The organism is Clostridium sp., assembly GCF_029267215.1.
Lineage (GTDB): Bacteria > Bacillota > Clostridia > Clostridiales > Clostridiaceae > Sarcina.
In genome coordinates, this window is record NZ_JARIDH010000068.1 from 1 (window position 1) to 57,671 (window position 57,671).

General features: G+C 27.2%; 46 protein-coding genes (1 of these 46 running past the window's edge). 35 read left to right on the top strand and 11 right to left on the bottom strand.

Annotated features, from left to right (window positions below; translation table 11 throughout):
- From Q1K13_RS11250 to Q1K13_RS11260, 3 genes are all read left to right on the top strand, one after another.
- Positions 1–725, top strand: a 725-nt coding sequence (locus tag Q1K13_RS11250; RefSeq protein ID WP_300350861.1) for an LPXTG cell wall anchor domain-containing protein, incomplete at its 5' end; no start/stop codon positions are given.
- A gap of 243 nt (positions 726–968) precedes the next feature.
- A complete protein-coding gene (locus Q1K13_RS11255) occupies positions 969–1,364 on the top strand; it encodes an FMN-binding protein (protein ID WP_300350863.1) in 396 nt (131 codons plus the stop codon).
- Between the two features lie 11 nt (positions 1,365–1,375).
- Positions 1,376–5,599, top strand: coding sequence for an FMN-binding protein (locus Q1K13_RS11260; protein WP_300350866.1), 4,224 nt, complete (start codon positions 1,376–1,378; stop codon positions 5,597–5,599).
- A 585-nt stretch (positions 5,600–6,184) separates the two neighbouring features.
- Here the strand turns inward: Q1K13_RS11260 and Q1K13_RS11265 are convergent.
- Entirely contained in the window at positions 6,185–6,616 is a 432-nt protein-coding gene (locus Q1K13_RS11265) for a nucleoside 2-deoxyribosyltransferase (protein WP_300350869.1), read from the bottom strand.
- A 124-nt stretch (positions 6,617–6,740) separates the two neighbouring features.
- Positions 6,741–7,187, bottom strand: a complete 447-nt coding sequence (locus Q1K13_RS11270; RefSeq protein WP_300350872.1) for a MarR family winged helix-turn-helix transcriptional regulator — start codon at positions 7,185–7,187, stop codon at positions 6,741–6,743.
- 236 nt (positions 7,188–7,423) lie between these two features.
- Between Q1K13_RS11270 and Q1K13_RS11275 the strand changes: the two genes are divergently transcribed.
- From Q1K13_RS11275 to Q1K13_RS11305, 7 genes are all read left to right on the top strand, one after another.
- Entirely contained in the window at positions 7,424–9,715 is a 2,292-nt protein-coding gene (locus Q1K13_RS11275; protein WP_300350874.1) for an ABC transporter ATP-binding protein, read from the top strand.
- Positions 9,708–11,567 (top strand): ABC transporter ATP-binding protein, encoded by a 1,860-nt coding sequence (locus Q1K13_RS11280; protein WP_300350876.1) that lies wholly within the window; start codon positions 9,708–9,710, stop codon positions 11,565–11,567. Before Q1K13_RS11275 ends, Q1K13_RS11280 begins: the two co-directional genes overlap by 8 nt.
- Before the next feature lie 361 nt (positions 11,568–11,928).
- Complete coding sequence (locus Q1K13_RS11285; protein ID WP_300350879.1) at positions 11,929–12,456, top strand: hypothetical protein; 528 nt, start codon at positions 11,929–11,931, stop codon at positions 12,454–12,456.
- Between the two features lie 492 nt (positions 12,457–12,948).
- On the top strand, positions 12,949–13,089 hold the full coding sequence (locus Q1K13_RS11290) for a hypothetical protein (protein ID WP_300350882.1): 141 nt from the start codon (positions 12,949–12,951) through the stop codon (positions 13,087–13,089).
- A gap of 325 nt (positions 13,090–13,414) precedes the next feature.
- Positions 13,415–13,828, top strand: coding sequence for a hypothetical protein (locus Q1K13_RS11295; protein WP_300350885.1), 414 nt, complete (start codon positions 13,415–13,417; stop codon positions 13,826–13,828).
- A gap of 340 nt (positions 13,829–14,168) precedes the next feature.
- Entirely contained in the window at positions 14,169–14,339 is a 171-nt protein-coding gene (locus Q1K13_RS11300) for a hypothetical protein (protein ID WP_300350887.1), read from the top strand.
- Positions 14,340–14,366: 27 nt separating this feature from the next.
- Entirely contained in the window at positions 14,367–15,047 is a 681-nt protein-coding gene (locus tag Q1K13_RS11305; protein WP_300350889.1) for a TrkA C-terminal domain-containing protein, read from the top strand.
- Between the two features lie 387 nt (positions 15,048–15,434).
- Here Q1K13_RS11305 and Q1K13_RS11310 read toward each other — a convergent pair whose 3' ends face one another.
- Positions 15,435–15,887 carry a MarR family winged helix-turn-helix transcriptional regulator gene (locus Q1K13_RS11310; protein ID WP_300350892.1) on the bottom strand — a complete coding sequence of 151 codons (453 nt, stop codon included), beginning with the start codon at positions 15,885–15,887 and terminating at the stop codon, positions 15,435–15,437.
- A 283-nt stretch (positions 15,888–16,170) separates the two neighbouring features.
- Here Q1K13_RS11310 and Q1K13_RS11315 point away from each other — a divergent pair, with 283 nt between their 5' ends.
- From Q1K13_RS11315 to sdaAA, 3 genes are read left to right on the top strand one after another with little or no spacing between them, the layout of a single operon-like run.
- Complete coding sequence (locus tag Q1K13_RS11315) at positions 16,171–17,238, top strand: PTS sugar transporter subunit IIC (protein WP_300350895.1); 1,068 nt, start codon at positions 16,171–16,173, stop codon at positions 17,236–17,238.
- Positions 17,239–17,269: 31 nt separating this feature from the next.
- The gene (gene sdaAB / locus Q1K13_RS11320; protein ID WP_300350897.1) at positions 17,270–17,950 is read left to right on the top strand and encodes an L-serine ammonia-lyase, iron-sulfur-dependent subunit beta; all 681 of its coding nucleotides are present in this window, start codon (positions 17,270–17,272) and stop codon (positions 17,948–17,950) included.
- Between the two features lie 3 nt (positions 17,951–17,953).
- Positions 17,954–18,832 (top strand): L-serine ammonia-lyase, iron-sulfur-dependent, subunit alpha, encoded by an 879-nt coding sequence (sdaAA, locus tag Q1K13_RS11325; protein WP_300350900.1) that lies wholly within the window; start codon positions 17,954–17,956, stop codon positions 18,830–18,832.
- Positions 18,833–19,035: 203 nt separating this feature from the next.
- Here the strand turns inward: sdaAA and Q1K13_RS11330 are convergent, their stop codons facing one another.
- Together Q1K13_RS11330 and Q1K13_RS11335 are read right to left on the bottom strand one after the other, a co-directional pair.
- Complete coding sequence (locus Q1K13_RS11330) at positions 19,036–20,673, bottom strand: vWA domain-containing protein (protein WP_300350902.1); 1,638 nt, start codon at positions 20,671–20,673, stop codon at positions 19,036–19,038.
- A gap of 1 nt (position 20,674) precedes the next feature.
- Positions 20,675–21,415 carry a hypothetical protein gene (locus Q1K13_RS11335; RefSeq protein WP_300350906.1) on the bottom strand — a complete coding sequence of 247 codons (741 nt, stop codon included), beginning with the start codon at positions 21,413–21,415 and terminating at the stop codon, positions 20,675–20,677.
- Positions 21,416–22,455: 1,040 nt separating this feature from the next.
- Between Q1K13_RS11335 and Q1K13_RS11340 the strand changes: the two genes are divergently transcribed.
- Positions 22,456–23,841, top strand: a complete 1,386-nt coding sequence (locus tag Q1K13_RS11340; protein ID WP_300350908.1) for a peptide MFS transporter — start codon at positions 22,456–22,458, stop codon at positions 23,839–23,841.
- Between the two features lie 79 nt (positions 23,842–23,920).
- On the opposite strand, the gene Q1K13_RS11345 is transcribed toward Q1K13_RS11340, so the two are convergent.
- Positions 23,921–24,136: a hypothetical protein gene (locus Q1K13_RS11345; protein WP_300350911.1), complete on the bottom strand. Its 216-nt coding sequence runs from the start codon at positions 24,134–24,136 to the stop codon at positions 23,921–23,923.
- 550 nt (positions 24,137–24,686) lie between these two features.
- Between Q1K13_RS11345 and Q1K13_RS11350 the strand changes: the two genes are divergently transcribed.
- The 5 genes from Q1K13_RS11350 to speB all read left to right on the top strand — a co-directional run bounded on the left by Q1K13_RS11350 (position 24,687) and on the right by speB (position 30,587).
- Entirely contained in the window at positions 24,687–26,237 is a 1,551-nt protein-coding gene (locus Q1K13_RS11350) for a nitrite/sulfite reductase (protein ID WP_300350914.1), read from the top strand.
- A gap of 358 nt (positions 26,238–26,595) precedes the next feature.
- Positions 26,596–27,411 (top strand): adenosylmethionine decarboxylase, encoded by an 816-nt coding sequence (gene speD, locus Q1K13_RS11355; RefSeq protein ID WP_300350916.1) that lies wholly within the window; start codon positions 26,596–26,598, stop codon positions 27,409–27,411.
- 16 nt (positions 27,412–27,427) lie between these two features.
- Positions 27,428–28,882, top strand: a complete 1,455-nt coding sequence (locus tag Q1K13_RS11360; RefSeq protein ID WP_300350918.1) for an aminotransferase class I/II-fold pyridoxal phosphate-dependent enzyme — start codon at positions 27,428–27,430, stop codon at positions 28,880–28,882.
- A 12-nt stretch (positions 28,883–28,894) separates the two neighbouring features.
- The gene (speE, locus tag Q1K13_RS11365) at positions 28,895–29,746 is read left to right on the top strand and encodes a polyamine aminopropyltransferase (protein ID WP_300350919.1); all 852 of its coding nucleotides are present in this window, start codon (positions 28,895–28,897) and stop codon (positions 29,744–29,746) included.
- Positions 29,733–30,587, top strand: a complete 855-nt coding sequence (gene speB, locus Q1K13_RS11370; RefSeq protein ID WP_300350922.1) for an agmatinase — start codon at positions 29,733–29,735, stop codon at positions 30,585–30,587. Before speE ends, speB begins: the two co-directional genes overlap by 14 nt.
- 344 nt (positions 30,588–30,931) lie before the next feature.
- Here speB and Q1K13_RS11375 read toward each other — a convergent pair whose 3' ends face one another.
- Positions 30,932–31,201, bottom strand: a complete 270-nt coding sequence (locus Q1K13_RS11375; RefSeq protein ID WP_300350925.1) for a DUF1294 domain-containing protein — start codon at positions 31,199–31,201, stop codon at positions 30,932–30,934.
- Between the two features lie 106 nt (positions 31,202–31,307).
- On the opposite strand from Q1K13_RS11375, the gene Q1K13_RS11380 reads away from it, so the two are divergent.
- From Q1K13_RS11380 to treR, 5 genes are all read left to right on the top strand, one after another.
- Positions 31,308–31,964 (top strand): FMN-dependent NADH-azoreductase, encoded by a 657-nt coding sequence (locus tag Q1K13_RS11380; RefSeq protein WP_300350928.1) that lies wholly within the window; start codon positions 31,308–31,310, stop codon positions 31,962–31,964.
- Between the two features lie 199 nt (positions 31,965–32,163).
- Positions 32,164–32,508, top strand: a complete 345-nt coding sequence (locus Q1K13_RS11385) for a hypothetical protein (protein WP_300350931.1) — start codon at positions 32,164–32,166, stop codon at positions 32,506–32,508.
- A 1,125-nt stretch (positions 32,509–33,633) separates the two neighbouring features.
- Complete coding sequence (gene treP / locus Q1K13_RS11390) at positions 33,634–35,055, top strand: PTS system trehalose-specific EIIBC component (protein WP_300350934.1); 1,422 nt, start codon at positions 33,634–33,636, stop codon at positions 35,053–35,055.
- A 299-nt stretch (positions 35,056–35,354) separates the two neighbouring features.
- On the top strand, positions 35,355–37,025 hold the full coding sequence (gene treC / locus Q1K13_RS11395; RefSeq protein WP_300350936.1) for an alpha,alpha-phosphotrehalase: 1,671 nt from the start codon (positions 35,355–35,357) through the stop codon (positions 37,023–37,025).
- A 507-nt stretch (positions 37,026–37,532) separates the two neighbouring features.
- Positions 37,533–38,240 carry a trehalose operon repressor gene (gene treR / locus Q1K13_RS11400; RefSeq protein WP_300350938.1) on the top strand — a complete coding sequence of 236 codons (708 nt, stop codon included), beginning with the start codon at positions 37,533–37,535 and terminating at the stop codon, positions 38,238–38,240.
- A gap of 540 nt (positions 38,241–38,780) precedes the next feature.
- On the opposite strand, the gene Q1K13_RS11405 is transcribed toward treR, so the two are convergent.
- Positions 38,781–38,939, bottom strand: coding sequence for an NUDIX hydrolase (locus Q1K13_RS11405; protein WP_300350941.1), 159 nt, complete (start codon positions 38,937–38,939; stop codon positions 38,781–38,783).
- Between the two features lie 348 nt (positions 38,940–39,287).
- Positions 39,288–41,474: a stage V sporulation protein D gene (locus Q1K13_RS11410; protein WP_300350943.1), complete on the bottom strand. Its 2,187-nt coding sequence runs from the start codon at positions 41,472–41,474 to the stop codon at positions 39,288–39,290.
- A 382-nt stretch (positions 41,475–41,856) separates the two neighbouring features.
- Between Q1K13_RS11410 and Q1K13_RS11415 the strand changes: the two genes are divergently transcribed.
- Entirely contained in the window at positions 41,857–42,501 is a 645-nt protein-coding gene (locus Q1K13_RS11415; protein WP_300350945.1) for a peptidoglycan recognition protein family protein, read from the top strand.
- A gap of 101 nt (positions 42,502–42,602) precedes the next feature.
- Here the strand turns inward: Q1K13_RS11415 and Q1K13_RS11420 are convergent, their stop codons facing one another.
- Positions 42,603–43,736 carry a cell wall-binding repeat-containing protein gene (locus tag Q1K13_RS11420; RefSeq protein WP_300350948.1) on the bottom strand — a complete coding sequence of 378 codons (1,134 nt, stop codon included), beginning with the start codon at positions 43,734–43,736 and terminating at the stop codon, positions 42,603–42,605.
- A 93-nt stretch (positions 43,737–43,829) separates the two neighbouring features.
- Positions 43,830–44,237 carry a secondary thiamine-phosphate synthase enzyme YjbQ gene (locus Q1K13_RS11425; protein WP_300350951.1) on the bottom strand — a complete coding sequence of 136 codons (408 nt, stop codon included), beginning with the start codon at positions 44,235–44,237 and terminating at the stop codon, positions 43,830–43,832.
- A gap of 805 nt (positions 44,238–45,042) precedes the next feature.
- Here Q1K13_RS11425 and Q1K13_RS11430 point away from each other — a divergent pair.
- From Q1K13_RS11430 to Q1K13_RS11475, 10 genes are all read left to right on the top strand, one after another.
- Positions 45,043–45,291, top strand: a complete 249-nt coding sequence (locus tag Q1K13_RS11430; protein WP_300350953.1) for a CPF_0552 family protein — start codon at positions 45,043–45,045, stop codon at positions 45,289–45,291.
- 426 nt (positions 45,292–45,717) lie between these two features.
- Positions 45,718–47,919: a 1,3-beta-galactosyl-N-acetylhexosamine phosphorylase gene (gnpA, locus tag Q1K13_RS11435; RefSeq protein ID WP_300350955.1), complete on the top strand. Its 2,202-nt coding sequence runs from the start codon at positions 45,718–45,720 to the stop codon at positions 47,917–47,919.
- Between the two features lie 107 nt (positions 47,920–48,026).
- The gene (locus tag Q1K13_RS11440) at positions 48,027–49,853 is read left to right on the top strand and encodes a sensor histidine kinase (protein WP_300350956.1); all 1,827 of its coding nucleotides are present in this window, start codon (positions 48,027–48,029) and stop codon (positions 49,851–49,853) included.
- A 10-nt stretch (positions 49,854–49,863) separates the two neighbouring features.
- The gene (locus tag Q1K13_RS11445; protein WP_300350958.1) at positions 49,864–51,456 is read left to right on the top strand and encodes a response regulator transcription factor; all 1,593 of its coding nucleotides are present in this window, start codon (positions 49,864–49,866) and stop codon (positions 51,454–51,456) included.
- A gap of 332 nt (positions 51,457–51,788) precedes the next feature.
- Positions 51,789–53,186: a carbohydrate ABC transporter substrate-binding protein gene (locus Q1K13_RS11450; protein WP_300350960.1), complete on the top strand. Its 1,398-nt coding sequence runs from the start codon at positions 51,789–51,791 to the stop codon at positions 53,184–53,186.
- Between the two features lie 73 nt (positions 53,187–53,259).
- Positions 53,260–54,186 carry a carbohydrate ABC transporter permease gene (locus Q1K13_RS11455; protein WP_300350962.1) on the top strand — a complete coding sequence of 309 codons (927 nt, stop codon included), beginning with the start codon at positions 53,260–53,262 and terminating at the stop codon, positions 54,184–54,186.
- Position 54,187: 1 nt separating this feature from the next.
- On the top strand, positions 54,188–55,069 hold the full coding sequence (locus Q1K13_RS11460) for a carbohydrate ABC transporter permease (protein WP_300350964.1): 882 nt from the start codon (positions 54,188–54,190) through the stop codon (positions 55,067–55,069).
- Between the two features lie 465 nt (positions 55,070–55,534).
- Positions 55,535–56,467 (top strand): sulfurtransferase, encoded by a 933-nt coding sequence (locus Q1K13_RS11465; protein WP_300350967.1) that lies wholly within the window; start codon positions 55,535–55,537, stop codon positions 56,465–56,467.
- Between the two features lie 247 nt (positions 56,468–56,714).
- Entirely contained in the window at positions 56,715–57,386 is a 672-nt protein-coding gene (locus tag Q1K13_RS11470) for a TVP38/TMEM64 family protein (protein ID WP_498038047.1), read from the top strand.
- A protein-coding gene (locus Q1K13_RS11475; protein ID WP_300350970.1) for a (Fe-S)-binding protein crosses the window boundary here: on the top strand, positions 57,373–57,671 show its 5' portion. Its footprint extends 814 nt past the window's final position; only the first 299 of its 1,113 coding nucleotides appear in the window; it begins with the start codon at positions 57,373–57,375; its stop codon lies beyond the right edge, outside the window. Before Q1K13_RS11470 ends, Q1K13_RS11475 begins: the two co-directional genes overlap by 14 nt.

Here is a 57,671-nt window from a genome sequence, read left to right on the forward strand (position 1 = left end):
ACATATATATGCATGAAGATAAAATGAAAAAGCTTGAAAATGAGCCTGAAAAGTTAAAAGAGTACGTTAAAACAGATGAAGAAATCAAAAAGTTAAGGGAAATAAATACAAGACTTAAAGAAGAAGCTAAAAAAATAGATGAAAAAGAAAATAAAAAAGATGAAAATAAGGAACAAGCTTCAAAGAATGAAAATGTAGCAAAGCCTGAAAGTAAAGTTGAAGAAAAGAAATCTGAAACAAAAGTTGAAGAAAATAAGCCTGAAATGAAAGTTGAAGAGAATAAATCTGAAACAAAGGCTGAAGAGAAGAAACCTGAAACGAAGGTTGAAGAGAAGAAATCTGAAACAAAAGTTGAAGAAAATAAGCCTGAAATGAAAGTTGAAGAGAATAAATCTGAAACAAAGGTTGAAGAAAATAAGCCTGAAATGAAAGTTGAAGAGAAGAAACCTGAAACAAAGGCTGAAGAAAATAAGCCTGAAATGAAGGTTGAAGAGAAGAAATCTGAAACAAAGGTTGAAGAAAATAAGCCTGAAAGTAAAGTTGAAGAGAATAAATCTGAGACAAAGGTTGAAGAGAGTAAACCTGAAATAAAGGTTGAAGAGAAAAATAACGTATCAACATTACCAAAAACAGGAGAAGCTAATGGACTACCTTATTTAGGAGGAATTTTTGTTTCTTTAGCAGCATTATTAAAGTTAAATATAAGAAGATTTAAAAAGAATTAGAGTTTTTTTATAAGTACTTTTTATTTAATTTTAATATTATAAGTATATCTTTTTGATGAGAATGAAAATCGTTATTTTTAATTTGATATGCTTATTAAGTAATAATTTTAATATAACTAATTTGTTTATTGCTTTTTCATCTTTTAAGAGAGGTAAGGGGTTAGGAAACCTACTTTTTACTAGAGTTTGAAAAAGCAATATTCATTTAAATTAAAAAATAGAAAAATTTTAAGGAGTATTATAATGAATAAAAAATTGATTTTTTCAATAAGTACCATTGCATTAGGAGTAGCACTTTGTGGGTGTTCAAAAGAAAGTGCTAGCATGAAACAAAAAGATACAACTGAAAAGCCAGGAATTACTGCCAGTGCAGAAGTTTTAAAAGATGGAACTTTTGAAGGCGAAGGAGATGGATTTAATGGAAAAACTAAGGTAGCTGTTCAAGTTAAAGAAGGGGCCATAAAACAAATAGATATTTTAAGTTCACATGATGATGAAAGCTATTTAAACGAAGCTAAAGAGTTAATTCCTATAATGATCGAAAAACAAAGTTCAAAGGTTGATTCAATAAGTGGTGCTACATATAGTTCTAAAGGGATAATTTCAGCTGTGGAAAATGCATTGGAAAATGCTAAGTAGGGGGAGAATTTATGAAAAATAAATCAAAAATAATTGCTGGGGGTATTATTATTACAAGTGCAATTGGGGCAACTAGCTTTGCAATAATTGACCCTTATAATATGCTTAAAAATAAAAAAGCAGATATTCAAGAAAAAAGTTTAAAACTTACAGAAAATATTGAAGAGAATAAAGAGGCTGATGATTCTAAAAAAGAATCAGATAACATGGGTTTAAATGAGATAAAAGATGGAACATATTTAGGAGTTTCAAAAGGGTATGGGGGAGAGATTAAGGTAAATGTTACTATAGAGAATGGTAAAATTAAAAATGTTGAAGTAATTTCTCATTCAGAAACACCTAGATATTTTGAAAAGGGAAGTAAAGTTATTGAAGGTATATTGAAAGAAAATTCTACTAATGTAGATTCTATTTCAGGAGCTACTTTAACTTCTGATGGAATAAAAAATGCTGTTAAAGATGCCTTATCTAAAGCAGGTTTTAAAGTAGAAAAAAATAATAATGAAAAAGATAAATCAAATAAAAGTAGTAAAACTGTGGATTTAAAAGCTAGTAATAGTAAAAGTACAAGCAGTGTGGACTTAAAAGAATATAAACTTAAAGACGGATCATATATAGGAGAAGCTATAGGTTTTAAAGGAAATATAAAAGTAAAAGTTATAATTAGTGGTGGTAAATTATCAGATGTTAAAGTAATTAGTCACAATGATGATGCAGAATTTTTTAATAAAGCTAAAGGGGTAATTATTAAAATATTAAGAAATCAAGGTACTTCAGGGGTTGACACAGTTTCAGGAGCTACATATTCAAGTAGAGGTATATTAAATGCTGTTAATTCAGCTTTGAATAAGGTGGCTAAAGAGAATAAGGGAGCTATAAATACTATAAAAATTTCTAATAATACACCTTTAAATTCTACTAGTAGTATTAATGTAAAAGATATTGTTAAAGGTATTTTAAATCAAAATAGTATTATGATAAGTAGAAATCCAAATAACAATATAAATTTAAAAGATTATAAATTTAAAGATGGAGAATATATAGGAGAAGCTAAAGGATTTAATGGAAATATAAAAACAAAAGTTGTAATAAAAAATGGTACATTAGTAAATATTGAAATAGTTAATCATAAAGATGATGAAGAGTTTTTCAAAAGTGCTAAAAAATTAATATTTAAAATATTAAAAAATCAAGGAACTACTGGAATTGATGCAGTTTCAGGGGCTACTTATTCAAGTAATGGAATATTAAACTCAGTTAATGATGCACTTAAAAAAGCAACTAATAAAGAAAGTATTAATAAAGATAATGTAATTGTTTCTAATAAAGATACTAATTTATTACAATCCAATAAAGATGTAGCAAATAATAGCAATAAAAAAGAAGATAAAGATAATACAAACAAAGGAATTAGAGATTTATCTAAAGATAATACTACAAAAATTGATTTAAATGATAAAGATGTTAAGTTTTTAGATGGTGAGTATATTGGTGTAGGAAGAGGATTCAAAGAAGGTAACATCAAGTCTAAAGTAGTGATTGAAAATAACAAAATAAAGAGTATAGAGGTTGCGACAATAGAATCTGGAGATTATGGAGATGATGGTGATAATTTTAGAGAAAAAGCTATAAAAGTGACTGACTATATGATGGGTGAAGATAGACAAAAAGTATTTAATGATTTAATGCTTCACGATAAGCTATACAATGAAATTTTAGATGCGGAAAATTCTTATGAAAAAGCAAAAGAATTAACTGGAAAATATGCAGAAAAATTAAAAAATGAATCTAAAAGTGAAAATATAGATTTTTATAGAAAGACTGTTTCTAATGTTGTAAAAGATTATTTAAAAGAAAAAAATAAAGCTAAGGTTTTTGATGCAGTATCAGGAGCTACATATAGTGCTAAAGGAATAGCTCGTTCAATACAAGATGCCATGAATAAATCAGCTAATGATTATAAAACTGGAAATACTATAAACAACTTAAAAATAAAAACTCCAAGTAAAAAGAGTATGAATATAAAATTCGAATATGCAGATAAAGAAGAAAAATTGGATTTATCAAATTTAAAAGTAATATTATCAACTAAAGATGGAAAAGAAAAAGAAGTTTCATATGATAAATTTAAAGAAAATGGAATAGAAATATATGATCAAAAAACAGGAAAACCTGTTTATGATGGAATGAAATTAGATTACAAATCAATTCGTGGTTATGGTATAGATGCTATTATTGAGCATAAAAACTCTCTATATAAAGACAAGTTATTAATATTACCAATATTTTCAGATAAAAATTACTTAACTGGAATAGAATATAGTATAGATGAAGGAAAAACATGGAATAAATTCTTTGATTTAGTAGTACTTTCTAAAAATATAAATTCATTTCAAACAATAAAATTACCTAAAGAGCTTAAAGGTAAAAACATATTACTTAGAGTATTATCTGCTAAAAATGATAAATATTTATTACAGCCAGATAAAGAAGGGGAAGTTTTAAAAATTGAAAATAAGAGATATGCTTTAAAGACTACTGAGAAAGAAAAATTAAGCAACTATAATATTCCAAGAATTTTTAGTATTGGTTTTGAATTTACAGAAAATGAAAAAGGAAGCAATATTAAAAATTCAAATTCATCAAATAGTTCAGTTAATAAAGATGAAAAGTATTTAGATGGTGTATACACAGGTTCTGGAATGGGTTACACAACCAAACCTATTAAATCAAAGGTAACATTTGAAAATAACAAAATAAAAAGTATAGAGGTTGCAACAAAAGAATCTGGAGATTATGGAGATGATGAGATACCTTTTAGAGATAAGGCTATAAAAGTAGTTGACATCTTAAAGGAGAATCCAGAAAAGGCAATAAATGATGTAATGCTTCTTGATGAAATAACTAATAAAATATTAAGTTCAAAAAATCCTTATGAAACAGGTAAAGAATTAATTGGGGATTATGCAGAAAAGCTTAAAGATGTTGAAAAAGATACCTTTGATGGGCCAACAGTAAAAACTCACACAATAGTAGCATCATATTTAAAGGAACGCAAAAATTCAATTGCTTTAGATGCTGTTTCAGGGGCTACATATAGTGGTAAGGGAATTATAAAATCTGTAAAAGATGCTATGGATAAGTCAGCAAATGACTATAAAACAGGAAATACTGTTAATGACTTAAAAATAAAAACTCCTGGGGAGAAAAATATTTTTGTAGATTTTATTAATTCAGAGAAAGAGAAAAAATTAGACTTATCAAATTTAAAAGTAATTTTAAGAACTAAAGATGGAAAAGAAAAAGAAGTTCCATATGATAAGTTTAAAGAAAATGATATAGAAATTTATAATGAAGAAACAAAAGAACCTATTTTTAATGAAATGATTTTAAATAGAGAAAACTTTAAAGGTATGAATGCCGTAGTTAGACATAAGAAATCTTTATACAATGATAAATTAACAATAATAAAACATAAAATTAATGATAATTATATAACTGGACTTGAGTATAGTTTAGATAATGGGGTTAAATGGAATAATGTTTCTAATTTAAAGAAAGTTTATGATGCAAACAATATTCATTTTGAGCAAGAATTAAAAATATCAAAAGAAGATAAGAATAAGGCATCCTTTAGATTAGTTTCAAAAAATGGAGATAAATACAATTTAGAAATAAAAGAGAAAATAGAAGGAACTAATGGATATTACTATTTAAGCCCAAGAAAAGAGGATCAAGCAAAAAATAAAAATATTCCAAGTGGATTCTATATAAGATTTAAACATGAAGATACTTCTAAAAGTGAAATATCTAAAAATTTCGAAAATGTAAGTTATGTTAGAATATATTTAAATGACTCTCAAATATATAAAAAACATTTAGGAAAATTAAAAGTTGGGGATACTATTGATTGGACAGGTGCCAAGTTTAAATTTAAAAATAGGCAACAAGAGTCAATAAGAAATATCTTCACAGAGGAAGAGCTTAATAAACTTACAAATAGAGAAGAGTTTGAAAAAAGAGGAAGCATATCTTATGAAGATCTTGAAAAGTTAGGTATAGAAATATCACCAAAACAAGGCACTAAAATAACAGATGGTATGATTCCAAGTGATAAAAATTATTCTGAACTTCAAATTAAATTAAATTATAAAGGAAAAATTTTAAAAGTTAGAGGTGGAGGAATCAATGGAGATGATGACTTTGCTGGAATATTCTTAAATAAAAAGAATTAAATCCTTTAATATTTGATTTATTAAAAGTAAAAAAGAAATTTAAATAAAATTATTTAGTTCTTATAACTAGAGTTTTATTTGAAAGATATATAAATTAAATATTTACACTTTAGGAGAATTTATTTAAAATAAATCCTCCTATTTTTTTATATTTATTTTATGAAAAGTATGTTTAAGCTAATATAAAATAATTTTAGATGAAAATAGAGTATATTATCCTAGTTTTTTTATATTATATTTCAAGTTTAGGTGCTTTTATTAAGTTTGTCTTTTCTTACATAATATAAGGTCCAAGTAATATTGCTTATAATAATTAACATTACAATTAAAGGAGTCCATAAAAATTGTGGGATTATAAATAATATTACAAAGCCTATAACCCAAATAATCATTGAACATATTAAATATTTAAGAAATAATTTCAAATAATCACCTACTTTAAATAATAGCTTAAAATTTATAAGACTTTTTTCGTAAAATTTTTTTGTTTAATTCAAGTGATTGAGAAGAAAAAAGTAAAATTATAAAATATACTTTTATTTTCTTAATTGCTTTTATATAATTCTTAATTCTTTATGGCAAATCTTAAAATACTGGACCTGTATATTCAAATTTTTCTAATTTATCAAAGTCATAAGTTTTTAAAGTTTCTAAAGAATCTATGTAAGAAGTTAAACTATCACTTATCATTAAGTTAACAGGTTTTCCAGTTAAATTAACTACTATAACTGGCTTTCCACTTGCATATGCATATCCACATTCCCAAGCTGTTCCACTATCTGAGTAATTTCCATTACTTATTATTGCAACAACTACATCTGAATTTTTTATTCCTTCTAAATCAGCATTAAAAGTTTCAGTTCTCCATTCTTTAGAACCAAATTCTAATTGGCTTTTTAATTCAAATGGTGCAAATACTTCAAATCCTCTTTCTTCTCTTAAAACTTTAAGAACACTGTGCATTCTTTCAAGTTCATCATCATTGAAAAATGGACTAGCTAAATAAACTTTTTTCACGTGTTTCCCTCCAAATAATCATATAGTACTAATATTATAAATGGTAAAGTATATTTTGTCACTTTCAAAGGATTTATAAATATAAATAAAGAAGACAAGGAGATTTAGGATTATTTATAAAATTTTAATTTATTTTTAATAGTATTTCGTTAAGTTTTTTTGTTAGCTCTTCGATTTGAACTAAATCTTCAGAAGAAAGTGATGAAATTTTTTCTCTAAGATTTTTTTTGGCAAATTCTCTTTGTTTAGTTGAAAATTCATATCCTTTTTGTGTTATGCCAATTCTTATAACCCTTCTGTCATTTGGATCTGGGAATCTTTCAACAAAGCCTTCTTTAATGAGTTTATCTATAATTGGAGTCATATTTGACTTTGATATTGATAAATCTTTTGCAATTTTTGAAACAGAAGCATTTTTACTATATATTAAATAAAAAATAACTTTAGCATGAGATGATGGAATTGATAATCTTTTTATAATATCATCATGATTAAAAACTTTTCTGTTTAGAGATAACAACAAAGAATACAACTCATCAGAAGCTAAATTTAAATTTTCTAAATTACTCATTATTTCACCTCCTATATTATTTGAAAATTTATTTTAATGTATCAATATTAAAAGTTTTGAATAAAATTTGTAATTTTTATTAACAGCGTTACTTATTAATTTATTTTTAAATTGTAATATTATTATACTATAAAAATAGTTGTTGACATAGAATAGTTATGAAAATATAATTAATATAAAAATATAACTAAATTAGATAGTAAAATTGAAATTTTATAAAGAAAAGAGGAAGAGTAATGTCAAAGCTAATTAAATACTTAAAACCATTTACTACATCAGTTTTAGCTGTTATAATACTTCTTTTTGCTCAGGCTATGTTTGATTTATCTTTGCCAGATTATATGTCAAATATAGTTAATGTAGGAATTCAGCAAGGTGGTATAGAAAATGCTGTTCCAAAGGTTATAAGTCAGAGTGAATTTGAAAGACTAAAACTTTTTATGAGTAAAGAAGAACAAGGAAAGTTAGAAAACAGTTATACCTTATTAGATAAAAACAATCTTTCGCAAAGCGAATATGATGAATATGTAAAAGAGTATCCGGCTTTAAAAGATGAAGCTATATATAAGTTAAATAAAGAGGATGAAGAAAAAATAAATGAGTTGAATCCTATATTAGGAAAGTCAATTCTTGTTGCAGGCATGATTGAGGATAAGGGATTAGAAGCATTTACTAGTAAAAAGAGTGGAGTATCAGGAATGTCTATGAAAACTGATATGCCTAAAGAAAAAATAAATCTTAAAGAGACTAATTTAAAAGGAAATAATGATCCTTTTCTTATGATTAAAAACATGGCAGAGTCTCAGAAAAATGAAATGTTAAAAGAAATAAATAAAAAAATTTCTGAGATGCCAGAGAGCATGGTAATTCAATCAGCTGTTCCTTATATACAAAAGCAATATACTGCTTTAGGGATGAATATTGAAAAGATACAAAGTACATATATACTAAAAACTGGTGGAATAATGGTTCTACTTGCTTTAGGTAGTATGGTTGCGGCAGTTTCTGTCACATTAATCGCAGCAAGAGTGGCTGCTGGCTTTGGTAGAAATCTTCGTGGAATGGTATTTGGAAAAGTTGTTAGATTTTCAAATGCAGAGTTTGATAAATTTTCAACTGCATCACTTATAACACGTAGTACAAATGACATTCAGCAAATTCAGACATTAATGGTTATGCTTCTTAGAATAGTTGTATATGCACCTATTTTAGGAATAGGAGGTATATTTAGAGTAGTTCACACTGATACAGGAATGTCTTGGATAATAGCTGTTGCCTTGGCTGCCATCCTTTCATTGGTAGTAGTTATGTTTGGACTTGCTATTCCAAAATTTAAAAAGGTTCAAAATCTTGTTGATAAGTTAAATTTAGTAGCTAGAGAATCTCTTACTGGAATGCTTGTAATTCGTGCATTTAATACTGAAAAACATCAAGAAGATAAGTTTGATGGAGTAAATAGTAACCTTATGAGAACAAATCTTTTTGTTAATAGAATAATGGGTGGTATGATGCCAGCTATGCTTCTTATTATGAACCTTATAACTATTCTTATTGTATGGGTTGGCTCACACAATATAGATAATGGTGTTATGCAAGTTGGTGATATGATGGCATTTATTCAATATACAATGCAAATAATCATGGCATTCTTAATGATATCAGTTGTATCAATAATGCTTCCTAGAGCCTCAGTTTCAGCAAAACGTGTAGCAGAGGTTTTAGAAACAGAAACAAGCATAGATGATCCAGAAAAAGAAGAAGAGTTTAATTCTTCAAAAAGAGGATATGTTGAATTTAAAGATGTTTCATTTAAATATCCAGGGGCAGAAGAGTATGTACTAAGAGATATTTCATTTACTGCTAAACCAGGAGAAACAACAGCCTTTATAGGTGGTACAGGAAGTGGTAAGTCAACACTTGTTAACTTAATTCCTAGATTTTATGATGTTACAGAGGGAGAAATATTAGTTGATGGAACAGATATAAGAAAAGTTTCTCAACATGATTTAAGAGAAAAAATAGGATATGTTCCTCAAAAAGGAGTATTATTCTCAGGAACTATAGAAAGTAACTTAAAATATGGGGATGAAGATGCTTTAATGGAAACAATTGAGGAAGCAGCTAATATAGCCCAGGCTACTGAGTTTATAAATGAAAAAGAACTTAAATTCGCAGAAGAAATTTCACAGGGTGGAAATAATGTATCTGGTGGACAAAAACAAAGACTTTCAATTGCTAGAGCTTTAGTTAAAAATCCAGATGTTTATATTTTTGATGATAGTTTTTCAGCCCTTGACTTTAAAACAGATGCAAAGGTAAGAAAAGCACTTAATGAGAAAACAAATCATAGTACTATGATTATAGTTGCACAGAGAATTAGTACAATTATGGGAGCAAATCAAATAATCGTACTTGATGAAGGTAAGGTTGTTGGAAAAGGAACTCATAAAGAACTTCTAAATAATTGTGAAGTTTACAAGCAAATAGCTTTATCTCAACTTTCAAAGGAGGAGCTAGGCAATGAGTAAGGAAAGAAGACAAAGAAGTGGAGGCATGGGTGGCCCAATGGGACATGGGGGCCAAAGAAAATTTGAGAAAGCAAAGAATTTTAAAGGTACAATGAAAAAGCTTGTACAATACTTACAACCATATAGATTTCAAATAATTACAGTTTTATTATTTGCAATAGGGAGTGCAGCTTTCTCAATAGTTGGACCTAAAATATTAGGTAAAGCAACTACTAAAATATTTGAAGGGTTAATAGAAAAGATATCTGGTGTTCCAAATGCTTCAATAGATTTTGGTTATATTGGAAAAATCGCAATTATATTAGTAGTTTTATACTTAGTAAGTGCATTTTTTGGATTTATCCAATCATTTATTATGGCAGGTGTAGCGCAGAAGGTTTCTTATAATTTAAGAAAACAAATTTCAGAGAAAATAGATACTTTACCACTTAAATATTTTGATAGAAGAACAAATGGAGAAGTCTTATCAAGAATTACAAATGATGTTGATACAGTTAGCCAAACATTAAATCAAAGTTTATCTCAAATTATAACTTCAATAACTACATTAATTGGTGTATTAATAATGATGTTATCAATAAGTTGGATAATGACATTAGCAACATTTGTAATACTTCCAGTTTCAATGATACTTATATCTTTAGTTGTTAAGAAATCACAAAAATATTTTAAATCTCAACAAGAATATCTTGGTCATTTAAATGGTCAGGTAGAAGAGGTTTATGGTGGACACAATATTATGAAGTCTTTCAATAGGGAGGCTAATGTAACTAAGGAATTTGATGTATTAAATGATACTTTATATAAATCAGCATGGAAATCACAATTCTTATCAGGTATGATGATGCCAATCATGTCTTTTGTTGGAAACTTAGGCTATGTTTTAGTTTCAATACTTGGTGGATGGTTAACAATTAAGAATATTATAACAGTTGGTGATATACAAGCTTTTATTCAATATGTACGTTCATTTAATCAACCAATCTCACAAATAGCTCAGATTGCCAATGTAATGCAATCAACAGCAGCAGCGGCTGAGAGGGTATTTGAATTTTTAGATGAAGAAGATGAGGTTAAAGATCCTGAAACTTCAATTGATACTTCAAATATAGAAGGAGAAGTTGAGTTTGAGAATGTTAATTTTGGATATAATCCTGAGAAAACAATAATAAATGATTTTTCAGTTGATGTTAAATCAGGTCAAAAGGTTGCAATTGTTGGACCAACAGGGGCAGGTAAAACAACAATAGTTAAATTATTAATGAGATTTTATGAAATTAATAATGGAAGTATTAAAATAGATGGCCATGATATAAGAGATTTTAAACGTAAAGATTTAAGAAATCTATTTGGTATGGTTCTTCAAGATACTTGGTTATTTAATGGCACTATAATGGAAAACTTAAGATATGGTAGATTAGATGCTACTGATGAAGAGGTTTATGAGGCTGCTAAGGTAGCTCATGTTGATCACTTTGTAAAAACATTACCTAATGGATATAATATGGAAATTAATGAAGAAGCTTCTAATATATCTCAGGGTCAAAAACAACTTTTAACTATTGCAAGAGCTTTCTTAAAAGATCCTAAGTTATTAATACTTGATGAGGCTACAAGTTCAGTAGATACTAGAACAGAGCTTCTAATACAAAAAGCTATGGAAAAACTTATGGAAGGTAGAACCAGTTTTATAATAGCTCATAGACTTTCAACAATACGTGATGCTGACATAATTCTTGTTATGAAAGATGGAGATATAGTAGAACAAGGAAATCATGAAGAACTTCTTAAAAAGGGTGGATTCTATGCAAATCTTTATAACAGTCAGTTTGAACAAAGTGATGAATCATAGAAATAGAGCATAATCTTAAGAATTAAAACATAATAATAAAGCTTACAAAAATATTCAGAGAATTTTAATCTCTCTAAGAATTTATAGGGTTTATTAAAATGTATTTTACAAAGTTTTTAGCTTAAATATATGAGGTCGGAATTGAAATTAATATACAAATATTGAAAAATATGCTATCTTAGCTTCCCTAAGGGTTTACCTTAGTAGGGTTAAGTTAGCATATTTTTTTAATTTTATTTTATTTGTAATACATATTATATAAATATTATATTATAATACAAATTATAAGTAATTTATTTTATATACATAAGAAAAGAAAGGGCTGTTTAGTAATTTTAAATTACTATTAAGGGAAAAGGTTATGAAAAGGAAAAAAATATTTGTTAGTTTGCTTGCAAGTTCTTTAATTGTGATATCACTTGTTGGATGTGGAAATTCTAAAAAAAATGATGTTTCTAAAAATGATAAAAATATTGAGGTAAGTACACAAAATGAAGATAGCATTAAATCATTAAGTGGATATTTAGGAGGGACTTATCAGCAACTAGTTCAAAAAAGAGGAGAAGGACTAGATAAGGTTTTAGATGTAGAAGGAAAAAAGGTTATTGATTCAACTAAATATTCCATAAGAATATTTAATTATGATGCTAACTTGATTTTTGCTTTAGATGATTCTAAAAATATAAATTCAATAACAATACATTTTAAAGGAGTAACACCAGATAATTTAATAAATAGTGTTAAAAATGAACTTGGTAATCCAAGTGAAGTTAAGAAAAATGAAAAGACTGAATCAAAAGATTATGAGTGGAAGATGGATAAATATCAAGTTGTACTTTCAGAATTAGGTGATGAATCAATTATAAGTATAAATAAAGATTATATTTAATAATCAATGTTGAGAATTATTTCTATCTTTTATAAGATATTATTGTTCATAGGAAAAAAATAATAGTTTTTATATATGTTAGGGCAAAAAACTTGTGGGCATCAAGCATGAGTTTTTTGCCCATTACTTTAATTGGGAGTCTGGTACCAGAGATAGTTCAAAAACTATTAGTTTCTTATTTTTTTATGTATTTTATTATAATAAATAAAGATTTGATTTTTAAATTTTATTATAATTAAGCATTTAAGGAAGAATTTTTGAAAATTAGGTTATAAATTGAGAAAATATTAGAAAATTTAAGGAAATATTATATTTTACTCTTAAAATAGAATTTTTTACAAATATATAACTTAAAATAGTATTAATTTATTTTTTACAAAATATTTGTAAAGGGGTAATATGAAATCAAGATAAGGAATGAGTTTTATTTGGATAGTTCCTTTCTTATAAAGTAAAAAATTAATATTAAATTTTTATAAGAAGGTGTTTATTATGTCAAAAAATCATCAAATTAATCATTGTAATTGTGAAAAGACAATTAAAGTAGAAAAAGAAAAAATGGCTGAAGTTAGAAGAGAAGAAGAGAAAATGGCTAATAAAATAAAATCTCATGAAAAACATTGTGGAAAATAGTGCTTTAATGTAAATTGAAGCAAATTTGGAATTAGGATATAGATGAGTTTATAAAATAAACTCATCTATATCCTAATTTTTTGTAAATAAAAAGTTATGTAATATCTATTTATATGTTAAGTAATTATAAGTTTAGATTTTAAGAAAAAATATGCTTATAATACTTGTAATGAATATATGACAGTGTTATAAATATATAGTAGATTTTAACTTATTAAATTTTTGATTAGATTAATATTAATTCAAATATTAAGAAGTTCTAACTTAGATAGGTAATAAGATAAATTTAAAATATAATTTTTAGTTGACTAAGGAGGAATTTATTATGTACGTTGCTTTTGGAAATAGAGTTTTAGATAGTCAGGAAATAAAGAAAGATATTGAACAAAATACTGATGCAAAAGTTGTAAGTGATTTATGTAAAAGTTCAAAAAGAGAGGATATCATAGCTTATAAGTTAAGTATAGATATGGAAATATTAAGAGGACTTATAAAAGAGAACCTTAAATTAAAAAGCTTAAATGATGAGGAACTTTTTGAAGATTATTTAGATTTAGCAGAAGAAGTTGCTGGATTAATATATGAATATGTTCCAGAGGATGCTGTTTTAGATATAAGATCATATAAATGGGATATTACTGATGATGATGTTAAATTAATCATGGTTATGGCTCATGAAGATTTAGGGATTGCTAAGGTTAATGATGTAATGAAAAGACTTTTAAGACAGGTAGACTAATGGTTTATATTTATGTTTTAGAGCAAAATACCAATACTTATGTTTTAGAATTTTAAGCAAATAAAGAATTCATAGGGAGTATAACAATAAGTCATATTTAGCCCTATGGATTTTTTTATTTTTATAGCGTTATTTTATAGAAGTTTTAGCAATCATTTATCTTGATAAAAATTTAAAGAGAGTATTTCAAGATTGTTCTAAAAAAGTTGGAAATATGTAATTGGAGAAATTATAGAAAGTCTAGTATAATGAAGTTATTAAGAAAATATGAATATAAACATTGGTGAAAATCAATTAATATTTAAAGGAGAGTAGAATTTTATATTAGGAGGATGTCCTTATGAAATTTTTTAAAAACATTATATTAGCAGGAGAAATTTTATTAGTTGTATTATTATTGTTTGGTATGGTATCAAAAATCATGGGATATGACATTAATAGTAAGGAAAAATCTAAAAACAGTAGTTATTATACTTATAATGATAATTTACATGATAAGATTTTAGAATAATAGTAATTAATAGGGAGGCGAGAAAATTTGGTTTTAGTACTTACATTTATTTTATTTTTAATGGTTTTTTTAGTTGTAGTAGATTTTTTTTCAGTGTTATTTAGACTTACTGGTGTTCCAATAGAAAAAGCTAGATTTCAAGTGACCTCTCTTTTAACAGGAACAGGTTTTACTACAAAAGAAAGTGAAATAATAGTTCAGCATCCAACAAGAAGAAAGCTTGCTGTTTGGCTTATGGGATTCAGTTATGCCAGTACAGCCACTATTATATCATTTGCAGTAAACATAATAACAAGTAGTGTACTAGATATAGGCTCTTTAGCAGTAGTCATCATATTTACTTTATTTGTATTCTTCTTTCATAAAACTTATTTATTAGAAAAAATAGAAAATAATATAGAAAAGTTTATTGTTAAATCTAAGATTTGGGACAAGATAAATGTTAAACATTTCAATCTAATAACTAAAACAAAGGGATATGGTGTTTATGAAATATACTTGTCAAATAAGTCTGAAATTTTAGGGAAAAATATAAAAGATAGTGGACTTAAAAATCTTGAAATAGAAGTTTTAAATATTGATAAGGGAGATGAATTTATAAGTTTCCCAAGACCTGATTATGAATTTGAAGCCTGTGACAAAATTACTGTTTATGGAAATGTGAAAAATATAAAAGACACTTTCAAACATGTAAATGAAGTAAAATAAATTTAAGTTCTTTTTTAGAGAGTGTTGATTTTATTCAAAAAATAAATATACTTAATTAAAAGTGGAAATCAAAATTTAAAATTCTGCATTTTGAACTTACATTTTTGAATTAATATTAAAAGGTGTTTTATATTTAAGTTTGAATATTAGAGAAAAATAGTTAAAGCAAAGAAAGGATTTATAGTCAAATAACTTCGCTTTTCAAAGCTATCATTTTTTAAATATTCAATGAAATTTTAAAGAGCTTATTAAGTTAATTATAAATCTTAAAATAAAAGAACTATCTTTTGTATTGAAATACAAAAGATAGTAAATTAAAAATAAACAATATATTAAAACAAAGCCTAAATTTATATTCAAGTATTTTTGTCATAGTTTTTTTACTAGTTAAATTTTTAAGTTATTAAGGTTTTTAATCATTTTATTTAATATGATATCAAATGCTAAAAGTTCTCTATCTTGAAGCCCCTCTAAAAGAAGTTTACAGAATTCATTACTTATGCTATTTAACACATTCATTGTTTCTTTTGCTGAGCTTGATATATATAATCTAAAAACCCTTTTATCCTTTTCATCCTTACTTATTGTAAGCATATCTTTTTTTATTAAACTTTCTATAGATCTTGATATTAATCCTTTTGAAAGTCCAGAAAATTCTACAATATCTTTTGCAGTATTGTATTCTAAGTTTTCTTGTAAGAAAACTAAAATTTCAAACTCATTATGAGTTAATCCTAAATCATTTAATGTAGCTGATATAAACTTCTTATAAGTTTTTTTTGCTTTAGTAAATGAAACTAGAAATGCATTTCCATTAGGATTTAGAGCTTTTAAATCCATTAAACTTCCTCCTTAAAATAAACTTTAGCCATTATAAATCTTGATTTGATTATACAAAAAAATGGTTTATAAGTAAACTATTTGTTGGAATTAAAATAAATTAATTTGCATTAATAATAGTTTATTTATAAATATTTTTAGGATTTATTATATAAATTTTTAATAAATGAAATAAATTGTAAACTATTTTATGAAAACCTTTTCTAAAGGTATGATGTAGTGTAAAATGATTTTACTGATAAGATGATTTTAATTTTAATTGAAAATTTAGGGGGATTTTATTATGCAAATATTAATTGGAACATCATTATTATTATTGGTGTTAGGAGGTTTTACATTATTTAGTTATAAAGCGCCACATGGAATGAAAGCTATGGGAGGTTTAGCAAATGCTGCCTGTGCAAGTTTTTTAGTTGAAGCTTTTCACCTAGCATTTTTTGGAGATGTATTCCAAATACCTTTTTTAGCACAAGTAGGTTCATCTAATGGAAGTCTTGGAGGAGTTGCAGCTGCAATTTTAGTACCTTTATCATTAGGGGTTTCTCCAGTATATGCAGTATTAACAGGTCTTTCTTGTTCAGGATTTGGAATATTGCCAGGCTTTATAGCTGGTTACCTTGGTTCATTTGTTATAAAGTATTTAGAGAAAAAAATACCAGCTGGTCTTGATTTAATAGTTATTATTGTTCTTGGCGCTCCACTTGTAAGAGGAATAGCAACAATATCAAATCCACTTGTAGAAACAACTCTACAAAATATAGGAGGCGTTATAACAGCTACATCAACAGCTAGCCCAATAATAATGGGAATAATACTTGGTGGAATAGTAACAGTGGTTGCCACAGCACCTTTAAGTTCAATGGCTTTAACAGCTATGTTAGGATTAACAGGTCTTCCTATGGCAATTGGGGCATTAGCAGTTTTTGGCTCATCATTCATGAATTTTGTATTCTTTGGAAAAATGAAATTTGGAAGTAAAAAAGATACTATTGCAGTTGCTATAGAACCACTTACACAGGCAGACATAATTTCTGCAAATCCAATACCAGTGTATGTAACTAATTTCATAGGTGGAGCAATGTCAGGTATAATTGTTTCATTAATGGGTCTTGTAAATAATACACCAGGGACTGCTACTCCAATAGCTGGTTTTGCTGTAATGTTTGCATATAACCCAGCTGTCAAAGTTTTAATTACAGCGGCAATAATAGTGTTCTTCAATGTTATTGCTGGTATGATAGGATATTTAATATTTAAAAATTATAAAATAATGACAGCAGATAAAATTAGAAATAATAAAGATTACGAAACTAATTTAAATGTTGAAGATGAAGAAGTTTTAGTAGTCTAAAATTTATAGATAAACAGAGGAAGGGATAATTATGAATAATCTTTGTGTTTTTGATATACTAGGTCCAGTAATGGTTGGACCATCATCATCTCATACAGCTGGGGCAGCTAGACTTGGAAAGGTTGCTAGGGCTGTTTCAGGGGAAAAAGTTGTGGATGTTAAATTTTTACTTCATGGATCTTTTGCTAAAACTTATAAAGGGCATGGAACTGACAAGGCTTTACTTGCTGGATTATTAGGTATGCAACCAGATGACGAGAGACTTAGAAATTCATTATGTATTGCTAAAGAGGAAGGATTAAACTTTGAATTTATAGAAAGAGATTTAGGAGATTATCATCCAAACACAGTTAAATTTATTATGAAGTGTGAATCAGGAAAGATTTGCGAAGTATTAGGGTCATCAATAGGTGGAGGAAGCATAGAAATAGTTGAAGTAAATGGGAAAAAAGCAAATTTTAGTGGCTCTTATCCAACTCTTATTACATGTCATGATGATAAATTTGGAACTATAAATAAAGTAACTAAACTTCTTTTAGATCAGGAAATTAATATTGCTTTTATGAATGTTTCAAGAACTCAAAAAGGAATGGATGCTACTATGACTTTAGAGATAGATGATAAAATTGATGATTCGTTAATAAAGAAAATGGAAGAAATAGATGGAATACAAAAAGTTATATTTATAAACTTAGAAGAGGAGAGTGAATAACAAATGAGATTTGCAAAAACTGGGGAAGAACTTTTAGCTATATGCAAAGAAGAAGGTATTAAGCTTAGTGAATATGCGTTAAGATATGAAATGCAAAGCAAAAAACTTTCTAGAGAAGAGGTTTTAGAAAAGCTTTCAAAAACTTTGGAGGTTATGAAAAAATCCTCATCAAAAGGAAGAGAAAAAGAAGTTTATTCACTTAGTGGATTAATAGGAGGAGATGCTTTTAAACTTCAAAGATATCTAGAATCTGGAAAATCATTTACAGGAAATGGAGTAATATTAGCTATGGCTATGGCTATTTCTTCATCTGAAGTAAATGCTTCTATGGGGAAAATAATTGCTTGTCCAACAGCTGGATCATGTGGAATACTTCCTGCGGTTATGTTAACAGCTAAGGAAAGATTAAATCTTCAAGATGAAGATTTATTATATGGTCTTTTGGCAGCTTCATCTATTGGATTAATAATTGGACAAAATGCCACATTTTCAGGGGCAGAAGGTGGATGTCAAGCAGAATGTGGTTCAGCTTCTGCCATGGCAGCTGGTGGTCTTGTAGAACTTATGGGAGGTACGCCAGAAATGTCATTAAATGCAGGAGCGATAGTAATAAAAAATATATTAGGACTTGTTTGCGATCCTGTTGCAGGACTTGTCGAAATTCCTTGTGCTAAAAGAAATGCCTCAGGTGCTGTAAATGCTATATGTGCAGCAGACCTTGTAATGGCTGGAATAGAATCAAAAATACCTTTTGATGATACAGTAAGTGCCATGGCTCAAGTTGGAAAGGCTCTTCCAGAAACTTTAAGGGAAACAGCACTTGGTGGAGTAGCTATCACAAAAACAGGAATTATGTTGAAGAAAAAAGTATTTGGTAAGTAACTTTTTTGTATTAAATTTTATAAAAAGACACCATTATTAAAAATACGTATTTAAGTTAAAAATAATTAAAAACTATACAATAAAAAACAAAAGGCGTAATCAAAATTATTAAATTAATTATTTTGATACGCCTTTTAATAAATATAAAATCTTTTTAATTAAGTTATGTAAATTTATAATTACTTACTGTATAAATTTAATTTTTATTTAAGGCCAATGAATTTTCCTAATACATTTTCAATTCCATTAAAATCAAAAAATCCTAGTATTCCTTTTGGATTATTAACTCCATATACACCTTTTTTGTTATTTACTATAGAAATGTTAATATCTTTATTATCTTTATCAATGGTAATTTCATTGTTGTTTGGAGATAATTTTTTATTATTAACTATTATAGAATTAAGAGTATAACTTAAGGAATCCAACTCTGTAACTTTATACTTTCCAGCAATTAAATAGTTTTTGGAAGTATCAGTATTATTAGAGGTATCTGTTTTTTTATCTTTTAAGTAGGCATTCATATGTATCTTTTCTCCATTTGCAGGAATTTTAAAGTAATATTTTCCGTTAACTCCTCCATCTAAACATATTGTAAAATATTCACTGTTTTTAGAACCATCTGAAATGGTTTTTTGTAAATTGATATTTACAATCTTATAAGGAATATTCACTGTAGGTTTATTAAAAGTCAAATCTATTGTTTTATTAGTAATGGAGTCAACACAATGGAAAGTAGCATTTTCATTAGTATATATTTTTTGTCCTCCGTAATATGGGTCTATAACTTTTATTTTAAATTTGATTGTAAGTTTTCCGTTATCTAAATCACCAAAATTCCAAGAGATAGTATTTTTATTTATGTTTTGAATTCCATTATTTACATCTATTTCTTTACTATCTAAAGTTACTTTTGATGCAATTCCTTTTCCATAACCATCCTTTTCAATAGTAAATGGACCGGTAACAGTATCTGTAATTAAAACATCTTTTCCTAAGGTATTATTTGTAATAATATTTTCAGCTATTTGTCCGTAAATTCTATCGATAGATTCGAGATCACTTGCTTCATAAAACCCTGAATTTTGAACATGTTTCAAGAATCTTCTTGCCTCTTTAAAATGTCTTCTTGATAAATCACCTAAAAATCCAATAGAATATGTATTTATTGGGTGGTTATCATAAGTTAAGTCATCATAAGCTTTTTCAGCTTTAGGAATTGCTTTTCTATTTGAAATTATATGATGATCTCCGTTAATCATATCTGGAAGACCATCTGTAAAAAATACTTCATATTTTTTAGAATCTGGACTTGAATAATCTAAAAATTGTTCATCAACTTTTTGAAATACAGCTTCAGTATTAGTTCCCCAACTTAACTTTATTCTATTTACAGCAGTTTTTAAATTATTAACAGCTATTTTATTGCTAAGATCAATAAATCCATTTGAATTTTCTGATGCATCATTAGGCATTAACACACTTGGATATTCTGAAAATAAAACTACTTCTACTCTTGCGTTTTTAACTTTATTTGATATATTGTCTATAAAATTATTTACACTTTTTTTTACATCACTTAACTTATATTCCATAGTACTTGAGTTATCTAATATCAATACTATATCTACAGGTTTTGCAATTTCTTGAGAATTTTTTTGTACTTTTAAAGATATCTCATATTCACCATCTTTTTCGGTTGGTGTAGCTGTTTTTTCTAGTTTAAAGCTTTTATTAATATTTTGATCTGTATTGTCTGTAGCTTTTACTGTTGAAAAAGGAAAATTTATACTCAAAGTAAAAATTATTAAAATCATTATAAGTTTTTTTATATTTTTCATATTAATTCACCTTATTATTCAAATTTTCTAGATAATATTTTAACTTTGTGTTAATTGAAGGCCAATTTTGTGTTATTGGAGTCTTTATATTGTTATCATTTTTTATTTCATAATGTGGTTCTATAGCTTCAACATTTACATCTATAATAAGTTTTTTTCCTTTATATCTTTCTAAATCATTTGGAGTCATGTTTTTTGTATTCAAAGATACAGAATCTAAAAGTTGGCTTGTGAAATTTTGCTTTGTATTATCATTACTTTTTTCGTATCTTTCTTGTGGTGCAATATTTCTATCATTTTCACCATCAGATATGTTTTTAGCATGTTTAAGTATGCTTGAATAATAATAATAACCGTCATTTCCATTTATCCATTCATCTTTTTTTACCTTATCTATATCATTTAAACTTACAACATTATTTGTGTTAAAATTTAAATGAACAAAACTTGTATCTCCAAGCCAAGGGTTTCCATTTTCATCCACCCATCTAGGGATTATGCTCACTCTAACAAGTTCATTGTTTTTTCCAGTATTTTCAATTTTAACTTTTTTAACTGTTTCTTTTTGTAAAGAATTATTTGGATTAAAATCCTCTGCAATATTAGCTTGAACATTTCCAATAATTAATTTGTTTGTCAATGAATCAGAAGAAGTAAAAAATGCAAATACTGTGACTGAAAAAATACTTGATATGGCAAATATGATTACTAAAATTTTAATTATTTTATTTCCTTTTTTCATAAACATTCCTCTTTTACATTTTATTTTTACCTTTAGATTTATAATTAAAATGGAAAAGCAATTATTTCCTTTTAATATGATGTTATATATTGCAATTTGAATTTTTAAGAATGCAAAATAAAGCCATTTTTAATTTTTTTAAAAAATAGCCTTCAATATATAAGTTTCATATCCTCACAATGTTTAATTTTATATGTAAATTTTACTTTTATTCTAAATAAGAAGCTAAGATTTTTAACTAAGAATTAGATTTAAATTTAGATTGATAGTATGCTAATGAAAATTTAGTATTTATAAATGATGATAATAATTCTTTAAGTTTGATATAGACTTTGAAATATGATTTATATTAGCTATTAATTTAATATAAACACATATTGTGAAATGGTGTTTATTATTGTAAATTTTGTTCATTATATTTTACTATAATTATTAATTCTTTCATGTTATCTCAACTTCTAGAATAAAATAAGAATGGTTTATTGTGTATTTATTAATGTTAAAAATTTTTAGTAAATAGTAAAGTAAATTAATATAATTATAACATAATTTACAATTTAATCAAAATTAAAAATTAAATAAAAATAAATTTGTTAAGTTATTATGAAAAACTAGCTTAGTTATTCGTGAAATTGCTATTTCTTTGAATTTTATATAAGGGTTAAGAAACTAATAAAAAATAGATTTTTAAGCAGTTTTTCTTTTGTATTGTTTTTATTTTAAAAAATGAAGAAAAATAAGTATTTTTATTAGTAATATGATAAATAAATCTTCTTAATAAGATAAAATTTAAAAAGTGGTGTATTTTATAAAAAGACAAATGTGCTGTATATGAATACAGTGAAAAATGGAGGATCTGGGAGAAAAGATGATGAATTTATTAATAAACTTACAATAATTTGTTAAAGTGAGGTTTGATTATGATGAAAAAAATGTATATAATTAAAAATGTGTTAACGAAATAATAAATTTAATGATAAATTAATATGAAATATTGAAAAAATTATTAAGATTATAAACAAAATGGGGGCTTGATATAAATGACACAGGTAAGCGTGGTTTCAGGGCGAGAAAGCTCAAAGAAAAGATTAAAACATCCAGCTGGATTATATTTATTATTTTTCACAGAGATGTGGGAAAGATTCAGTTACTATGGAATGAGAGCATTATTAATGCTTTACTTAACAGCATCATTTGTAACTGGTGGATTAGGATATGATGTAAGTCATGCTGCATCAATATATGGAACATATACAGGACTAGTTTACTTTACTCCAATAATAGGTGGAGAATTAGCAGATAAATATTTAGGACAGAAAAAATCAATTATAATCGGGGCAATATTAATGATTTTTGGTAACTTATCTTTATTTGCTTGGCAGACTAGATGGGCATTATACTTAGGTTTAGGTCTTATAATAATAGGAAATGCTTTCTTTAAGCCAAACATATCAACATTAGTTGGTCAATTATATGAAGATGGAGATAAGAGAAAAGATTCAGCATTTACAATCTTCTATATGGGAATAAACTTAGGTTCATTAATAGCACCAATAATATGTGGATTATTAGCAGAAAACTTTTTTGCTACAAAATCAGGAGAAGTAATCCTTCATTATGGATTTAAATATGGATTCTTAGCAGCAGCTATTGGTATTATACTTGGTGAGATAATATTTATAACTTTATCACCTAAATACTTAGCTCATGTTGGAAAGAATAAAAAAGAAGAAGTTAAAAAAGAAGTTAAAGAAGAAAATAAACCTTTAACTAAGCAAGAGAAGAAGAGAATAGCAGTTATATTAATACTTGCATCATTCGTTGTATTCTTCTGGGCTGGTTTTGAACAAGCAGGAACTTCATTAACATTATTTGCTGAAAAGGCAACTAATAGAAGTTTATTTGGATGGACAGTTCCAATATCATTCTTCCAGTCAATAAATCCATTATTTATACTAATATTAGCACCTTTATTCTCAAAATTATGGTTTAAGCTTGCTAATAGTAAAAGAGGAGATTTATCAGTACCAACTAAAATGGCTATGGGTATGATAGTTTTAGGATGTGGATTCTTATTAATGGTAATAGCTACTATGTCATTAGGTGGAAATGTTGAAAATCCAGCAGTAAAAGTAAGCATGTTCTGGCTTATAGGAACTTATTTCTTTAATACAGTGGGAGAACTTTGCTTATCACCTATAGGACTTTCAATGGTAAGTTCATTAGCGCCAGCGAAATATGCTTCATTATTAATGGGTGTATGGCTTGCAAGTAATGGAGTAGCAAACAAGTTATCAGGATTTATAGCATCATTTATTGGAGAATTTGGGGCTTTAGAATTATTTGCAATGATTTCAGGAGTAAGTATAGGATTAGGTTTAATTTTATTATTACTAAGCAAGAAGATTTCAAAAATGATGGAATAACAGAGTGTAATAAATCAAAAGACACATTAGATTTTCTAATGTGTCTTTTTTATATATAATTATGTATATTTTAAATAATTTAAATTCTAAAATATTCTTCATCTAAATAAAGAAGCATTTCTTCATTTATTGAGACTGGTAAACCAGCATAATCAGAAAATTTCTTAGCTTCTTTAGCTCTTTCATCTTTACTTAATTCGTGGTGATGCTTGATTTTTCCAGTGGTTTTTTCCTCTAAATCTTTCCACTCTTTATAAACTTTTGATAGTTCAGCTTTTAATTTACTTTCTCCCATTTTTAACACTCCTTTTATAAATTCTCAGTATCAAGTCTATGGATTTTTGAAGTTCTCCATTTTTTATAAACATCTTTTAAGTATTTATTATTAATAGAATCAACTACTTTTTGACCATGTTTTTATTATATAATAATTGAGTAAAAATTAACATTATGTAAATGAATAATATAATTGGAATTTAATAACTTATTATTAATTTTACTATTATTTAAATATTTTTAATTAGTATTATTTTAAGTATTTATTAATGAAAGTAGGGAATTTTTTTATAAACATAATATTTAAATTAACTTAAAGCTTTAAAATATTTCTTAGGATGTATGTAATATAAACTTAAAATAAATTTAGAATATATAAGTTATAGATATATAAGTTATAGATATATAATAAGTAATATCAAAATTTAATGAGAAAGTATTTTAAAATAATTTATCATTAAAAAAGAGAAAATATATGGTTATATAACTAATAACTTATAGATATAATAAAAAAACAATTGTTTACTAATAGAAAAGCGCAACTTAAAATTTAAATGAGGTGATACAAAATGGATAATTTAAATGAAATCCTTTCAAAAGAAATTGAAGTTTTTAGAGAACAAGGACATAAATTTCTAAATAAAGAGTTAAATGTAGGACAATTTAAGAAATTATCAGGTGGAATGGGATGTTACGCACATCGTGGTGGACAAGAGTTTATGATTAGATTAAGAGTTCCATCAGGTGTAGCAGGATTAAATTTATTAGAAGAAGCTTATAACTGGGCTATTAAATATAATTTAGATAAGGTACATTTAACAACTCGTGAAGCTATACAATTACATGGAATATCAATAGATGCTGTATGTGATATAATGCAAGAAGGATTAACTAAAGGTATATATACTAGAGGAGGCGGTGGAAACTTCCCAAGAAACGTAGCTTTAAATCCATTATCAGGAGTTGAAATTGGAGAAGTTTTTGATGTTACACCATATGCTTTAGCAACAAATAATCACTACATGAAAAAAATATATACTTACAAATTACCAAGAAAAATAAAAACTGCTTTTTCAAATAGTGAAAGTGATGCAGCTCACTGCACAATAACAGACTTAGGATTTTTAGCTGTTGAAAAAGATGGAGAGAGATTCTTTAAAGTTTATATTGGTGGTGGAGCAGGAAGAAATGCAAGAAAATCTGTTGAATTAGATGAATTAATTCCAGTTAAAGATGCATTATATTGCGTTGACGCCATGATAAATTTATTTATTGCTGAGGGTGACTATAATAACCCAGGAAAAGCTAGAATTAGATACATAGCTGAGAGAATGGGCGATGAAGAGTTTAAAAATTGCTTTAGAAAGCATTTAGAAGAAGTTAAAGCTAAAGGTGGCTTAGATCTTGAAGTTGAAGAGGTTATTTATAACAAAAAAGGTTTAGTTACTGACTTAAAGCATAATAGATTAATACCTCAAAAACAAGAAGGATTATACTCTGTTTTATTCCATCCAATCGGAGGACAACTTGAATTAGATCTATTAAAAGAGTTAATTGATGCTATAAAAAATATAGAAGAAGTAGAAGTAAGATTAGGCATGGATGAAAATCTATATATAAGAAACTTAAATGGAAAAGAAGCAGAAGAAATACTAAAACTTACTCAAGGAAAAGGTGGAGAAACATTAACTGAGAGAAGTGTATCATGTATAGGTGTTCCAGTTTGTCAAATGGGAGTTTTAGAAAGCCAATACACTTTAGAAGAGATTGTTAAAGCTTTAAAAGAAAATAAGGTTGAAGAAGGATTACTACCAAGAATACGTATATCAGGATGTCCAAATTCATGTGGTATGCATCAAATTGGTGAAATTGGATTTGCTGGTAAAAAGAAAAAAGTTGATGATAAACTAGAAAATGTATTTGAATTACATTTCGGAGGAAAAGTAGGAATTCATAACATAAATATAGGAGAGTATTACGGAGATATTCTTCAAAGAGAAGTACCTAATTTCTTAATTAAGGTTGCAAATGCTGTAAAATTTGATAATTCAATATTTGATAAGTGGATAGAAGAGAACAATGAAAAGTTCAAAGCTATCTTTGAAGAGTATAAAAAGTAGTTGTTCATAAAATATTTACAAAATCCAAAAAAACTTCAAAGTGAAGTTTTTTTGGATTTTTTTAAATTTTTTATTAGTTTTATCTGAAGTGGCTTTTTAAAACACTTTAAAGTGAAAAAAATATAAAATTAAAGTTTACTAATACTAAGTATTTTTCTTAGTTTTTATTACCGAGGTTTTGAAATGTATCTCTTTGGATGGCTTGGTTAAAAGGGTTTAGAGAAAAAAGTGTGGTAAAAAAATAAATAGTGATATATAATGAATTCGAATTAAATCCAAAATAATTATTTTGGATGACCTTTATATTTTTTTAAATACATATTTCAATAAATAAACAAAATTGTAAAAGGAAGGATTGATGTTAGGGTTGAAGGAAAAAATATGCCTTTACGGTTTTAATAATCTTACTAAAACTTTAAGTTTTAATATTTATGATATTTGTTATGCAAAAACAGATAGAGAAAAAGAAGATTATATAAAATATATAGATGAGCAATATAATTCTGAACGTCTTACAAAAATACTTTGTGATGTTACAGAAATGATAGGAGCTCATGTTTTAAATATTTCAAAACAAGATTATGAACCACAAGGTGCTAGTGTTAATATTCTCATTACTGAGGAAGCATTACCAGTGGCACTTATAGACTCATCGTGTAATAAAGGAGATATATCTTATTTAAAATTAAGAGATAGTATAGTAGGTCACTTAGATAAGAGTCATCTTACTGTTCATACTTATCCAGAATTTCATCCAAATAACGATATAATTTCTTTCAGAGTTGATATTGATGTATCTACTTGTGGAAAGATATCTCCGCTTAACGCTTTAGATTATTTAATTGGAAGCTTTGATTCAGATGTAATTACTATTGATTACAGAGTCAGAGGCTTTACAAGAGATATGGATGGTAGAAAGTGTTATATAGATCATGATATAAGATCAATTCAAGATTATATAGATGAAGAGACTTTAAAAAGATATGATGCTATGGATATTAATGTTTATCAATCAAATATATTCCATACAAAAATGATGCTTAAGGATGTTGTTTTAAATAACTATTTATTTAATGCAGATCCATATGACTTAACACCAAATGAAAGAAGAGAAATTAGAGATAGATTGTCAAAAGAAATGATTGAAATTTATGGTGGTGTAAATATTTATTAAATAGGGAGGGATTTTTATGAAAAGACTTTCTCAAAAAAATGCTCCTATTTATGAAGCATTAAAGTGGTACAAAGGTCAAAGAATTGTTCCTTTTGATGTGCCAGGTCATAAGCAAGGAAGAGGAAATAAGGAACTAAGAGAATTTTTAGGTGAAGATTGTGTTTCAGTTGATGTAAATTCTATGAAACCTTTAGATAATCTTTGTCATCCAACATCTGTTATAAAAGAGGCTGAGGATTTAGCAGCAGAGGCCTTTGGAGCAGACAAGGCATTCTTTATGGTAAATGGTACTACATCAGCAGTACAAGCTATGATTATGAGTATTTGTAAAGATGGTGACAAAATTATAATGCCTAGAAATGTTCATAGATCAGCAATAAATTCTTTAATAATAACAGGGGTTACTCCTGTTTATATTAATCCAGGTATAGATAAAAGATTAGGAATTTCTTTAGGTATGTCTTTAGAGGATATTAAAAAGGCTATTAAAGAAAATAAAGATGCTAAGGCTATTTTTGTTAATAATCCAACTTACTATGGAATTTGTTCAAATTTAAGAGAAATAGTTAAATTAGCTCATGAAAATAATATGTATGTTTTAGTTGATGAAGCACATGGAACTCACTTTTATTTTGATAAAAGACTTCCAGTATCAGCTATGGAGGCAGGGGCAGATATGGCTGCTGTTAGCATACATAAAACAGGAGGTTCCCTAACTCAAAGTTCAATTTTACTTATGAAGAGTAATGGAATAAATCCTGATTATGTGAGAACAATCATAAATTTAACTCAGACAACAAGTGCATCTTACTTATTATTATCTTCTTTAGATATAGCAAGAAGAAATTTAGCTTTAAATGGAGAAGAAATATTTGAAGAGGTTGTTAGTATTTCAGAATATGCAAGAGAAGAAATAAATAAAATTGGTGGATATTATGCTTTTTCTAGGGAAATTAATAATGGCGATGATATTTATGACTTTGATATAACAAAACTAACAATAAACACTTTAGAAAGTGGACTTGCTGGAATTGAGGTTTACGATATTTTAAGAGATGATTATGGAATTCAAATTGAACTTGGAGATTTAGCTAATATTCTTGCAATAATATCAGTTGGTGACACTAGATATAATATTGAGAGATTAGTTTCAGCTTTAAGTGAGATTAAAAGAATACATGAAAAAGATAAGAGAGATATTTTCGATCATGAATATATAAATCCTATAGTTAAGGTTTCACCAAGGGAAGCTTTCTATTCAAAGAAAAAGACTATTTCTTTAGAAGAAAGTCAAGGATTAATTTCAGGTGAGTTTGTAATGTGTTATCCACCAGGAATACCAGTTCTTGCACCAGGTGAAGTTATAACTGATGAGATTATAGAATATATTAAATATTCTAGAAAAAAAGGATGTTTAGTAACAGGTCCAGAGGATATGGAAATTAAAAATATAAATGTTTTAGATTATTAGGAGGATCAAATTATGGAATTATGGTACACAGAAGAGCATACAGACAAGGTACGTTTCTCAATTAAGGTAGATGAGCAAGTTTATAGTGGACAAAGTGATTTTCAAAGAATAGATGTATTTAAATCACAAGAGTTTGGAACTTTCTTCACATTAGATGGATTAATGATGGTAACCGAGAAAGATGAATTTATTTACCATGATATGATAGTTCATATTCCAATGGCTACAAATCCTAATATTAAAAATGTATTAGTTATAGGAGCAGGAGATGGAGGTACAGTAAGAGAGCTTACTAGATACAATACTATAGAAAGAATAGATATGGTTGAAATAGATAAATTAGTTGTGGATGTTTGTAGAGAATACTTACCACAAACAGCTAGTAAGTTAGATGATGAGAGAGTAAGTTTATTCTTTGAAGATGGATTAAAATTTGTTCGTTCAGTAGAAAATAAATATGATTTAATCATAGTCGACTCAACAGATCCATTTGGACCAGGAGAAGGGTTATTCACAAGAGAATTCTATGGAAATTGCTTCAAAGCATTAAAAGACGATGGAATACTTGTAAATCAACATGAAAGTCCATATTATGATGCTTATGCAAGAGGAATGAAGAGAGCTCATAAGAGAATAAAAGAGTGCTTCCCAATTTGTAGAGTTTATCAAGCACATATTCCAACTTATCCATCAGGACATTGGTTATTTGGATTTGCTTCAAAGAAATATGATCCATTAACATCTGATATAGAAAAGTGGAATGACTTAGGACTAAAAACTAAGTACTATAATACTGAATTGCATAAAGGCTGCTTCGCATTACCTAATTATGTTAAGGAGATTTTGGAGAATGTTGATGAATAGAAATGTAAGCACATTTATAGGATGTGAGTCAGAATATGATAAATCAAGTATAGTTGTATTTGGTGCTCCATTTGATTCAACAACTTCTTTTAGACCAGGAACAAGATTTGCAAGTCAGGTTATGAGAGGTGAGTCTTGGGGATTAGAAAGTTATAGTCCATATCAAGATAAGGATCTTTATGATTATAATTTTTTTGATGGTGGAGAATTAGAACTTCCATTTGGAAATTCAGAAGAGGCATTAATAAAGATTGAAGAATTTTCAAGAAAAGTTGTTGAAGATGGAAAAATTCCAGCTATGATAGGGGGAGAACACTTAGTAACATTGGGATCATTTAAAGGAGTATTTAAAAAATATCCTGATGTTCATGTTATTCATTTTGATGCCCATGCTGATTTAAGAGAAAATTATTTAGGACAAAAATTATCTCATGCAACTGTATTACACAGAGTTTGGGATTTAGTTGGAGATAATAAAATCTTTCAATTTGGTATTCGTTCAGGTGATAGAGAAGAATTAAAATGGGGAAAAGACCATGTTTATACAAATAAGTTTAACTTAGATAATTTAGAATATGCTATTGAGAAAGTTAAAGATAAACCAATTTATGTAACGATAGATTTAGATGTTTTAGATCCATCAGTATTTCCAGGAACAGGAACACCAGAGCCAGGAGGAGTTCAATTTAAAGAATTATTAGATGGTATATTAAAACTTAAAGGTTTAAATATTGTAGGTTTTGATGTAAATGAATTATCACCTCAATATGACCAAACAGGAGCATCAACTGCTGTTGCCTGCAAAGTTTTAAGAGAAATGTTATTAATAGCAAGTAAATAGAATAGACTTTAAAATCTATGCTATAACTTTATAAATAAGGTTAAGATAACTGAGTTTAAAAATAAATTCCATGTTAATTAATTTAGTCAAAGTTTATGAAATTCATTAACATTTACTAGAAGACTTGCTTTTTATAAATTTAATATAATTAAGTGTAAAATAAAAGTAGTTATATTAGGTTATCCTCTAATATAACTACTTTTTATGTTTTTTATGTTTTAGCTCAGTGTTAACTTTGTATATCTTTTAAATTATATATAAAGTAAACATTAGATTAAGACATATTTTAATAAAACTTATAAATACTGAGAAGAGAATATATTTGTAAGTTTTATTTTTTAGTTTTAGTATTGTTGAATAATCCAGAAAGCTAAAAGAATTTGGATGATTAATATTACTGGAATTCCTAATGAGAATTTAGCATGCTTTGTTTTATGATGAAATGCATACATTCCACATAACCCTCCTATACTCCCACCAATTACTGAGAGAGATATAAGTGTATTCTCACTTATTCTCCATTTATGCTTTTTGGCTTTTTGTTTATCTATATACATAAGTGATATTGAAACTATGTTTATTGCTATTAAATAGATTATTATTGTTTTTGTCAAAAGTATTCCTCCATTATTTTTAAAATATAATAAGCATAAATATTATAATAAATTTTTCATAAAACTCACAATATAAGAAGAGAAATATTTAAACGAGGTGAGTAATATGAAAAAACTACTCTATATTACAGTAAATTCAAAACCAGAAGAATTATCTTCTAGTAAGACTGTAGGAAGAGCTTTTGTAAACAGATTTATGGAATTAAATCCAGAGTTTGAAATTGAAGAAGTTGATCTTTATAAGGACTTTATACCTAGATTAGAAGATAAGCATTTTTCAGGAAGAAGTTCCTGCATAGATCATAATGACAATAGTTTAGATGAAAAGACTAAAAAAGAAGTTGAAAGAATATTAGAACTTAGCAATCAGTTTAAGGAGGCTGATTTATATGTAATAGCAGCTCCTCTTTGGAGTTTATCATTCCCAGCACCACTTAAGGAATATATAGATTGTATTATTCAAAATAAGATAACAATTAAGATTTCTCCAGAGGAAGTAAAAGGTCTTTTAGATGATAAACAAAGAGAAATGGTTTATATTCAGTCTTCAGGAGGAGAAATTCCTTGGCTTATGAGAGGAGTATTTAATAAAGGATTAAACTATGTGGAAGATATAATGAAGTTTTTAGGAATAAAAAAATTTCATCAATTACTGGTTGATGGAACTGGATATAGTACTGAAGAGAAGTTTAAGGCAGAGGATAAGGCTATAGAAAAAATTGATGATGTAGTAAAAGGAATTAATTTTAGTAATAAAGGTTAGTATTTAACCTGTTATATTTTTAATAAAATATTTTAAGATTATAAACCAATATATGTGTTATAATACATATATTGGTTTTATGTTATGTATATATTAATATATGAGAATATGTGAGAGGAGATTTAATAAGAGCATGTAAAATGCTATTTTAGAAATGAAAAATTAATCTATAATTGTTTTAAGGAGGGGGAGACAAGTCTTGGATATAAAACCATTAGATGATGTTATGAGTTATTTTTCATTTATATTTTTAACATATATATCATTATTTTTGGTCGTAATTATTAATTTTTTTAAAACTATTCATATTACTAAAAAAATTATATCAAAAGATACTAAAAAAATTATTTTTACAGATTTAATCATTAGCGTAATATGTGGTATAGCTATGTATTATGGAATGTTATTCATGGGTGTTTTGGCTGACAACGATGCACTAAATTGGTCCTATTGGAATAAATGGCTTATGTTTATAGGGGCTACTAGTTTTGTTATTTTTATAATTAATTTAATTATAGTTTTGAGAAATAAAAATAAATGCTAAATATTTTTAGAGTAATCAACTAAAAGGGGCTTTATCAAAATATAATAATAAAACTTGTTTTGCTACACGCTCTTTTTTTATACTTTATTTTCAATAATAATATTATTATTGAAAATAATTTAATATAATAAGAACAAATGTTTGCTTTTGTTTTAGTAATATGTTATAATTAATTAAAGAAATTATTTTAGAGCACATCTAAATAATTAATCATTTATGTAGTATGGTTTAACTTAAAAGGTATAAAATAAAGGGATATAAAGATCAATTAGAAGAATTATAAATCACTTCAATAAGAAATTTCATTTCAATGAGTAAATATTATCTATAGTAACTTATTAGTTTTTTAACTAAATTTTAGAAAATTTTCCTACATCAACGAAATAGGTGCTGAGTAATTCACTTAATAGGTAATATAATACTAAAAATATCTTATAAATTCCAGCAAGTAATATTAATTTATATGAATTTTATAATTATTTATATAAGTTTAATAGACTATTTGGTAAGCAATAAGATTTCAGTTTATTAGCTTATTATTAAAATAGTAATATTAGATTAGTTGATAACTCATAAGAGAAACTAAAAATATTATGATTTTTAATAAAAAGCTTATTTTTAGTATATGTTGATTTTAGCTTCTATTAATATATCTAATTGTTAAAATAGAAAAGATAAATAGGTTGAATCATAAAGTGATTTTTACATAGATAAAAGATTAAAATATAGGAGGATTTTATTATGTTAATATATAATATTTGTAATGAATTTAGTAAAAATAAGAAAAAGCAGAATAATAGAAACGAAAACAAAAATAAAGCAGTTAAGAAGATATTAAAAAATGCTAAGAATAAGTAATAGTATAGTATACTATAATAAAGTAGGCTGCCCTTAAAATAACTTTTAAATTTATTTTGAGGACAGCCTTTTGTAATTATTTTTGCTCTTTTTTAGCTTCTTTCTTTTCTTTAAATTTTTCTTAGTATAACATGAAAAGTTATTTATAAGAATAAAACCTCTAGAAAAAACTTTTGAAAACGATAAATGAAAAGGTTGACATAACTTATACGTATATGTTAGTATATATTTACAAGATATACGTACAAGTTGAATGGAGGGGAAAATATGAGTAAGTTTGAGAATGATGCAAAGTTACTAGTAAATTATATAGGTGGAAAAGAAAACGTAGCTTCAGTAACTCACTGTGCTACAAGAATGAGATTCGTTTTAAATGATACAAGTAAAGCAGATGTAGATAAGATAAAAGCTATTCCTTGTGTTAAAGGAACTTTCACACAAGCTGGTCAATTTCAAGTAATTATAGGACCAGAAGTTTCAATATTTTATAATGAATTTGCTAAGCAAACAGGAGTAGAAATACAAAGTAAAGAAGAAGTTAAGAAAGCTGCTAAGAAGAACATGAATATAGTTCAAAGATTAGTAGCAGGACTTGCAGAAATATTTGCACCATTAATACCAGCAATCATAGTTGGAGGTCTTATATTAGGTTTCCGTAATGTAATAGGAGATATGAAGTTACTTGAGGGTGGTACAAAGACTTTAGTACAAGTATCACAATTCTGGGCTGGAACTTATAGTTTCTTATGGTTAATAGGGGAAGCAATATTCCACTTCTTACCTGTAGGTGTTGTTTGGTCAATAGCTAAGAAAATGGGAGCAGATCAAATGCTAGGTATAGTAATAGGTATTACATTAGTATCACCTCAATTATTAAATGCGTATGCAGTAGGTAGTGGAGCTAAGATTCCAGTTTGGGACTTTGGTTTTGCACAAGTTCAAATGATAGGTTATCAAGCACAAGTATTACCAGCAATCATGGTTGGATTCACTTTTGTTTACTTAGAAAGATTCTTTAAGAAGATTACACCAGGGCCAATACAAATGATTATAGTACCTTTCTTCTCAGTAGTACCAACAGTATTATTAGCACACACACTTTTAGGACCAATAGGTTGGAAGATTGGTAGCGTGATATCAGGAGTTATAGTAGCTGGTTTAACATCATCCTTTGGATGGTTATTTGCAGGAATATTTGGTATGATTTATGCACCATTAGTTATAACAGGATTACATCACACTTTGTTACCAGTAGATTTACAACTTATAGGTGATATTGGTGGAACATTTATATGGCCAATGATAGCATTATCAAATATAGCTCAGGCATCAGCAGTTTTAGCTATGATATATGTAAATAGAAAGAATGAAGATGAAAAGCAGATTTCAATTCCAGCATGTATTTCAGGATATTTAGGAGTAACAGAGCCTGCTATGTTTGGTATAAACTTAAAATATTTATATCCATTTATAGCAGCCATGATAGGATCAGGAATTGCAGGAATGTTTTCAATGATTACTGGATGTATAGCAAACTCAGTTGGAGTTGGTGGATTACCAGCAATATTATCAATAAGATCAAGTAGTATGTTAATGTACTTAGTAGCAATGGCTATTGCAGTGGTAGTACCATTCATATTAACAATAGTATTTTCAAAAACAAAATTAGCTAACATGGCTTCAAAATGATAGGAAAGGTGGGGGCAAACTCCACCTTTTATTATCTATTCTTTTAAGACATTTATGTTATCCATAATTCAGAGATTATTGAATTACGCTTAGAATTTCTATTTTTTCTAAAGAAACAATGAAATTCTAAGTGCTCATTCAAATATCACTTCATCTATAGATAACATAAATTTCAATAAAATTGTTGGACTAGATTAAAACTTAAGAGTGTATTTTGAAATTAACAATAGTTGACAGAAAGAATAATTTAGAATATATTTAAAATAACTTATACGTACAAGTTTGGCGGGGTGGAAAATATGAAAAACTTTAAGAAAAGCGTTGTATATCAAATATACCCAAAATCATTTAAGGATTCTAATGGAGATGGATTTGGTGATTTAAGAGGGGTAATAGAAAAATTAGACTACCTAAAGGGATTAGGTGTTGATTATATATGGATGACTCCATTTTATGTGTCTCCACAAAAAGATAATGGATACGATATTGCAGATTATTATAATATAGATTCAAGATACGGAACTATGGAGGATTTTGAGGAGTTAGTAAGTGAAGCTAAGAAAAGAGGAATTGATTTAATGCTTGATATGGTATTTAACCATACATCAACAGAACATGAATGGTTTAAGAGGGCGTTAAAAGGAGAAAAAAAATACAAGGATTATTATATATTTAAAGAAGGAAAGAAAGATGAACCACCAACAAATTGGGTTTCTAAATTTGGGGGAAATGCTTGGGAATATGTTGAGGAAATGGGAGAATATTATCTTCATCTATTTGATGTTACTCAAGCTGATTTAAACTGGGATAATCCAAAGCTTAGAGAAGAAATTTATAAAGTGGTCAACTTCTGGATAGAAAAAGGAGTTAAAGGCTTTAGATTAGATGTTATAAATCTTATTTCAAAACCAGAGAAATTTGAAAATGATTATGAAGGTGATGGAAGAAGATTTTACACTGATGGACATAGAATTCATGAGTATTTAAAAGAACTTAATGAAAGAACTTTTGGTAAGGATGTAAAAATTATCACAGTTGGAGAAATGTCATCCACTTCCATTGATAACTGTATAAAATATTCAAATCCAAAGGAAAAAGAGTTAACAATGGTGTTTAACTTCCACCATTTAAAAGTTGATTATAAGAACGGACAAAAGTGGTCATTAATGGACTTTGATTTCTTAGAGCTTAAGAAGATATTTGATAATTGGCAAAGAGGAATTATAAATGGGGGAGGATGGAATGCATTATTCTGGTGCAACCATGACCAACCAAGAGTAAATTCAAGATTTGGAGATGTTTATAAATATCATAATGAATCTTCAAAAATGCTTGCAACATCAGTTCATATGATGAGTGGAACTCCTTATATTTATCAGGGAGAAGAGATTGGAATGACTAATCCTTACTTTGAGTATATAGAAGAATATAAGGATGTTGAATCAATAAATTACTTTAATATTTTGAAAGAAGAGGGAGTAGAGGAGAAGGAAATAATAAAAATTCTTCAAAGTAAATCAAGAGATAACTCAAGAACTCCAGTCCAATGGAGTGAGGATGAAAATGCTGGATTTACAACAGGAAATCCTTGGATAAATGTAGCTAAAAACTATAAAAATATAAATGTTAAGAGTGCATTAGAGGATGAAACATCAGTATATTATCATTATAAAAAGCTTATAGAACTTAGAAAAAATGAAGATGTAATTGCTTATGGTGATTATATTCAGCTTTTAAAAGAAGATACTAAGGTATATGCTTACGAGAGAAATTATAATGGAGAAAAATTAGTTGTGGTAAATAACTTCTATGGAAAAGAATATAAAGTCGATTTATCAAAGGAAATTGAAAACTTAGAAGATTTTAATAAGAAAATATTATTATCTAACTATGATGAAAGTGGCTTGGATTTAAGTGATTTAACTTTAAGACCTTATGAATCAATAGTTTATAAACTAGGGGTTCTTTAAACCAAGCTTCATAATTAAGTCTAATATAAAACTAGAGTTGTATAAAAACTTAATATAAAACTTTCAAACATATTCAGAGAGTTACTAGATTTAATCAAGAATTTAAAGTTATTCTCTTCATATTGTTTGAAAGTTTTATTAAAAAGTTACTTTGATACATCATCAGTTTAATTTTTAACCCCCAAGTAAGAAAAATTCAAAGTAATCATTTTTTTCTTCTTCTTTTTATAAAAGACACCAATAATAAATAATGTCATGAATCCTGCTGTTAATATATATTAAATCTTCCAAGTATTTCACACTCTAGGGTCGTATAGTAGCTTAATATTCTATACTTTTATTATACAAATTTAATAACATATAAGGTTGTATTTACAAGTTTTGTTATTAGGTATGACAAATCTTGTTTTAATGTATTATGTGTGTAAAGTGGGGAAGGTAGTTTATTGTAATTTCTTATGATAAACTAATATTAGTAATATGTAATTGTTTAGGAGCGATTAAAATATGTCTAGTAAGTATTTAAATATATATCATGAGATAGTAGCAAAAATAGATAGTGGAGTATTTGAAGTAAATAGTAAACTACCATCAGAATCACAACTTATGGATGAGTATGGAGTGTCAAGGGATACAGTAAGAAAGTCTTTAAATTTATTAGAGCAAAATGGATACATAGAAAAATCAAGAGGAAAGGGATCTTTTGTTCTTGATGTTAATAAATTTAATTTCCCAGTTTCAGGAATAAAGAGTTTTAAGGAAATAGAGAAGAGTTTAGGAAAAAGCTGTGAGACTATTGTTGAAGAATTAACTTTAAAAAGTCCAAGTGATAGAATGGTTAAAAAACTTGAGGTTTCACCTAATCAATATGTTTGGAAAATCGTAAGAACTAGAAATATTGATGGAGAAAAGATAATTTTAGACAAGGATTATGTAAACTCAGAGTTTGTACCAAGGCTTACAGAAGAAATATGTGAAAATTCACTTTATGATTATATAGAATGGGATCTTGGGCTTAAAATTGCCTATGCTGAGAAGGAAATAACAGTTCAAAATGTTACAGAAGAGGATAAGAAACTGCTTGATTTAAGAGGATATGATATGGTTGCTGTAGTTAAGAGTTACACATATTTAGAGGGGAGAAAGCTATTCCAATACACAGAATCAAGACATAGACCAGATAAATTTAAGTTTGTAGACTTTGCAAGAAGATAATAGGTTTAGTTTTTTGTTATTTAATATAAATAAATAGAGTTTACGGCATATAAAAATAAAAGGCTTTGTTTTAAAGTAGTGTTCATTTAATATAAATCTTAAGGGATAGCTAAAATCAATAGACTCTGAAAAAGAGTAAATAAAAAATAGGCACTAGTATTTAAAATACTGCCTATTTTTATTGTGTGAAATACTCACTAATTATAGAATAATGGAGAAGTCTATTAATTTAAGTTAAATATAAAATTTTTAAGGAGTATTTATTTTGGAGAATTTCAAGAAGTATTATTTTTTTATATATTTATTGATTTTAGGGTTAATTGAGAGTTTTATTCCACTTAAGTTATATGCATAGTGGGTAATATTGTAGTAAGAATTTTAATCAAGGTGGTTAAAAGAGTAAAATAGGGGGAATATTTAAGTGGTATTTTATAGTTATATACTTGGAAAAACTATGATCTAATTTATGGATTTGTTTTAAAATAAATATCACTTAAGATAAAGTCTAATTTATAAAAGAGCTACTCATATAACTAAAATTCACTCCTTAGAACTTTCATTCATTTTTACTCTTCCGCCTGGTAAATAATAATGTGAATCCTCACCATCTCTCATAATTAGTAATTTATTATTATGAATAATAATTCCTGTAACCCTATAATTAAATATTCCTTCAGTTGCTTTAAATGTAATATCCATTAAAATGCATCCTATACCATATGTTTATAAAGTTTATAAGTATATTATGAAAAAAAGAGAGTACTTCCGTTGTACTCTCTATTTTAAGGAATAATGTTTAATACTTAAAATAGCAAAGGAAAAAGTTTAGATGTAGTAAAGGCTAATTTAGGAAAGCCATTTAAGTATTAAACAATTTTTAAAAAGTTAATAATGTTTACAATTTATTTATAATATTTTTTTAGCTTATTGTCAAATAAAAGAAATTTGATAATAATAATATTTACATATATATTTTGTAATTAAAAAGATTTTACTTACAATTTATTATATAAATGAGTAATGTATACATTTTACATTATCAAATCTTTAATATCCTAAGGTAAATTTTATTAATGAATTCCCATCCACAACTTCATTAGGTGAAATACTTTGTTTAATTATTGAAGGGCCATATCCTTCAAATTCACCTTTTAAACCTAATTGGTTAAGAAGTTTTTCAGCTGATTCTTTAGAGTGATTTGTGAAATCAGGTACAATAACATCACTATCTAAGTTTGAACTATGGCCTGAGATAAGAGTAACCTTACTATCTAAGTCTATTTTATAAGATGGAGCTGGACTACTATCTATTATAAAATCTCCATCTCCTTCAATTTCATAAGATATTCCTAAATCTTTTAGTATTTTAGTAGCATCATTTATAGGTAATCCACGAATTTCAGGTATTATTATTTTTTCATTTTCAGGAAGTTTTTCATCTAAATTAAATTCTTTCAAATCTATATAGTTAAATATATTTTGAAATAACATTCCAGCTAATGGGGCAGCAACTCTACCTCCATAATATTCTCCATTTTTAGGATTATCAACTGATACCATCACTGATATTTGAGGATTGTCATATGGGGCAAATCCAACGAAAGAAGCAACATATCCACCACCATAAGTACCAGTTTCAGGATTAACTTTTTGGGCTGTACCTGTTTTTCCTGCTACACCAAATCCATCTTTATAGGCCCCTTTTGCAGAACCATTTTTAACAGCGTTTTCTAAGGCTTTATTTATTTTAGTAGTAGTTTCTTTGCTTATTAATCCTTCTGTTTTCCTTGGAACAAAACTTTCATCAATTACTCTTTCATTATTTTCATTTATATGACTTATTTCTTTGACTACATGTGGTTGGATTAATGTTCCACCATTTGCAACTGCGTTAACAGAGGTCATAAATTGAATTGGGTTAACTGTGTTTGTTTGACCAAAGGAAATAGTAGCAAGGTCCATATCTGTTATATTTTCAGTCTTTTTCACAATTCCAGGAGATTCACCAGGTAAATCAACCCCAGATTTTCTTCCAAGACCAAATTTTTTTATATATTCATTAAGTTTTTCAGCACCAAGTTTTTCACCAAGATGCATAAATCCAACGTTACATGAATTTTGAATTATTTCTTCAAAGGTCTGAGAGCCATGACCTCCTTTTTTCCAACATTTAATATATCTATCACCTTTTTGAAGACCTCCACTACAACTATAAGTCTCATCTTTCCCTGCTAGTCCCTCTTCAACGGCAGCAGAGGCAGTTATAATTTTAAATATAGATCCAGGTTCAAAGGAGTCTGATACAGCTCTATTTCTCCACATTTTTTGAATTCTATCTGAAGAAGTGTTACCTACAAAATTTTCAGCACCATCATAAGGTTTATTTGGATTAAAGTCTGGCTTATTAGCCATTGCTAATATTTCTCCATTATTAGGATTCATTATTATAACAGAGGATGCGTCAGCATTGTGATGAACCATGCCAATCTCAGCTATTTGCTCAGCAAAATACTGAAGTTTTTCATCTATTGTAAGTATTACATCCTTTCCATCAATAGGTTCAGTGAATTTTGAAATGGTATAAGGATATTCAGCACCTTCCTTAACCATCTCTGTTATTTTTAAGCCAGGAGTACCAGCTAAGACTTTATCATATTTTAATTCTATTCCATTAAGACCAACACCATCTGAGTTTGTTGTACCAAGTACATGGGATAGAAAATTATCATTAAGATAATATCTCTGAGTATCAGGTGATACCATAACACCAGGAACTTCTAATTCTTTAACTTTGTCAGCTTTTTCTTTTTCTATTCGTCTAGCAACAATAGAGGCTCCAGCTGGTGCACCAGAAGGAAGTTTAAATTCTATTTTCTTAAGAATAGTATCCTTATCCATTTCTAAAGCCTTACTTATTTCTAAAGCTAGTTCATCATTAGTTTTACCAGTTTTCTTAGTATAAGATCTTATTGCATTTAAGTTAAAGTCAACTCTATAAACATTTGAACTTACAGCCAGTTCATTTAAATCTCTATCAAGAATTTTTCCTCTTCTAGCTGATATTTTAACTTCGTTTGTCCACTGTTCAACAGCTAAGGAAGCATATTCTGGTCCTTTAACTATCATTACATAAGATAACCTAAGACTTAGTATAAAAAACATAATTAAAATAAAAGCTAAAATAAAAGATAGTCGTTTTTTTATTACAGCCATATCTCTATACAACCTATTCAATATTATTAATCCTCCTTTTCTAAAACTACATCTATACATAATATTAGTGAAATTAAGATTTAATTATTAATTTTTTAAATATTCTTTTAAATTAAGATAATAGTAAGAGCTATGTAATTTATTAATAAAAAATTTAAGTTATAATTTAAATTAAATAGATTAAAATTAACTAAATACAAATTATTAGATAGATTGATTGAAGACTTTATTTTAATAGGGAAAAAGCTATATATAAGATAAACATTAGCAAATTTTAATTTTAATTGGACTTAAATAATCAGGGACAAAAGTTCTAGCTAAAATGAACATAGGTTTAAAAGAGAGTTTAATTAAAAATAATAAATAGGTAATATATTTACAAGAAAATAAGTGAGGGCTAATTATGGGAGAAAAAATTTATGGAAAGAGAAAAAATAAAAAAATAAGAAATATATTTTTAATATCTTTTATTTTAATTACAATGCTTGGATACTTTGTGTACTCTTCCTTTTCAAAAGAGGAGAGCTATAGAGAAATGTTTGATAGCAAAGTTTCAAAGAGTCAACTTGAAACTTTTGAAAAAGAGTTAGACATACATGAAGTAGATTATAAATGGGGAGAAGGTTTAAAAGAAGGAAATCATCCTAAAAAATTAGTTATACATCACTCTGCTACAAATAGGCCTGAAAGTCCTGAGGAAATTCATAAGATGCATTTAAATAGGGGATGGAGTGGAATTGGATATCATTTTTATATAAGAAAAGACGGGACAATATATAGGGGAAGACCAGAAAATGTAATAGGCTCTCATGCTAAGGGAGGGAATTATAATACTTTAGGAATATGTGTTGAAGGCAACTTTGAGAAAAATGGTCTAAATGAAGCACAGAAAATTTCACTTATAAATTTATCAACTTATCTTAGTTTAAAGTATCCAATAAAAGATATAATTCCTCATAGAGATGTAACAGATACACTTTGTCCAGGGAGTTTATTTCCTTTAGAAAGCGTAAAAAGCAGCATTATAGAGAAAATTAAAAGTTATTAAATTATACATAAATAAATGAAAATTTTGAGTGTCTTTAAAAGTAATGGCTAGGAATTATTTTTCCTAGCCATTTAAAATAATTATTAAGGCAAAAATATATATTATCTGCAACAAATATTACAAGGGTCAGTTTTTCCTTCTGCTATTGCTTCATCAAGACTTACTGAATTTATTATTCTACTTTTTTTCAAAGTTACACAGTCTTTAGTTTTATGATAGCTTTTCCCATTTGGAGTTACATATACTATGGATGGTTTTTCCACTATATGAGTTGCCACTCCATTGTAATCAATATTCCAACCATCAATTTTTGAATTAGTTACCATAGCACCTGAGTTATTTAAATAGTACCAATTACCACTATCTTTTAGCCATCCAGTTTGCATAACACCATTTGAATTAGCATAATACCAGTCATACCCATCTTTAAACCACCCAGTTCTCATTGCACCATTGCTACCAGTATAGTACCAGTCATATCTGTATTTAAACCAATTTGTTTGCATAACCCCATTACTTTTTAAGAAGTACCAAGTATTATTAAGGTCTAACCAACCAGTTTGCATTTCACCATTTGAATTAGAATAGTACCAATCATAACTATCATTAAACCAGCCAGTAGCAAGCACACCACTATTCTTTAAAAAGTAGTATGTATTATTAAGCTTTAGCCACCCGGTTTGCATTTCTCCATTTGAATTAGAGTAGTACCAATCATAACCATCATTAAACCAGCCAGTAGCAAGCACACCATTACTCTTTAAAAAATAGTAAGTGTTATTAAGATTTAACCACCCAGTTTGCATAATACCATTTGAATTAGAGTAGTACCAATCATAACCATCATTAAACCAGCCAGTAGCAAGTACACCATTACTCTTTAAAAAGTAGTAAGTGTTATTAAGCTTTAACCACCCAGTTTGCATAACACCATTTGAATTAGCATAATACCAGTCATACCCATCTTTAAACCAACCAGTCTGCATTTCACCTTTGTTATTGAAGTAGTACCAAGTACCATTATCATTAATCCAACCTGTTTGTTTAATTCCATCTTTATAAAAATACCAAATTCCATTTACTTTGTTCCATTTAGTAGTTTTTGATAGGCTTAAACTTGAAGTTTCAGTTGAATTAGAAAAATCAGTTGCATAAACATTAGTAGAAAAAGTAAGGCTTGTAGAAACAATCCCTAAAGCTAATGTAGTTGGAATTATTATTTTTCTAAAGTTCATTTAAAATCCCCCTTTTAGAATAATTTGTCATAATGATTATACTAAAAGAGGGTTAAATTGTCTAAAATATAAAATTTATGATAAAAATGATGTTTAGCATTCAATTATTTTAACATAAAATGTTCTATTTCTAGGGCCATCAAAATCACAGAAGTACACATCTTGCCATTGACCAAGTACAAGTCTACCTCTATGTATTATTAGTTGGTTAGAAACACCAATTGTAGAGCTTTTTAAGTGAGAAGGAGAGTTTCCTTCAAAATGTCTATATTTTGAATCAAAAGTAGGATAGGCTTTTTCAAAGCCATATAAAAGATCTTTAACCACATCTGGATCTGCATTTTCGTTGATTGTGATTCCTGCTGTTGTATGAGGACAGTAAATAATAGCTAAGCCTTCTTTAACATCACTTTGTTTTATATCTTCTTTTATATATGATGTTATTTTACTCATACTTTGAGAAGTATGAGTTTCTAATGTATGTTTAAAAAAGTTACTCATAAAAACACCTCTTTAATTTTAGCTTTCTTTAAGTGAGTATTTATTTTATCTAGATTTTAAGAAATACTTAATTTAGTGGAGAAATTCTATTGAATATTACAGAATAATATATAAGGATTTTAAACTTGCTTCACTTTGAATAGGAAAATCCTTTTAATGCTTTAATCTTCCATATTCAATGAAAGTCCAGATTGCGTATTAAGATGGTCTTTCAATTCTATTTAAACAAATATCAGTTTAAAATAGAGCTTAAATTTATTATCTTATATATAAATATTATACAATAATAAAACCCTATTATTTAGCTATATAAATATAAAGTTAGTTATTTTTATTACATCTTTTAGAGAAATGAAATATTGATAATAAAAGTCCAATAATAATTACACATACTTGAAGAATGGTTATTAAGGTATAGAGTTTTGAATCTACAAAGAGGCTAATTAAAGCAAGGAATATGATAATTAAACCGGAGGTTAAATAATCACATCCAAGAATTTTTGAAACTTTAATTTTATCATGTTTATTTTCATCAAAACCATTAATCATATCACCAGCATTAAAAAATTTAAGCATAGATCCTAAGAATATTAAGAAACTTCCAGGCAAAAGATTAATTTATGATATTGAAATAAATATTTTTGAAATAATTTTAATTTGCTACTTAAAATCCTTTAAATAAAGTATTATGGTATAATATAGGTTTATTTGGTAAATAATAATTAATACAATAAATAAGAAAAGGTTAACATTATATGCTAATATAAATATAGTATTAAATTTATATAATTTTGGAGGGGTTAGAATGTACACATTAATGGCAATAAAAATATCACCAAGAACTAAGGCTGCACCTAAGGTTCAAGAAATTTTAACTAGATATGGATGCATAATTCATACTAGATTAGGTCTTCACGAAGCAACAGAAAATACATGTTCAACTTCAGGACTTATTCTTTTAAACCTTATGCCAACAGCTAAGGAAGAAATAGCTAAATTAGATGCTGAGTTAAATTCAATAGAAGATGTAACTGCTAAGTTATTAAATCTTTAATTTTAGATTCTGTTTTAAACCAGTGTTGATTTTAAAAAACACATAATAATTTATAAAGTTAGAAGTTTAAAGGATTTATATCATTTTTGGATATAGATCCTTTAAATTTTTTTGATGAAATATTTTAAAGTAATTATTTAGATAGAAATATAGAATATTTAATAGTTAGTGTAATAGCTACTTTATTTTATTCATCTTCATTTAGATAGAAATTAATAGTTTGTTTAGGTTTTTATTTTTTTTAGTATAAATATACTCAAAATTTTAAATGATTAAGTAAATAAATTGCATGTAAACCTTAATGAATAGATGTTAAGATTTAATTGTAATAAAAAGGATAAATGCTTATATAAAAATTAAAGTTATTATTAAAATAATTAAAGAAAATTATAGATTTTTTTACAAGGTTTATGATGGAGGAGTATTATGGGAGATTTAAAGGGAAGAGTAACCATACCAACTGATTCTAATATGAAAGATGAAATAAAAAGCATCATAGATAAATGGGGGGCAGATGCTTTAAGAGATTGTGATGGAACAAAGCTTTCTAAGGATATAGTTGATTTAGGAGTTAAGTTATATTCTACATACTTAACAGTTAGAAGTGACCAAGATTGGGCAAGAAATAATAAGGATGAATTACAACAACTTTATTTAATGAGTGAACCTGTTATTGCCAAGGGGAATAATGTTGAAATTAAAATATTAGCTGGTTATTATAAAGAGCAGTTTGAAATAGATAAAGTTCATGATGAAAAAAAATGGTGGGAAGTTATAAATAGAACAACAGGAGAAGTTGTACCAGTTGAAAATTGGAGTTTTGATAAAGAAAGAGAAATTTTAAGTTTAGAAGAGGCAACCCCTTTTAATGAGTATACAGTAAGTTTCTTAGTTTATATGATTTGGGATCCAACTCAAATGTATAATCATATAACTAATGATTGGGGAGATAAACCTCATGAAATGCCTTATGATTGTAGACAAGCCAAGACTAGTATTCATGTTAAAGAGGCATTAAAAAAATGGATTGATGAAAATCCTGAGGTTGATGTTGTTAGATTCACGACATTCTTCTATCATTTTACTTTGTGTTTTAATGAAGTAGCAAAGGAAAAGTTTGTTGATTGGTTTGGATATAGTTCTTCTGTAAGTCCACTTGCTTTAGAGCAGTTTGAAGAAGAAAAGGGATATAGATTAAGACCTGAGGATATTGTTGATTCAGGGTATTATAATTCAACATTTAGAGTGCCAACAAAAGAGTATAAAGATTATATAGATTTCCAATGTAAGCATGTTTCAAAAATGGCTAAGGAATTAGTTGATTTATGTCATGAGAATGGAAAAGAAGCTATGATGTTTTTAGGTGACAATTGGATTGGAACAGAGCCTTATGGAAAGTATTTTGAAAGTATTGGATTAGATGCAGTAGTTGGTTCTGTAGGAAATGGAACAACTATGAGAATGATATCTGATATTAAAGGAGTAAAATATACAGAAGGAAGATTTTTACCTTATTTCTTCCCAGATGTATTTAATGAAACTGGTGATCCTGTGGGGGAAGCTAGAGAAAATTGGTTACAGGCAAGAAGAGCCATTTTAAGAAGTCCATTAGATAGAATAGGATATGGTGGATATTTAGGGCTTGCAGTTAAATTTCCAGAGTTTGTGAATCAAGTAGAAAAAATTTGTGATGAATTTAGAAATATACATGAAATAATAAAAGGAACTAAGGCCTATGTTGCTCCTTTTAAGGTAGCTGTGTTAAATTCTTGGGGAAAATTAAGAAGTTGGCAAACCCATCAAGTAGCCCACGCCCTATGGTATAAAGAGATTTATTCATATGCAGGGATAGTTGAATGTTTAAGTGGAATGCCTGTAGATGTAGAATTTATAAGTTTTGATGATATATTAGAAAATGGAATTTCTAAAGATATTGGAGTAATTATAAATGCAGGAGATGCCTATACTGCTTGGAGTGGTGGAGAGTATTGGAAAAATCCTAAGTTAGTTTCTATGATAAGAGAATGGGTTAATAATGGAGGGGGATTTATAGGTGTTGGAGAGCCATCAGCTATTCATCATGAAAATAAGTTTTTCCAGTTAGCAGATGTTTTAGGAGTAGATAAGGAAGTTGGATTTAGTTTAAGTACAAGAAAATATAATGAATTAAATCCGAATCATTTTATAACTGAGGAGATTTATGATAGACCAATAGATTTTGGTGAAGAGGTAAAAGGAGTTTATGGAAAGGGAGAAAATTATCAAATTTTAAGAATGAATTTTGGTAATGAGCATTGTATAAAAAATAATTTTAGAGGAGATACAACCTGTGCTGTAAACACATATGGAAAAGGAAGAAGTGTTTATTTTTCAGGATTTCCATATACACCAGAGAATTGTAGAATTTTATTAAGAGCAATTTATTGGGCAGCAAATAAAGAAGAGGCAATGAAAAAATTCTATGTAACTAATGTTGATACTGAGTGTGCAGCATTTTTAGAAGTTGGAAAAATGGCTATAATAAATAATACTCAGGAAGAAAAGGTTACAGATGTTTATATAAATGGTGTTAAAGTTGAAACTCTAACTTTAAAGCCGATGGAAATTAAATGGTTAGATATTAAATAAATTTTCATAAGCTTTTCCTTTTAATTCCTTTATATATGAGACTTATGATGAAATTTTCATCATAGGTCTTTTTTGTTTACAAAATATTAGAGAAAGTTTTACATAATATGGAATATATAAAATTCATAGCAAGGTTAAGTTGTGATAAAATATTAACAAAAAATACATTTAATGTAAGAGGGGTGGGGAATATATTAAACAAGTTAAAGAAATCTTTAATAAGTATTTCAGGTTTCCTTAGGAAATTTTCTTTAAAGAGTAGATTAATTCTTTCTTTTTCTATTGGAATAATTTTATGTAGTAGTATTCTTGGAGTTTTACTTTATGGAAAAGCTACTAGTGCATTAAAAATAAAGGCTATGAGCTATTCAGAGCAGATGCTTTCTATAGTAGGAGAAGATATTTATAAAAACAAAGAATTTTTGGAACGAGCATCAGTAGAGCTTAGTTTGGATGAGAATATAATAGAATATTTAATTAATTATAAGTTTACGAATATAAAAGAAAAAACTGAATTTATAAAATATATGAATAATTATTTATCGAAAAAGTTATCTTTACTTCCTAATCTTGCAGAAGTTGAAATAATCTCTAAAGATTATGAGGTTGTTTATATGCAGGGGTTTAAGTATTTTAAAAGGGATGAAATAGAAAATCATGCAAGAAAAGCTGAAATTAAATTAAAGTGGTTTTCTAGTATTTTGAATGATGAAAGCCATATTTGTATTGCTAATCCTATAAGACATAATGGGAATTTGGTTGGGTATGTTTTTATGGCAATAAAAAATGAGGTTTTTAAAAATTCATTTTCTATTCTCAATATGGGAGAGGGGACAGAGAGTTTTATAATTGATGAAAATAATAAGGTAATTATTTCTCAAAATAATTTTCATAGTGATTTTATATTAAGAGAGAAAAATATTAATAAGTTTTTAACTAATAAGGAATTAAGAGGATCTAATGAAGAGGTATTTATAAATAATAAAAGATATATGGTTGTATATAAGAAATTAAAAGATTTTGAGTGGTATATAACATCAATAACTCCTCATGAATTTATAAATTCAGATATTCAGAGCTTAAAAAGAGAAATGATAATAGTAGTTTCTTTGGTAGTAGTAATAGTTTTGATATTTTCATATTTTTTATACATAAGTATAAATATTCCACTTTATAAGCTTATGAATAAGGTTAAGAGAGTTTCAAAAGGAGATTTAACTGTGGAAGAGTGTGATGAATACAATGATGAAATAGGTATTATTTCTAATAATTTTGATTTAATGACCTTAAGAATAAAGAAACTTCTTGATAAAACTAAATTACAAGAAGAGGAGAAAAGAGAGTTAGAAATAAGAATGCTTCAAGCACAGATAAATCCTCATTTTTTATTCAATACATTAAATTCATTGAAGTGGACAGCTATTATGAATCAAGATTACACAGTAAGTGAGGGATTAAGCTCCTTAGCTGAACTTTTAAGAAATACAATTATTCATAAAAAAGAGCTTATTACCATAGATGAGGAGCTTGAAAATATAAAGAATTATGTTGTTATACAAAAAATAAGATATGGAAATTCTTTTGATCTTATTTATGAGGTGGAAGAAGATCTTAAAAAAAATAAGGTTATTAAATTCATGCTCCAGCCAATAGTTGAAAATGCAATAATACATGGTATTGATGAAAATAAGGAGAACCAAAAAATAATTATTAGAGTTCAAGAAAAAGGAGAAGATGTTCTTATTTATGTAATTGATAATGGAAAGGGATTTAATAGTGAAGAAAAAGTTAGGGAAAATAAGTTATCAGGTGTTGGGTGGAACAATGTTGACGAGAGAATAAAGTTAACTTTTGGGAATAATTATGGTGCAACAATAAAAAGTGAAATTGGGAAAGGAACAACTGTTAAGATATTAATTCCAAAGGGAGTTTAGGGGGGATTTTATGTTTAAACTTATTATTGCTGATGATGAGAAAATTATTAGAATCGCTATGCAAAATATAATAAACTGGAAAAAACATAATTTCAATATAGTTGGATTAGCTAAGGATGGTAAGGAAGTTTTAGAAATATTAGAGAAAAAGGGTGCTGATTTAATTATAACTGACTTAAAAATGAAAGGTTTAGATGGAATTGAATTAATAGAAATACTTAAAAATAGAGGGTTTAAAGGAAAAATACTAGTTTTAAGCAATCATGGAGAATATGAACTTGTAAGAGAAGCTATGAAAAAAGGAGCATCAGACTATTTGCTAAAAGTTACTTTAAGACCTAAGGAACTTGAGGAAATAATAGATAAGTTTGCTGAAAATTTAAATGAAATAAAAAAGAATGAGAAGGAAAAGGAATTTTTTAAAAATGAATTCATAAAGAGTAAAAAAATAGATAATATTTCATTGATAAGAGAATATCTTAAGGATGAAATAGAGCAGGATGAGGTAGTAAGTAAATTAGATGAAAAGACTTATTTCATAGAAAAAGAGGAAGTATTTAATTGTTTTTGCATATGTATAGACAATCATAAGAAAATTTACAATGAAAAAATAAAAGATAAAAACAAAATGGTTACTGCTATTGAAAATATAATTAGAGAGGAATTTAATTTAAATAAATTTAACTTCATACCAATAAACAATCACAAATATATTGTAATATCTAATTTAAATAAAAATGAAATTAAAATAAAGAGTTTAAATATACAAAATTTAATAAAGTTTTATTTAAACATAACAGCAAGTGTTGTAATGTCTGGAGAAATATTTAATTTAACTACATTAAAAGAGGAGTTTAAAAAATTTGAGGAAATACTTAGTTTAAGATTTTATGAGAGAGAAAATCTTTTTATTTCTAGGGAAGATTTTTCTGGATTTAATGATGCAATAAAATTAAGAAAAGAAATTATAGATGTTGTTGAGGAAAACATAGAAGATGGAGAAATTTCAGCAAATAAATATTTAATAGAAGAATTTGTTAGAAGATGTGATGTGCTAAATGTAAGACCTAAGGATTTAATAAGTCATGTTTATTTTATTTGTGAGATTATAGAGAATTTAGAATATGTTCATGAGGAGGAATTAAGTGAATTTAAATTTTTAAAAGATAAGATCTTAAAAAGTGAAAATAAGAGTGAGTTAGTTATTAACGCTTTAGATTATATTGAATATGTAAATAGAAGATATATAAAAAGTAGAGAAAATAATTATAAAAAAGAAGTTAATAAAATAATAAATTTTATAGAGGAAAATATAGATAAGAAAATAACTTTAGAAATGGTAGCAACTTCTGTAAACTTAAATGAAAGTTATTTGAGTAGAATCTTTAAAAATGAAACAGGAAAAAATCTTATTTATTTTATAAATGAAGCTAAAATGAAAAAGGCAAAAGAACTTCTTAAAGATCCAGATAATTTAGTAAAAGAGGTGGCTAATAGGGTAGGTATTAGTGACCAATTTTATTTTAATAGAGTGTTTAAAAAGTTTTGTGGAGTTAGTCCTTCAAAGTTTAAGAAAGAATATAATAATAAAACTTTTGTTTAATCACAAAGTTTTTAAAAAAGAGTTTTTTAGAAAAGCTCTTTTTTATAGAGTGTTAATTTTAGATATTCTTTCAGATTTACTTATTAAGATATTAAAAAAGTTATATTTAAAATTAACATTAGTTTAAAACTAGTCTTTAGAAAAAATATATTTGAAAAATATTATATTTTTTAGTAAAAAAAGGGATGTGATACTATGAAATTAATTTAGAGATAAGTAAAAATATTACATGTTTTGGTAAAAACCTTATATTCAAAAAAATACTTATTAAAAGTAATATAGAAGTATAAGGAAAAAGTTTACAAAAAATAAAGGGTATTGGAGGAAAGAGTATGAAGAGAAAATTAGTAAAATTACTATCAGTTGCTTGTGCAACAGTAATTGCATCATCAATTTTCGTTGGATGTGGGGGCTCATCAGATAAAGGTGAAACTGATAAAAAACCAAGTACAGAAGAATCAAGTGGAGAAAAGGAATCTTCAGGAGATAAAAAAGTTTTAGAAATTGCAGTTTTTGAAGGTGGATTTGGAAAAGAGTATTGGGAAGCTTGTATAGAGGCTTTTGAAGCTGAACATCCAGATGTTGAAGTTAAGATGGAAGCTAATCCTAAAATTGGTGATATTATAAGACCTAAATTATCATCTGACAATACACCAGACTTTATATACTTAAGCACAAATGATCCATCAGGTATAGCAAATGCCTTAATAAAAGATAAGGCTTTAGCAGATTTAAGTGATATATTTGAGAGAGAAGATAAAGATAATCCAGGTCAAAAAATAAAAGATAAAATATTACCAGGATTTTTAGATACACCACTTACAACTCCATATGGAGATGGAAAAGTATTTTTAGCACCGCTTTACTATAATGTTACAGGTATGTGGTATAACAAAGCTTTATTTAAAGAAAAAGGATGGGATGTTCCAAAAACTTGGGATGAATTCTTTGAATTAGGTAAGAAGGCAAAAGAAGAAGGAATAGCACTTTATACTTATCAAGGACAAGCACCAGGATATAATGAGGCTATAATATTCCCTATGTTAGCTAGTGCAGCGGGAGAAGAGGCAGTTGAAAACATATTTAATTATAAAGAAGGAGCTTGGAAAGATCCAAATGTTAAGAAGGCATTGGAGGTATTCCAAAGAATGGCTGATGAAGATATGGTTCTTAATGGAACAGTTGGTATGAGCCATACTCAAGCTCAGGTTGAATTTTTAAATGGAAAAGCCCTATTCTTACCATGTGGTAGTTGGTTAGAGGAAGAAATGAAAGATGCTATACCAGAAGGATTTGAGTTTGGATTTATGGCTCCACCATCATTTAAAGAGGGAGACACTCCATATGTAACCACTACAATAGAACAAATGTATATTCCAGCTAAGTCAGATCAAGTTGAATTAGCAAAAGAATTCTTAGCATTCCAATATACAGATGCTATGGTTAAAAAGAACGCAGAAATAGCTAAGGCTGTAGTTCCTGTTAAAGGATCAGTTGAAAAAGCTAAATCTTCATTAAATGCATCAGGATATGAATCTTATAAGGTTGTTGAAGAAGGGGCTAAACCAATACCACTTTCATTTAAACCAACTAATTCTAAGCTAGACTTTAGAGAAGGTAGTTTATTTGGACCTGTAGGAAGCATAATAAACAAGGAATTAAATGTTGATAAGTGGATTGAAAATCTAGAAGCTGATTCACAAACACTTGCCAAGGAAGTTGTTGAATAATAAATAAAAAAAATAAATTAAAGAAGGAGGATTAAAATTTCTCCTTCTTTAAAATTATAGGAGGTGAAATTTATTGAATAGTAATAAAAGAAAAATATTTTTAGCTATGTGTGTATTGCCTGCACTTATATTATTTACAATATTTATGCTCTATCCTATTTTAAAAGGTTTTATGATGTCTTTATATGAATGGAGTGGAATATCAGGAGAACCTTCCTTTGTTGGATTAGATAATTTTAAGGCACTTTTAGGTGATAGATATTTTAAAGAAGCTTTTGGTAATACATTTTTTATAATGGTTTTATTTCCAACGATAACAATAATCCTTTCTTTATTCTTAGCAGTAGTAATAACTCAAAGTAAATTAAAAGAAAAGAATTTCTACAGAGTTATATTATTTTTCCCAAATATATTATCAATGGTTGTTATAGGGGTTTTATTTACATATGTTTATGACCCATCAATAGGAATACTTAAAGCATTTTTTGAAATGATAGGACTAGATAAGTTAGCTAATTTAGCATGGCTTGGAGATTCAAAGTTAGTTCTATGGGCATTAGTTATAACTATGGTATGGCAAGCTGTTGGTTATTATATGGTAATTTATATAGCTGGGTTAGATGGAATATCACCTTCTCTTTATGAAGTTTGTTATTTGGAAGGAGCTTCAGCTTGGCAAAAATTTAGATATGTAACCTTACCACTTTTATGGGATGTAGTTAGAGTAACATTTGCCTTCTTTATTACAGGGGCACTTAATTTAAGTTTTATATTTGTAACTGTAATGACAAAGGGAGGACCAAATGGTAAATCAGAAGTTCTTTTAACTTATATGTATAGACAAGCATTTACAAACTCTCAATATGGATATGCTATGGCAGTTGGAGTAGTTATATTTACTTTTGCCATGATTCTCGCATTAATAATAAATAAATTAAGTGATTCTGATAGAAGAGAAGAAAAAAGGTTAAAAAGATTAAAAGAGAAAGGAGTGAGATAGCATGTTAGAAACTAAAAAGAAAAAGAATGTAGGGCTAGATAGTGAAAATAAAACAAAAAAGATAATGGCTAATACATTATTAAGAATCATATTAATATGTTCAACTATTTTAGTTATAGTACCAATAATGTGGACAATAATGTCTTCTTTTAAGACTACTAAAGAATTCTATGCAAGTCCATGGGCATTACCAAAAAGTTTTGGTTTTAATAACTACATTACTGCATTTACAAAAGCTAACATGGGAGCTTACTTCTTTAATTCAATTTTAGTGACTATAATAGCTTTACTTTTATCCTTATGTTTAAGTGTGCCAGCATCCTATGTTTTAGCTAGACAAAAATTTTTGGGTTGCAGTTTAATAAAAAATTTATTTATGGCAGGATTATTTATTCAGCCAGTATATATAATAGTTCCTTTATTCACAATATTAGAAAAAATGAACTTATTAAATAATTTATTTTCCTTAGCTCTCGTTTACGCAGTTTTAAGCTTACCATTTTCAATATATATAATGAGTGGATTTATGAAAGGAATTGCTAAGGATTATGAAGAGGCTGCGATGATAGATGGGTGTACTAATCTTCAAATATTAACTAAGATTGTTGTTCCATTAGCTAAACCAGGCATAATTACTATAATGATATTTAACTTCATGAATTATTGGAATGAATATGCAATGGCTATGACATTTATAACAGATGCAAAGAAAAAGACTTTGCCAGTAGGATTACAAAATCTAATGGAAGTTCAAAAATTTGCTACAGATTGGGGGGCACTTTTTGCAGGACTTGTTATTGTAATGATTCCAACAATGGTTATTTACTCATTAGTTCATAAAAAGTTAACTGAGGGAGTAAATATTGGGGGAGTTAAAGGGTAATCATAATTTCATATATATTTAAAAATCAGGTGGTATTTAAGTACCATCTGTTTTTTTACTTAAAAAGATGACTAATACTTATATTTATAGTACCATGATATAGTATTTAGAAAATTTATATTTTAAAAATTTTTTTATATAATTAAGTATATTAAAAAATATAGAGTCTGTATCTAAATACAATAATAAAACTTACAAATATATTTCTATAATTACTAGATTTTGCTAAGAAATTATAAGCATTACTTCGAAAATATCACTAAAGCTTAGAAACTTGCTACGCTTCAAACAATCTAAGCTTTTTAAGGTGATATTTTCTACGTAATAATTTAAATTCTAAAGCTCATTTAGATATTCTTTTCATATTATTTGTAAGTTTTATAAAAAGTTATTTTGATACAAGCTTTATTTATAAAATAAAGTATTGTGTGTTATATACACGAGATATTAAAAGGAGTGATTTTTATGAATTTCAAGAAGTTTTTAGCTGCTACTTGTGCAATAACTATTATTGGAGCAGCCTTAGTAGGTTGTAGTAGTGATAATAAGGATAAGAATAGTAAGGAGGTAGCTAAAGTCCAGATATACAATAATGATTACTTTGTAAGTGAAAAATGGCTTTCTGAGAATTTAGATAATAAAAAAGTTGTTATATTAGATGGAAGAAGTGAAAAAGATTATAAAAAAGGACATATACCAAATGCTATTAATGTTCCTTGGCAAAGTTTAGCAAATATGAAAGGTAAAGCTGGAGATAAAGGTTGGGGTGTTGCCTTAAATAAAGAAGAATTAAGTAAAAAATTAGGTGCATTAGGTATAGACAAAGATACAGAGGTAGTAACATATGCAAATAAAGATGGCTGGGGTGAAGATGGAAGATTAACATGGGAACTTAAAACGGCTGGAATAAATTCAAAAATGTTAGATGGAGGATATGATCTTTGGAGTAAAGATGACTTACCAACAACTAAGGATGTACCTGTAGTAGTAGCTAAGAATTTAAATATAGAAAGCATAAATTCAAATACTACAATTACAACTGAGGAATTATATAAAAATATGGGTGAATATAAAATAGTTGATGCAAGATCTAAGAATGAATATGATGGAGCAACTAAATATGGAGAGGCTATTGGAGGACATATAAAAGGTGCAATTTCATTACCATTTAATGAAGTTTACAATGAAGATGGAACAATTAAATCAGAAAAAGAACTAAATAAAATATTTAAAGATGCTGGATTAACAAAGGATCAAAAAATTGTTACTTATTGTACTGCTGGAATACGTTCAGCACATTTAGCTTTAATATTAAATATGTTAGGATATAATGCTAAAAACTATGATGCATCATATTATGAATGGGCTACAACTCATCCAGAACTTGTAGTTAAATAGTTATAATTAAAGTTTTATAGAATATATTTTATACATAATTTTTAAGAGGCTTTATAAGTTGCTAAATTTAATCCGTCATATAAATAGTACATATACACCTTAAATAAGTGCTTTTTATATTAGGCTTAGCAAATTATATTAAGCTTCTTTTTAATAATTGGTTCTGTTTTAAATCAACACTCTATTAAAATAGAACCTAATAATTAATAGGAGGAATATTAGGGTGAAATGTAAAAAAAATTGGGTTATGACTTTGGCTTTTTTATTAGCTATGCTTTTGATATATTTATTTGTACCTATTGTAAATATAAAGATAAATCAAATGATATTTTATTTAAGTAGTATGAACTTAGAGATGATAAAAGAGTACATATTATCCTTTGGAATATGGGCACCAATAACTTCTTTTTTACTAATGATACTTCAATCAGTAATAGCTCCAATACCAGCATTTTTAATTACATTAAGTAATGCTGCTATTTTTGGATGGGTTAAGGGTGCTTTATTATCATGGAGTAGTGCAATGGCAGGGGCAGCTTTATGCTTCTTTATTGCAAGAGGTTTAGGAAGAGAAGGTGTTGAAAAGCTTACAAGTAAGTTTGATTTAAACAATATAGATGAATTCTTTGAAAAGTATGGAAAACATACAATATTGATAGCAAGATTATTACCATTTATATCCTTTGATATTGTAAGTTATGCAGCAGGCTTGACATCTATGAGTTTTTGGTCATTTTTCATAGCAACAGGAATTGGACAGTTACCTGCAACAATTGTTTATTCTTATGTAGGAGGCATGTTTACTGGGGGGGCAAAATTATTAATGAGTGGACTTTTAATACTTTTTGCTTTAAGTATTGCAATTTATGTTGGTAAAAAGGTATGGAATGAGAAAAGAGGAAAAAATGAAAAGCAGTGATTTAAAGGAAAACTTAGAAAAATGTATTGATTGCAAAGCTTGTTATAAAGTATGTCCTATGATGGATTCTTTTGGAAATAGTCCTAAGAATATTATGAATGAGATAAGTGAAAATAAGATTGATTTTAGTAAAATTTCTTATTCTTGTATGCTTTGTAATGCTTGTACAGAAGTATGTCCTAAGGATATAGATTTAAAAAGTATGTTTCTAAACTTTAGAATAAAAAAATATAGTACTGATTTGAAAAATACTAGGAAATTTTTTAAATTAAGAGTTGTTGAAAA

Bases quoted from the DNA above. Each gene is read 5' to 3' on its own strand.
- treC (WP_300350936.1), top strand. From the start codon at position 35,355: ATGAAAAACTTTAAGAAAAGCGTTGTATATCAAATATACCCAAAATCA.
- speE (WP_300350919.1), top strand. From the start codon at position 28,895: ATGGAATTATGGTACACAGAAGAGCATACAGACAAGGTACGTTTCTCA.
- gnpA (WP_300350955.1), top strand. From the start codon at position 45,718: ATGGGAGATTTAAAGGGAAGAGTAACCATACCAACTGATTCTAATATG.
- Q1K13_RS11300 (WP_300350887.1), top strand. From the start codon at position 14,169: ATGAAATTTTTTAAAAACATTATATTAGCAGGAGAAATTTTATTAGTT.
- sdaAB (WP_300350897.1), top strand. From the start codon at position 17,270: ATGAATAATCTTTGTGTTTTTGATATACTAGGTCCAGTAATGGTTGGA.
- Q1K13_RS11425 (WP_300350951.1), bottom strand. From the start codon at position 44,237: ATGAGTAACTTTTTTAAACATACATTAGAAACTCATACTTCTCAAAGT.
- Q1K13_RS11315 (WP_300350895.1), top strand. From the start codon at position 16,171: ATGCAAATATTAATTGGAACATCATTATTATTATTGGTGTTAGGAGGT.
- Q1K13_RS11275 (WP_300350874.1), top strand. From the start codon at position 7,424: ATGTCAAAGCTAATTAAATACTTAAAACCATTTACTACATCAGTTTTA.
- speD (WP_300350916.1), top strand. From the start codon at position 26,596: ATGTTAGGGTTGAAGGAAAAAATATGCCTTTACGGTTTTAATAATCTT.
- Q1K13_RS11310 (WP_300350892.1), bottom strand. From the start codon at position 15,887: ATGGATTTAAAAGCTCTAAATCCTAATGGAAATGCATTTCTAGTTTCA.
- treR (WP_300350938.1), top strand. From the start codon at position 37,533: ATGTCTAGTAAGTATTTAAATATATATCATGAGATAGTAGCAAAAATA.
- Q1K13_RS11295 (WP_300350885.1), top strand. From the start codon at position 13,415: ATGTACGTTGCTTTTGGAAATAGAGTTTTAGATAGTCAGGAAATAAAG.
- Q1K13_RS11340 (WP_300350908.1), top strand. From the start codon at position 22,456: ATGACACAGGTAAGCGTGGTTTCAGGGCGAGAAAGCTCAAAGAAAAGA.
- Q1K13_RS11255 (WP_300350863.1), top strand. From the start codon at position 969: ATGAATAAAAAATTGATTTTTTCAATAAGTACCATTGCATTAGGAGTA.
- Q1K13_RS11450 (WP_300350960.1), top strand. From the start codon at position 51,789: ATGAAGAGAAAATTAGTAAAATTACTATCAGTTGCTTGTGCAACAGTA.
- treP (WP_300350934.1), top strand. From the start codon at position 33,634: ATGAGTAAGTTTGAGAATGATGCAAAGTTACTAGTAAATTATATAGGT.
- Q1K13_RS11260 (WP_300350866.1), top strand. From the start codon at position 1,376: ATGAAAAATAAATCAAAAATAATTGCTGGGGGTATTATTATTACAAGT.
- sdaAA (WP_300350900.1), top strand. From the start codon at position 17,954: ATGAGATTTGCAAAAACTGGGGAAGAACTTTTAGCTATATGCAAAGAA.
- Q1K13_RS11330 (WP_300350902.1), bottom strand. From the start codon at position 20,673: ATGAAAAATATAAAAAAACTTATAATGATTTTAATAATTTTTACTTTG.
- Q1K13_RS11350 (WP_300350914.1), top strand. From the start codon at position 24,687: ATGGATAATTTAAATGAAATCCTTTCAAAAGAAATTGAAGTTTTTAGA.
- Q1K13_RS11415 (WP_300350945.1), top strand. From the start codon at position 41,857: ATGGGAGAAAAAATTTATGGAAAGAGAAAAAATAAAAAAATAAGAAAT.
- Q1K13_RS11420 (WP_300350948.1), bottom strand. From the start codon at position 43,736: ATGAACTTTAGAAAAATAATAATTCCAACTACATTAGCTTTAGGGATT.
- Q1K13_RS11460 (WP_300350964.1), top strand. From the start codon at position 54,188: ATGTTAGAAACTAAAAAGAAAAAGAATGTAGGGCTAGATAGTGAAAAT.
- Q1K13_RS11470 (WP_498038047.1), top strand. From the start codon at position 56,715: ATGACTTTGGCTTTTTTATTAGCTATGCTTTTGATATATTTATTTGTA.
- Q1K13_RS11270 (WP_300350872.1), bottom strand. From the start codon at position 7,187: ATGAGTAATTTAGAAAATTTAAATTTAGCTTCTGATGAGTTGTATTCT.
- Q1K13_RS11405 (WP_300350941.1), bottom strand. From the start codon at position 38,939: ATGGATATTACATTTAAAGCAACTGAAGGAATATTTAATTATAGGGTT.
- Q1K13_RS11380 (WP_300350928.1), top strand. From the start codon at position 31,308: ATGAAAAAACTACTCTATATTACAGTAAATTCAAAACCAGAAGAATTA.
- Q1K13_RS11280 (WP_300350876.1), top strand. From the start codon at position 9,708: ATGAGTAAGGAAAGAAGACAAAGAAGTGGAGGCATGGGTGGCCCAATG.
- Q1K13_RS11345 (WP_300350911.1), bottom strand. From the start codon at position 24,136: ATGGGAGAAAGTAAATTAAAAGCTGAACTATCAAAAGTTTATAAAGAG.
- Q1K13_RS11290 (WP_300350882.1), top strand. From the start codon at position 12,949: ATGTCAAAAAATCATCAAATTAATCATTGTAATTGTGAAAAGACAATT.
- Q1K13_RS11335 (WP_300350906.1), bottom strand. From the start codon at position 21,415: ATGAAAAAAGGAAATAAAATAATTAAAATTTTAGTAATCATATTTGCC.
- Q1K13_RS11360 (WP_300350918.1), top strand. From the start codon at position 27,428: ATGAAAAGACTTTCTCAAAAAAATGCTCCTATTTATGAAGCATTAAAG.
- Q1K13_RS11285 (WP_300350879.1), top strand. From the start codon at position 11,929: ATGAAAAGGAAAAAAATATTTGTTAGTTTGCTTGCAAGTTCTTTAATT.
- speB (WP_300350922.1), top strand. From the start codon at position 29,733: ATGTTGATGAATAGAAATGTAAGCACATTTATAGGATGTGAGTCAGAA.
- Q1K13_RS11440 (WP_300350956.1), top strand. From the start codon at position 48,027: ATGGAATATATAAAATTCATAGCAAGGTTAAGTTGTGATAAAATATTA.
- Q1K13_RS11445 (WP_300350958.1), top strand. From the start codon at position 49,864: ATGTTTAAACTTATTATTGCTGATGATGAGAAAATTATTAGAATCGCT.
- Q1K13_RS11430 (WP_300350953.1), top strand. From the start codon at position 45,043: ATGTACACATTAATGGCAATAAAAATATCACCAAGAACTAAGGCTGCA.
- Q1K13_RS11465 (WP_300350967.1), top strand. From the start codon at position 55,535: ATGAATTTCAAGAAGTTTTTAGCTGCTACTTGTGCAATAACTATTATT.